The 57,671-nt window shown below is 41.0% G+C and carries 53 protein-coding genes and 4 pseudogenes (1 of these 57 running past the window's edge); 37 read left to right on the forward strand and 20 right to left on the reverse strand.

Annotated features, from left to right (window positions below; genetic code table 11):
• Nucleotides 1-169 precede the first annotated feature (169 nt).
• Nucleotides 170-1,042 (forward strand): LysR family transcriptional regulator, encoded by an 873-nt coding sequence (locus Q0Y52_RS18135; RefSeq protein WP_297823939.1) that lies wholly within the window; start codon nt 170-172, stop codon nt 1,040-1,042.
• Nucleotides 1,043-1,063: 21 nt separating this feature from the next.
• Here Q0Y52_RS18135 and Q0Y52_RS18140 read toward each other — a convergent pair whose 3' ends face one another.
• On the reverse strand, nt 1,064-1,513 hold the full coding sequence (locus tag Q0Y52_RS18140; protein WP_297823941.1) for a hypothetical protein: 450 nt from the start codon (nt 1,511-1,513) through the stop codon (nt 1,064-1,066).
• Between the two features lie 142 nt (nt 1,514-1,655).
• Here Q0Y52_RS18140 and Q0Y52_RS18145 point away from each other — a divergent pair, with 142 nt between their 5' ends.
• From Q0Y52_RS18145 to lysC, 5 genes are all read left to right on the forward strand, one after another.
• The gene (locus Q0Y52_RS18145; RefSeq protein ID WP_297823942.1) at nt 1,656-2,807 is read left to right on the forward strand and encodes a PQQ-dependent sugar dehydrogenase; all 1,152 of its coding nucleotides are present in this window, start codon (nt 1,656-1,658) and stop codon (nt 2,805-2,807) included.
• Nucleotides 2,808-3,181: 374 nt separating this feature from the next.
• The gene (locus Q0Y52_RS18150; protein ID WP_297823943.1) at nt 3,182-5,986 is read left to right on the forward strand and encodes a bifunctional aconitate hydratase 2/2-methylisocitrate dehydratase; all 2,805 of its coding nucleotides are present in this window, start codon (nt 3,182-3,184) and stop codon (nt 5,984-5,986) included.
• Nucleotides 5,987-6,152: 166 nt separating this feature from the next.
• Nucleotides 6,153-6,386 carry a hypothetical protein gene (locus tag Q0Y52_RS18155; RefSeq protein WP_297823944.1) on the forward strand — a complete coding sequence of 78 codons (234 nt, stop codon included), beginning with the start codon at nt 6,153-6,155 and terminating at the stop codon, nt 6,384-6,386.
• A 34-nt stretch (nt 6,387-6,420) separates the two neighbouring features.
• Nucleotides 6,421-6,864, forward strand: coding sequence for a DUF192 domain-containing protein (locus Q0Y52_RS18160; protein ID WP_297823945.1), 444 nt, complete (start codon nt 6,421-6,423; stop codon nt 6,862-6,864).
• Nucleotides 6,865-7,041: 177 nt separating this feature from the next.
• Entirely contained in the window at nt 7,042-8,403 is a 1,362-nt protein-coding gene (lysC, locus tag Q0Y52_RS18165; RefSeq protein ID WP_297823946.1) for a lysine-sensitive aspartokinase 3, read from the forward strand.
• Between the two features lie 1,289 nt (nt 8,404-9,692).
• Here the strand turns inward: lysC and Q0Y52_RS18170 are convergent.
• Together Q0Y52_RS18170 and Q0Y52_RS18175 are read right to left on the reverse strand one after the other, a co-directional pair.
• Nucleotides 9,693-11,696 carry a tetratricopeptide repeat-containing sulfotransferase family protein gene (locus tag Q0Y52_RS18170; protein WP_297823947.1) on the reverse strand — a complete coding sequence of 668 codons (2,004 nt, stop codon included), beginning with the start codon at nt 11,694-11,696 and terminating at the stop codon, nt 9,693-9,695.
• Nucleotides 11,697-11,820: 124 nt separating this feature from the next.
• The gene (locus Q0Y52_RS18175) at nt 11,821-14,463 is read right to left on the reverse strand and encodes a TonB-dependent receptor (protein WP_297823948.1); all 2,643 of its coding nucleotides are present in this window, start codon (nt 14,461-14,463) and stop codon (nt 11,821-11,823) included.
• 274 nt (nt 14,464-14,737) lie between these two features.
• Here Q0Y52_RS18175 and betT point away from each other — a divergent pair, with 274 nt between their 5' ends.
• Both betT and Q0Y52_RS18185 read left to right on the forward strand, forming a co-directional pair.
• Nucleotides 14,738-16,705 (forward strand): choline BCCT transporter BetT, encoded by a 1,968-nt coding sequence (gene betT / locus Q0Y52_RS18180; protein ID WP_297823949.1) that lies wholly within the window; start codon nt 14,738-14,740, stop codon nt 16,703-16,705.
• 376 nt (nt 16,706-17,081) lie between these two features.
• A complete protein-coding gene (locus tag Q0Y52_RS18185; RefSeq protein ID WP_297823950.1) occupies nt 17,082-17,459 on the forward strand; it encodes a VOC family protein in 378 nt (125 codons plus the stop codon).
• Nucleotides 17,460-17,482: 23 nt separating this feature from the next.
• Here the strand turns inward: Q0Y52_RS18185 and Q0Y52_RS18190 are convergent, their stop codons facing one another.
• The 3 genes from Q0Y52_RS18190 to Q0Y52_RS18200 all read right to left on the reverse strand — a co-directional run bounded on the left by Q0Y52_RS18190 (nt 17,483) and on the right by Q0Y52_RS18200 (nt 20,558).
• Nucleotides 17,483-18,340: a bile acid:sodium symporter family protein gene (locus tag Q0Y52_RS18190; protein ID WP_297823951.1), complete on the reverse strand. Its 858-nt coding sequence runs from the start codon at nt 18,338-18,340 to the stop codon at nt 17,483-17,485.
• An 83-nt stretch (nt 18,341-18,423) separates the two neighbouring features.
• Nucleotides 18,424-19,173 carry an SDR family oxidoreductase gene (locus Q0Y52_RS18195; protein WP_297823952.1) on the reverse strand — a complete coding sequence of 250 codons (750 nt, stop codon included), beginning with the start codon at nt 19,171-19,173 and terminating at the stop codon, nt 18,424-18,426.
• A 578-nt stretch (nt 19,174-19,751) separates the two neighbouring features.
• Nucleotides 19,752-20,558: an SDR family oxidoreductase gene (locus tag Q0Y52_RS18200; RefSeq protein ID WP_297823953.1), complete on the reverse strand. Its 807-nt coding sequence runs from the start codon at nt 20,556-20,558 to the stop codon at nt 19,752-19,754.
• Nucleotides 20,559-20,960: 402 nt separating this feature from the next.
• Between Q0Y52_RS18200 and Q0Y52_RS18205 the strand changes: the two genes are divergently transcribed.
• Nucleotides 20,961-21,680: a glycosyltransferase gene (locus Q0Y52_RS18205; RefSeq protein ID WP_297823954.1), complete on the forward strand. Its 720-nt coding sequence runs from the start codon at nt 20,961-20,963 to the stop codon at nt 21,678-21,680.
• Nucleotides 21,681-21,759: 79 nt separating this feature from the next.
• Here the strand turns inward: Q0Y52_RS18205 and Q0Y52_RS18210 are convergent, their stop codons facing one another.
• The 5 genes and pseudogenes from Q0Y52_RS18210 to Q0Y52_RS18230 form a co-directional block, all read right to left on the reverse strand.
• Complete coding sequence (locus tag Q0Y52_RS18210; protein ID WP_297823955.1) at nt 21,760-21,885, reverse strand: hypothetical protein; 126 nt, start codon at nt 21,883-21,885, stop codon at nt 21,760-21,762.
• 175 nt (nt 21,886-22,060) lie between these two features.
• Nucleotides 22,061-22,300, reverse strand: a complete 240-nt coding sequence (locus Q0Y52_RS18215) for a hypothetical protein (RefSeq protein WP_297823956.1) — start codon at nt 22,298-22,300, stop codon at nt 22,061-22,063.
• A 155-nt stretch (nt 22,301-22,455) separates the two neighbouring features.
• Complete coding sequence (locus tag Q0Y52_RS18220) at nt 22,456-22,635, reverse strand: hypothetical protein (protein ID WP_297823957.1); 180 nt, start codon at nt 22,633-22,635, stop codon at nt 22,456-22,458.
• Nucleotides 22,636-23,044: 409 nt separating this feature from the next.
• Nucleotides 23,045-24,255: pseudogene (locus Q0Y52_RS18225) on the reverse strand (ammonium transporter).
• Nucleotides 24,256-24,328: 73 nt separating this feature from the next.
• The gene (locus Q0Y52_RS18230) at nt 24,329-24,667 is read right to left on the reverse strand and encodes a P-II family nitrogen regulator (RefSeq protein WP_297823958.1); all 339 of its coding nucleotides are present in this window, start codon (nt 24,665-24,667) and stop codon (nt 24,329-24,331) included.
• A 243-nt stretch (nt 24,668-24,910) separates the two neighbouring features.
• Between Q0Y52_RS18230 and Q0Y52_RS18235 the strand changes: the two genes are divergently transcribed.
• From Q0Y52_RS18235 to Q0Y52_RS19670, 5 genes and pseudogenes are all read left to right on the forward strand, one after another.
• Complete coding sequence (locus tag Q0Y52_RS18235) at nt 24,911-25,243, forward strand: signal peptidase II (RefSeq protein ID WP_297823960.1); 333 nt, start codon at nt 24,911-24,913, stop codon at nt 25,241-25,243.
• Nucleotides 25,215-25,409 (forward strand): signal peptidase II, encoded by a 195-nt coding sequence (locus Q0Y52_RS18240; RefSeq protein ID WP_297823961.1) that lies wholly within the window; start codon nt 25,215-25,217, stop codon nt 25,407-25,409. Before Q0Y52_RS18235 ends, Q0Y52_RS18240 begins: the two co-directional genes overlap by 29 nt.
• Nucleotide 25,410: 1 nt before the next feature.
• Nucleotides 25,411-25,629, forward strand: a complete 219-nt coding sequence (locus tag Q0Y52_RS18245; protein WP_297823962.1) for a hypothetical protein — start codon at nt 25,411-25,413, stop codon at nt 25,627-25,629.
• A gap of 313 nt (nt 25,630-25,942) precedes the next feature.
• Nucleotides 25,943-28,462, forward strand: coding sequence for a TonB-dependent siderophore receptor (locus Q0Y52_RS18250; protein ID WP_297823963.1), 2,520 nt, complete (start codon nt 25,943-25,945; stop codon nt 28,460-28,462).
• 134 nt (nt 28,463-28,596) lie between these two features.
• Nucleotides 28,597-28,692 (forward strand): annotated as a pseudogene (locus Q0Y52_RS19670) (FAD-dependent oxidoreductase); the annotation flags it as partial.
• Here the strand turns inward: Q0Y52_RS19670 and Q0Y52_RS18255 are convergent.
• Complete coding sequence (locus Q0Y52_RS18255) at nt 28,671-28,808, reverse strand: hypothetical protein (protein ID WP_297823964.1); 138 nt, start codon at nt 28,806-28,808, stop codon at nt 28,671-28,673. The pseudogene Q0Y52_RS19670 and the gene Q0Y52_RS18255 sit on opposite strands and share 22 nt — an antisense overlap.
• On the opposite strand from Q0Y52_RS18255, the gene Q0Y52_RS18260 reads away from it, so the two are divergent.
• Together Q0Y52_RS18260 and Q0Y52_RS18265 are read left to right on the forward strand one after the other, a co-directional pair.
• Entirely contained in the window at nt 28,797-29,843 is a 1,047-nt protein-coding gene (locus Q0Y52_RS18260) for an FAD-dependent oxidoreductase (RefSeq protein WP_297823965.1), read from the forward strand. The two genes, Q0Y52_RS18255 and Q0Y52_RS18260, sit on opposite strands and share 12 nt — an antisense overlap.
• Before the next feature lie 129 nt (nt 29,844-29,972).
• Complete coding sequence (locus tag Q0Y52_RS18265) at nt 29,973-31,640, forward strand: alkaline phosphatase D family protein (RefSeq protein WP_297823966.1); 1,668 nt, start codon at nt 29,973-29,975, stop codon at nt 31,638-31,640.
• A 254-nt stretch (nt 31,641-31,894) separates the two neighbouring features.
• Here the strand turns inward: Q0Y52_RS18265 and Q0Y52_RS18270 are convergent, their stop codons facing one another.
• Together Q0Y52_RS18270 and Q0Y52_RS18275 are read right to left on the reverse strand one after the other, a co-directional pair.
• A complete protein-coding gene (locus tag Q0Y52_RS18270; protein ID WP_297823967.1) occupies nt 31,895-34,417 on the reverse strand; it encodes a radical SAM protein in 2,523 nt (840 codons plus the stop codon).
• Between the two features lie 585 nt (nt 34,418-35,002).
• Nucleotides 35,003-35,203, reverse strand: coding sequence for a hypothetical protein (locus Q0Y52_RS18275; RefSeq protein ID WP_297823968.1), 201 nt, complete (start codon nt 35,201-35,203; stop codon nt 35,003-35,005).
• Nucleotides 35,204-35,270: 67 nt separating this feature from the next.
• Here Q0Y52_RS18275 and Q0Y52_RS18280 point away from each other — a divergent pair, with 67 nt between their 5' ends.
• The 5 genes from Q0Y52_RS18280 (at nt 35,271) to Q0Y52_RS18300 (ending at nt 37,589) form a co-directional block, all read left to right on the forward strand.
• The gene (locus tag Q0Y52_RS18280) at nt 35,271-36,518 is read left to right on the forward strand and encodes a nitrate/nitrite transporter (protein ID WP_297823969.1); all 1,248 of its coding nucleotides are present in this window, start codon (nt 35,271-35,273) and stop codon (nt 36,516-36,518) included.
• 170 nt (nt 36,519-36,688) lie between these two features.
• Entirely contained in the window at nt 36,689-36,862 is a 174-nt protein-coding gene (locus tag Q0Y52_RS18285; RefSeq protein WP_297822729.1) for a helix-turn-helix domain-containing protein, read from the forward strand.
• A gap of 72 nt (nt 36,863-36,934) precedes the next feature.
• Nucleotides 36,935-37,225, forward strand: coding sequence for a hypothetical protein (locus tag Q0Y52_RS18290; RefSeq protein ID WP_297824025.1), 291 nt, complete (start codon nt 36,935-36,937; stop codon nt 37,223-37,225).
• The gene (locus Q0Y52_RS18295) at nt 37,210-37,413 is read left to right on the forward strand and encodes a hypothetical protein (RefSeq protein ID WP_297823970.1); all 204 of its coding nucleotides are present in this window, start codon (nt 37,210-37,212) and stop codon (nt 37,411-37,413) included. Before Q0Y52_RS18290 ends, Q0Y52_RS18295 begins: the two co-directional genes overlap by 16 nt.
• On the forward strand, nt 37,410-37,589 hold the full coding sequence (locus Q0Y52_RS18300; RefSeq protein ID WP_297823971.1) for a hypothetical protein: 180 nt from the start codon (nt 37,410-37,412) through the stop codon (nt 37,587-37,589). Before Q0Y52_RS18295 ends, Q0Y52_RS18300 begins: the two co-directional genes overlap by 4 nt.
• A 247-nt stretch (nt 37,590-37,836) precedes the next feature.
• Here the strand turns inward: Q0Y52_RS18300 and Q0Y52_RS18305 are convergent, their stop codons facing one another.
• Both Q0Y52_RS18305 and Q0Y52_RS18310 read right to left on the reverse strand, forming a co-directional pair.
• Entirely contained in the window at nt 37,837-38,202 is a 366-nt protein-coding gene (locus Q0Y52_RS18305) for a HopJ type III effector protein (protein WP_297823972.1), read from the reverse strand.
• Nucleotides 38,199-38,549 (reverse strand): hypothetical protein, encoded by a 351-nt coding sequence (locus tag Q0Y52_RS18310; protein ID WP_297823973.1) that lies wholly within the window; start codon nt 38,547-38,549, stop codon nt 38,199-38,201. Before Q0Y52_RS18310 ends, Q0Y52_RS18305 begins: the two co-directional genes overlap by 4 nt.
• A gap of 223 nt (nt 38,550-38,772) precedes the next feature.
• Between Q0Y52_RS18310 and Q0Y52_RS18315 the strand changes: the two genes are divergently transcribed.
• Entirely contained in the window at nt 38,773-39,129 is a 357-nt protein-coding gene (locus Q0Y52_RS18315; RefSeq protein ID WP_297823974.1) for a hypothetical protein, read from the forward strand.
• Nucleotides 39,130-39,235: 106 nt separating this feature from the next.
• Here Q0Y52_RS18315 and typA (Q0Y52_RS18320) read toward each other — a convergent pair whose 3' ends face one another.
• Nucleotides 39,236-41,074, reverse strand: a complete 1,839-nt coding sequence (gene typA / locus Q0Y52_RS18320; RefSeq protein ID WP_297824026.1) for a translational GTPase TypA — start codon at nt 41,072-41,074, stop codon at nt 39,236-39,238.
• Between the two features lie 290 nt (nt 41,075-41,364).
• A complete protein-coding gene (gene typA, locus Q0Y52_RS18325; RefSeq protein WP_297823975.1) occupies nt 41,365-43,209 on the reverse strand; it encodes a translational GTPase TypA in 1,845 nt (614 codons plus the stop codon).
• 402 nt (nt 43,210-43,611) lie between these two features.
• Between typA (Q0Y52_RS18325) and glnA the strand changes: the two are divergent.
• The 4 genes and pseudogenes from glnA to glnG all read left to right on the forward strand — a co-directional run bounded on the left by glnA (nt 43,612) and on the right by glnG (nt 48,275).
• Nucleotides 43,612-45,024 (forward strand): annotated as a pseudogene (gene glnA / locus Q0Y52_RS18330) (glutamate--ammonia ligase).
• 148 nt (nt 45,025-45,172) lie between these two features.
• The gene (locus tag Q0Y52_RS18335; RefSeq protein WP_297823976.1) at nt 45,173-45,700 is read left to right on the forward strand and encodes a DUF4124 domain-containing protein; all 528 of its coding nucleotides are present in this window, start codon (nt 45,173-45,175) and stop codon (nt 45,698-45,700) included.
• Between the two features lie 92 nt (nt 45,701-45,792).
• A complete protein-coding gene (gene glnL, locus Q0Y52_RS18340) occupies nt 45,793-46,872 on the forward strand; it encodes a nitrogen regulation protein NR(II) (RefSeq protein WP_297823977.1) in 1,080 nt (359 codons plus the stop codon).
• Nucleotides 46,869-48,275, forward strand: a complete 1,407-nt coding sequence (gene glnG / locus Q0Y52_RS18345) for a nitrogen regulation protein NR(I) (protein WP_297823978.1) — start codon at nt 46,869-46,871, stop codon at nt 48,273-48,275. The genes glnL and glnG overlap by 4 nt, the downstream gene beginning before the upstream one ends.
• A gap of 347 nt (nt 48,276-48,622) precedes the next feature.
• On the opposite strand, the pseudogene Q0Y52_RS18350 reads toward glnG, so the two are convergent.
• A pseudogene (locus tag Q0Y52_RS18350) lies at nt 48,623-49,048 on the reverse strand (metal-dependent phosphohydrolase); the annotation flags it as partial.
• Between the two features lie 202 nt (nt 49,049-49,250).
• On the opposite strand from Q0Y52_RS18350, the gene Q0Y52_RS18355 reads away from it, so the two are divergent.
• From Q0Y52_RS18355 to Q0Y52_RS18405, 11 genes are all read left to right on the forward strand, one after another.
• Nucleotides 49,251-49,970 carry a 1-acylglycerol-3-phosphate O-acyltransferase gene (locus Q0Y52_RS18355; protein ID WP_297823980.1) on the forward strand — a complete coding sequence of 240 codons (720 nt, stop codon included), beginning with the start codon at nt 49,251-49,253 and terminating at the stop codon, nt 49,968-49,970.
• Nucleotides 49,971-49,995: 25 nt separating this feature from the next.
• The gene (rraB, locus tag Q0Y52_RS18360; RefSeq protein ID WP_297823981.1) at nt 49,996-50,358 is read left to right on the forward strand and encodes a ribonuclease E inhibitor RraB; all 363 of its coding nucleotides are present in this window, start codon (nt 49,996-49,998) and stop codon (nt 50,356-50,358) included.
• Between the two features lie 232 nt (nt 50,359-50,590).
• Nucleotides 50,591-52,861: a TonB-dependent receptor gene (locus tag Q0Y52_RS18365; protein WP_297824027.1), complete on the forward strand. Its 2,271-nt coding sequence runs from the start codon at nt 50,591-50,593 to the stop codon at nt 52,859-52,861.
• Between the two features lie 78 nt (nt 52,862-52,939).
• Nucleotides 52,940-53,113, forward strand: a complete 174-nt coding sequence (locus Q0Y52_RS18370) for a hypothetical protein (RefSeq protein ID WP_297823982.1) — start codon at nt 52,940-52,942, stop codon at nt 53,111-53,113.
• A 161-nt stretch (nt 53,114-53,274) separates the two neighbouring features.
• Nucleotides 53,275-53,508 carry a hypothetical protein gene (locus Q0Y52_RS18375; protein ID WP_297823983.1) on the forward strand — a complete coding sequence of 78 codons (234 nt, stop codon included), beginning with the start codon at nt 53,275-53,277 and terminating at the stop codon, nt 53,506-53,508.
• Nucleotides 53,509-53,513: 5 nt separating this feature from the next.
• The gene (locus Q0Y52_RS18380; protein ID WP_297823984.1) at nt 53,514-54,062 is read left to right on the forward strand and encodes an alkaline phosphatase family protein; all 549 of its coding nucleotides are present in this window, start codon (nt 53,514-53,516) and stop codon (nt 54,060-54,062) included.
• Nucleotides 54,063-54,068: 6 nt separating this feature from the next.
• Nucleotides 54,069-55,190, forward strand: a complete 1,122-nt coding sequence (locus Q0Y52_RS18385; RefSeq protein ID WP_297823986.1) for an alkaline phosphatase D family protein — start codon at nt 54,069-54,071, stop codon at nt 55,188-55,190.
• A gap of 290 nt (nt 55,191-55,480) precedes the next feature.
• Nucleotides 55,481-55,702 carry a hypothetical protein gene (locus Q0Y52_RS18390; RefSeq protein WP_101199797.1) on the forward strand — a complete coding sequence of 74 codons (222 nt, stop codon included), beginning with the start codon at nt 55,481-55,483 and terminating at the stop codon, nt 55,700-55,702.
• A complete protein-coding gene (locus tag Q0Y52_RS18395; RefSeq protein ID WP_297823987.1) occupies nt 55,695-55,985 on the forward strand; it encodes a type II toxin-antitoxin system RelE/ParE family toxin in 291 nt (96 codons plus the stop codon). Before Q0Y52_RS18390 ends, Q0Y52_RS18395 begins: the two co-directional genes overlap by 8 nt.
• A 353-nt stretch (nt 55,986-56,338) precedes the next feature.
• Nucleotides 56,339-57,088: a phage integrase N-terminal SAM-like domain-containing protein gene (locus Q0Y52_RS18400; RefSeq protein ID WP_297823988.1), complete on the forward strand. Its 750-nt coding sequence runs from the start codon at nt 56,339-56,341 to the stop codon at nt 57,086-57,088.
• Nucleotides 57,019-57,282 carry a tyrosine-type recombinase/integrase gene (locus Q0Y52_RS18405; protein ID WP_297823989.1) on the forward strand — a complete coding sequence of 88 codons (264 nt, stop codon included), beginning with the start codon at nt 57,019-57,021 and terminating at the stop codon, nt 57,280-57,282. Before Q0Y52_RS18400 ends, Q0Y52_RS18405 begins: the two co-directional genes overlap by 70 nt.
• Here the strand turns inward: Q0Y52_RS18405 and Q0Y52_RS18410 are convergent.
• Nucleotides 57,272-57,671: the final stretch of an IS66 family transposase gene (locus Q0Y52_RS18410; RefSeq protein ID WP_297816919.1), read on the reverse strand. 1,097 nt of this gene lie beyond the right edge of the window; the window shows 400 of its 1,497 coding nt (coding positions 1,098-1,497); its start codon lies beyond the right edge, outside the window; it ends in the stop codon at nt 57,272-57,274. The two genes, Q0Y52_RS18405 and Q0Y52_RS18410, sit on opposite strands and share 11 nt — an antisense overlap.

Consider the following 57,671-nt stretch of genomic DNA (forward strand, 5'->3'; position numbering starts at 1 on the left):
CCCTTGAGCTAGATTGTAGTTTATGAATGAGGAGTTTTTTTCATTTTAATTACCTTAATGATCTTATGATGCGCTTTTTTAAGCTGGTACCATGTTAATTCTTAAACGTATTGACAACAATATGGCGAAATGACAAATTACTGTTGTTATATAGCAATAATAGTAAATTATGGCAAATTTCGAGGGTATTATTGAGTTTGTTTGTGTGGCCGAGAGCCAAGGGTTTTCGGCAGCGGCAAAACAACTGAGTTGCAGTACAAGCCATGTTAGTAGACACATATCAAAACTAGAAAAACGTTTAGGTTGTGCGTTGTTTGCACGTACAACTAGATTAGTCAGCCTTACATCAGCTGGACTAAGTTATTACCATCAATGCAAAGACTTAGTCACCGGCTTACAACAGGCCAACGAACAGATTAATTCTCAGCAACTTAAACTAGTTGGCACCTTAAAAATCAGTGCAGCGGGCACTTTTGCTGAACAACAAGTGGCACCAGTATTAATGGAATTTGCACTGCAACACCCAGAGCTGTCCATTGATATTGACTTTAATACTAAACCGGTCAATTTTGTCGAAGACGGTATCGATTTTGCGATCCGGTATGGCAAATTACAGGATTCTGGATTGGTTGCTCGAAAGTTATTAGCTCATCCCATGATGGCGGTGGCCAGTCCGTCTTATTTGGCTCAATATGGGATACCCAACCATCCAAGCGACTTAAAAGCACATAGCTGTATTATTTCGAATAATGACCATTGGACGTTTATTCATGAAGAACAAGAACAGAATATAAAAGTGCAGGGACGTTGGAAGAGTAATAATGCCCAAGCGGTGGTTAACGCATGTGAACAAGGTTTAGGTATTGCCTACATGCCGCAACATAATTTTTTGCAGGCCACTGAGCAAGGACGATTAATTCCAATATTAAACACATTTTGGCGCAGCGAGTCCTATAGTTGGGTGGTGTTTCAAGATCGTCGCTTTTTACCTATGAGAGCCCGATTGGCGATTGACCATTTACTTGCGCATTTTTCTGCATAAAAACTCAGTCGGTAAACTGCGTTACTTTGTCGCGTCACCTCGTAATAGACTGAACAACCATCCTCCCATCGCGCCTGCTAAGGATTGACATATAAACCCTAAAGTACTTCTAGCGCCAGCAATCACAGTGATGTCTAAAATCGGATGCATAGCAAAAAGTGCGGTCGCCACGCCACATCCGCCGCCTGCAAAATATACCGCTTTGGAAGGTAACTGAAAGCGTTTAATTAACAGAGCTGATATACAAAAAGCGACTAAAAAGCTTAAGCCTATGACCACCCCATAAATCGGATATAAGCCAATTAAATCATCCAAACTCATACTCAGTCTGTCTACAACGCTGATTGTGACTCCTACTGAGGTTAATTCGAACATAACAAATTGGCTATGAAACAGGCTGGCTAATACAAATGCAAAAATAGTCGCCATTAAAAAGTGGCGGCAAAGTCTTAGGTAAAACTTAAATTTCATATGAGTCACTTAATTTGGGTAATTGCATTGATCTAGGAACTAAGCAATCATGCGTTAACTGTGCACTAAGATCAACTCAGTGATTCATTGACGTTTATATCTATACCACCTCGAAATAGCGTGCACAGCGGGTTGGGGATATATGTTTTTACTGTCCAAGAGCGAGCAAATTATGCCTTTTTGTGTGTTTATTTATAGTCTGATTGTTGTATTTACCCTGTCATTCGGGTCAGCGAAAGCACAGACGCTGTCTTTTCCAAGTTATACAATCGAAACCATCGCAAAAGGTTTGGACTATCCGTGGGCATTGGCATTTTTACCTGATGGTGATTTACTGGTTACTGAGCGCACAGGTCAAATTAGAATAGTCAGTCAAAATACTGTTTCTGAGCCTCTCGTTGGACTGCCAAAGGATATTTATGTTCAAGGGCAAGGCGGGCTACTGGATGTGGTATTACATCCAAATTATCACATTAATGGTTGGTTGTATTTATCCTATACAGTCGGCTCAGATGACAAAAACGCTTTGCAAGTTATGCGCGCTAAGTTAAGTGGAAATCAACTGATACAGCAACAGATCATGTTTACTGTCAGTCCTTTTAAAGATACGCCAGTGCATTTTGCGGGACGAATGACTTTTTTACCGGACAACTCATTACTTATCACCAGTGGTGATGGTTTTGATTATCGAGAGGATGCCCAGCGACTTAATAACCTTCTGGGTAAAGTGATACGCATTAATGACGATGGCAGCATTCCCGCAAACAATCCTTTTTTAAGTGAAGATGTGGATTCACTCAGTAACTATGTATTTACCTATGGGCACAGAAACGCACAAGCCATTTTGTATGACCCGTCGCGAGGTGTTATTTTTTCAAATGAACATGGACCTGACGGTGGTGACGAATTAAATATTATCCAAGCCGGAGTCAATTACGGTTGGCCGGTTATCACCTTCGGCAATGATTATATTGGTGGACGCATTAGCCCATTTACCGATTATCCCAATATGCAACAACCGCTAATAGACTGGACACCATCTATCGCACCTTCAGGTATGGCAGTCCATTCTGGTGAACTATTTAAGGCATTAAACGGTGATCTTTTAATCAGTGTGCTTAAATTTAAGGAAGTACGTTGGGTGCAAATGGACGGTATTAACGTGGTAGGACAGGTCTCTTTATTTAAGGAGCTCGGGCAAAGAATTCGTGATGTTCGTGTTCATCCTGATGGTTCTATCTATGTATTAACAGATAGCGCACAGGGAAAAGTACTGCGAGTGGTCCCTGATTAGCTTAATTTGTCATTTTTTGTTAAAAAACTGTAAATTTCAGTAACTTATCACTTAAATAAATACTGATTATAGATAAACAGTCACTCTTCACAATTCCACTTTTTGTTAATAACGCTTATAATTGCTTACTAAGTCCCCATGTTGCAGTGTTTTGTATCGGTTGGGAGTGTGTTACTCAGCACAAGATTTACTTGTTGCATATCGTAAACACATTAGGACAAGCCGCAGAGGCTGCCCCGCCTAAGCCGCTTATGTAAATTGTACTTATTTTACCAAATGATGCTTAACGTATTGAAAATCAGTTAAGCTGTCGACAAAATTTTATCCTGTTAATTATCATATAATTAGCACGTTATAGCCCTTGAGAGGTGTATATGAGTTTGTATTTAGAATACGTTGAAGAAATTAAAAGCCGGAACACAGATCTCGGATTGGCGCCTAAGCCAATTGATAGTGCTGAATTGTTAGCAGAAATTATCGAGCAAATTAAAGACTCGGCCCATGAGCACAGAGAGGATTCGCTTCATTTTTTCATCTATAACACTCTGCCGGGAACGACTAGTGCAGCCGGAGAAAAAGCTCAATTCTTAAAAGAAATCATATTAGGTGACTTTGCATTAGCAGAAATTACACCCACCTTTGCTTTTGAGTTGTTATCGCATATGAAAGGTGGACCTTCAATTGATGTGCTTCTAGATTTAGCTCTATCTGATGACACATCGGTATCAAAACCAGCTGCTAAAGTGTTGAAGACGCAAGTGTTTCTATATGAAGCAGATACGAGTCGCCTTGAAGATGCGTTTAAAGCGGGTAACGCCATTGCCAAGGATATTCTTGAAAGTTATGCCAGAGCGGATTTTTTCACTCAACTTCCTGAAATAGATGAAAAAATTGAAGTGGTGACCTATATAGCGGGTGAAGGTGATATTTCTACTGACTTACTGTCGCCAGGTCATCAAGCTCATTCTCGTGCAGACCGTGAACTACACGGCCAATGTATGATCACGCCACAAGCGCAAAAAGAAATCCAAGCGTTACAAGCTAAACATCCTAACGCGAAAGTGATGTTAATCGCCGAAAAAGGCACTATGGGTGTAGGTTCATCTAGAATGTCTGGTGTGAATAACGTAGCACTGTGGGCCGGTAAGCAAGCCAGTCCCTATGTACCATTTATAAACATTGCACCAGTGGTAGCAGGTACAAATGGTATTTCTCCCATATTCTTAACGACGGTTGATGTCACCGGCGGTATTGGTCTGGATCTTAAAAATTGGGTTAAGAAAGTCGATGCAAATGGCAAGACAGTGGTTGACGAAAATGGCGATGCAGTTTTAGAAGAAGCCTACTCAGTGGCAACTGGAACGGTATTAACTATTGATACAAAAGCCAAGACGTTATTCAACGGCAGCCAAGAACTGGTTGACATATCGTCAGCCTTTACCCCACAAAAAGTAGAATTTATGAAAGCGGGTGGTTCTTATGCAGTGGTATTTGGTAAGAAACTGCAAACATTTGCTGCCGAAACACTAGGTGTAGATGCACCCGCTGTATTTGCATTTTCAAAAGAAACGTCGATCGAAGGCCAAGGTTTAACCGCAGTCGAAAAAATCTTTAATAGAAATGCCGTTGGTGTAACCTCTAAAAATGCATTACACGCAGGTTCGGATGTGCGCGTTAAAGTCAATATTGTTGGTTCTCAGGACACCACCGGACCCATGACATGCCAAGAGCTTGAGGCTATGGCTGCATCAACTATTTCTCCAATTGTTGATGGTGCTTACCAATCTGGTTGTCACACCGCTTCGGTTTGGGATAGCAAAGCAAAAGCTAACATTCCTAAATTGATGAGTTTCATGCACGCTTTTGGCCTTATCACAGCACGTGATCCTAAAGGTATTTATCCCGCAATGACTGATGTCATTCATAAAGTATTGAATGACCTTACCGTGGACGACCGCGCTATCATTATCGGCGGTGATTCTCACACGCGTATGTCTAAAGGTGTCGCATTTGGTGCGGATTCAGGAACCGTCGCCCTTGCATTGGCCACCGGCGAAGCGAACATGCCTATTCCTGAGTCTGTAAAAGTGACCTTTAAAGGTCACATGAAAAGCTACATGGATTTCCGTGATGTAGTGCATGCCACTCAAGCTCAAATGTTGAAGCAATTTGGTGACAATGTTTTCCAAGGAAGAGTCATCGAAGTTCACATCGGTACTTTACTTGCTGATCAAGCCTTCACCTTTACCGATTGGACGGCTGAAATGAAGGCGAAAGCCTCTATTTGTATTTCTGAAGATGACACCTTAATTGCATCCTTAGAAATTGCTAAGAGCCGTATTCAGATAATGATCGGCAAAGGTATGGAAAACCCAGCTAAAACGCTGCAGGGACTTATCGATATTGCCAACAAGCGTATTGAAGGTATCAAGTCAGGTGTGACGCCAGCGTTAACACCGGATAATAACGCCAAATATTACGCAGAAGTGATCGTTGATTTAGACCAAATTAACGAGCCAATGATTGCCGATCCAGATGTAAATAACGAAGATGTATCTAAACGATATACTCACGACGTTATTCGCCCTGTTTCTTTCTACAAAGATAAGCATGTTGACTTAGGTTTTGTTGGGTCTTGTATGGTACACAAAGGTGATATGCAAATTATCGCGCAAATGTTCCGTAACATTGAAAAGCAAAATGGAAAAATTGAATTTAAAGCACCATTAGTGGTAGCACCACCAACTTATAATATTGTTGATGAGTTGAAAGCTGAAGGTGACTGGGAAATCTTACAAAAGTACTCAGGTTTTGAATTTGATGACGCTCACCCTAAAAACGCTGCACGTACTAAGTACGAAAACATCCTGTACTTAGAACGCCCAGGTTGTAACTTATGTATGGGTAATCAAGAAAAGGCTGAGCCCGGTGATACCGTTATTGCTACTTCAACGCGTTTGTTCCAAGGTCGTGTTGTCGCAGACTCTAGTGAGAAAAAAGGCGAGTCACTACTAGGCTCTACCCCCCTAGTTGTGCTTTCATCTATGTTGGGGCGTTTTCCTTCAATGGATGAATATACAGCAGCGGTTGAAGGTATTAATCTCACTGATTTTGCTCCACCCACTCATGCATTAACGTCAGCACCAGCGGTTGCAGTAAGAATTGCCGACCCTAGCTAGGCTGTAAATTACAATAATATAAGCACCTAGGGTGATTTGTTTTAGTTGAACAAAGTAAAATTTGAACTCAACTGAAACCGTCACCCTTTTATATTCCTGTTATTTCCCTGAATTTTTTAGCCGTATACCATTCAGATGATTAACCATTTTTTAATTTGGATGAAGAATGAGACTTTCTATAAAAATAATAACTTTGGCAGCCATTGTCACTTTATCTGCTGGATGTACAACAAATGGTGTTAGGCACTTTGTTGGCAGTGCTATAGCCGATGGTGCCGATACTCAGGTGTCATATGATGTTCACGGATGTCGAGTTTTGCAGCAGAGATGCGTGCAGGGAGATTTTCAAGAGTGGGAAACCAGCGACAAAGAGATGGGCTGTTCGTGCAAAAAGCTGTAATCTAAATGTCTGATTGATTTGAAGTAATAAAAATATGCTTAACCTTCGTTTTCCGCTAGTTGTTGTTTTACTCACTTTTATTTCTAGCTTGAGCTTAGCTCAACAAACAGAGATTGTATTTCCTCAAATTCAAGTTCAAGTTAAACAAAAAGTCTACGCTCTTGAATATGCCAATACCTTTGAACGGCGTGCACAAGGTTTAATGCACAGAGAGGATATGTGTGACAGCTGTGGCATGTTATTTAACTTCCAGCAAACAAGACGTGTCGGGATGTGGATGAAAAATACCTTGCTACCCCTCGATGTGGCTTTTATTCGCTCAGATGGCAAAATTACTGATATTAAAGCCATGCAGCCCCACGACTTAACTTCCACTACTTCCTCGGAGCAAGTGCTTTACGCTTGGGAAATGCATCAAGGATGGTTTGCTCAAAACGTTATTCACGTGGGAGATACGGTACTCATTCCTACTAAATAATGGCTTATTTCAGGTTTAAGGAGTAATTCTGCTTGAGTAAGGCTATTAAGACATTTGTTCAAGTCGAATATACTATTCCAAAAAAGCTGTTTCTTACCCTAATTTTTACTTTTTAATTATAATCAAAAACTGCTACTTTTGTGCACATCTGCTTTAGTGTAATGAGTAACCAGTCCCGTGTCTGAAAACGTAAAGAATAACTTAAATGTAGCCAAATTTGGTGGCACTAGCCTGGCAAACTTTGCCGCTATGCAAAATTGTGCCAGCATTATTAAAAACAACCCTCATACAAAAGTGGTGGTTGTCAGCGCATCAGCCGGTGTCACTAATCTGTTAGTCGACATAGCGCATACAGCTATGTCGAAACAACAAATCAAACTTAAGTTAACTGAAATTAACAGTATCCAACACGCTATTGTGCAGGCTTTAGAAAACCCCGATGAAGTCGAGCCCAAATTGCAACAGTTACAATCTTCACTAGCAGATTTAGCTTTACACGAAGAAATGATCCATCGTGCTGATTTAAAAGACGCCTTGTTATCCCATGGCGAAAGAATGTCTTCATTGTTATTCAGTGCCGTATTAAACCAATTCAATGTGAAGGCCGAAAATTTTGATGTGCGCAATGTACTGAAAACGGATAGTCAGTTTGGTCAAGCCATACCTGATCTCGAACAAATAGGTGCAGCGGCTAAACAACTGATGTTGCCTTCATTGGTTGACACCGTCATCGTTACCCAAGGGTTTGTTGGTTCAGACTCACAAGGCAATACCACTACTCTTGGACGAGGTGGATCAGACTTTACGGCTGCCCTGTTAGCTGAGGGATTAGGCGCTGATACCTGCGAAATTTGGACAGACGTAATTGGTGTATACACGACCGATCCTAGGATCACCGATGCCGCTCGGCCACTGCCTGAACTTAGCTTTGAAGAAGCCGCAGAAATGGCAACCTTTGGTGCCAAGGTGCTGCACCCGGCTACAATGGAGCCTGCGCTTAGGCAAAATATAAAAGTCTTCGTTGGCTCAAGTAGGGAGCCTGAGAAGGGGGGCACGTGGATAGTTCGTGATTGCACAACCGAACCTTCTTATCGGGCTATCACCCGGCGTAAAGAACAGGTTATGGTAACGCTCAAAACGCCAAAAATGATGTACGCGCAGGGATTCTTGCAAAAAGTCTTTACCATTATTGCTGAACATAAACTCAGTGTTGACTTGATCACCACATCAGAAATTTCTGTGTCCTTTACCCTAGACAACCCCGCCAATTCAGTATTGAAACGCATTAACCAAGAAACGATTGAAGAACTCAGTCAGTTTTGTGATGTGTTGATTGAAGAAAACTACGACTTGATCACCGTTGTAGGTAACAACATGCACAGTGCCGCTGGAGTATCTAGCAAGATTTTTGCTGCTGTTGCTGACTATAATCTACGGATGATTTGTTATGGTGCGAATCCGCATAACTTGTCTTTGTTGGTAAGTGATGCTGATAGTAGGGATGTGGTTTGTGGGTTGCATAAGGCATTGTTTGAATAATTAACTTCTAACTAGAGTTAAAAGCATTCCCTGTGCGAACTTTTACCCTGGATTTTTCACACAGGGCGCATTAGATAATGCAGCATAGGTATCCAAATCAAAGGGAAACATGCTTGAGCATTGAATCTATATTAATACAAAATTCTTTGGAAGGTGCGAGTGTGAAATAAAAACTGTATTGATTGTAAAGACTTAAATATTATTGTCACTATACATCTATGTGGTGCTTCTTCTTAAAGTTTGACACTGCCTCCATATCCTCAAATGCACTAAGCAACATCTTATGTCCGTGTTCCTTTAGTTTTGCATCATTTCTTGTGATTAAGTGTAGCCAAGTTTCAACCAATGTTTTAGGTGGCTCTCGCTTTTCCATGTTTAGCGCCTATTGTTAAATTTAACGTTTCACTTCCCAGAATGTAATAAGCACTCAACCCATGAGTACTGCAATAAAGTGTTTTGACACTGATGTCGACAACACAAAATAGGGTAGATAGATTTTAAGTTTATAAGCTCTTTCTTTTTTAATTCATCATCACAATAAAATATTCTCAGCGAGAAATATCAACATGACATTTCTTAATAAATATTTAGGCTAATAATGTAATGCAATGATTTAGTAAAAGTCTTGATTGACATCAAGATTGGGTAATATAAATATCTAGGCGGGTTTACTTTGATGATTACTTGCTCAGTTTAGCTACCCTTTAAATATGAAATCTCCGAGTGACGGTAAATTGACTATATTTGCTTCTAATGATTCACATTTGTCATGAGGTGATGACCAACTAAAGACTAAGACCACAAAGACTTTAATATTGTTTTTTGTGCCCCGCTAAAACTATTCTGGTTAATCTAAGGTAACACTAAGTGAAATTCACTCATCTTTAGCTGATTCTAATATCATTTGACCACCACAGATTTCTATAATTACTTCGGCAATAGGCAAACCCAATCTAAGGCTTTCATTATGTTTACTGGAAGGTGTTTCCTGTGCTTTATACTAAAACCATAATATAGATTTTGTTTTGCTTGACACTTAATTCTATGGTTATAGTTAAAATCTGCTGATTTTAAGGGGCATCAATGGTGAGTAATGTTGAGGCATAGGCAGAGAATAGTTCTGTCACTAAAAAGAATATTGCCCTCCTAGTAATGTTTTGTCACTTAACACTTTTCTAAAATCAATTAATTGATTTTGGCCCCGTCAACAGCAATCAGTCATATTTAGATTTATGCTAAGTTATAGGCCAAAATTTAATGGCTCTAATAAAGCCAAACTTAGTGTTTGGTTATTTAGCTGCAAAAGCATTCATTAATGGCGTGAGGTGTGTCTCAAAATTCTTCCATTGCTCTCTCGCCTTAGTATTAATAGGCTGACGAACTTGTTCTGAGCTAGGCGTTTTGATGGTGCGTTTAGTATTATAAAAATGCAAACAAGATGATTCGAAGGGCAATTGACAAAAATCTAATATACGCCTGACCTGAGTTTCCAGATCGTCTATCACGTCCTCGTGCTGGACCTTTAATACAAAGCCGGGGAGCACTTCATCCCAATGTGCCATCAAGGATTGGTATGCTTGATAGTAGTGAATAAGATTGTCTAAGTCGTAAGAGAATTCCTGCCCTTCTGCAAACAACTGTTTATAACCACTGAAACAACAAGCAATAGGATCACGCCTTGCGTCAATTATTTTGGCACGGGGTAACATGGACTTGATCAGGCCAATATGCATAAAGTTATTGGGCATTTTATCTATAAAAAAGGCAGCCCCTTGACGGTAGCATTGGGTATCTTCGATAAATTGTTTACCAAAACGAGAGAAATATTCATGGTCTATTTCAGTTACAACGTTAGGATAACCGCTCTTGCTGCCACTTAATCTTGAAGCCAGCCCCAGTATATTATGGAGCTCCATTGTGCCATCTACTTGTGAGTGAGATGCCAGTATTTGTTCGAGCAATGTCGAGCCAGCTCTAGGCAGGCCTACAATAAATATTGGGGCAGGGCATTGGTCGCCTACATTTTGATGGGCTTTGAAAAAGTCGTTAGTGAAAACTGACTTTTGCGCTTCAATTTGTTCGCTTACTTTGGCTTGTGAATAAAGGTTGCGCTGATTTTTTAAAGCATTGCCATTTTGGTAATAACTAAAGGCAGTATCGAATTGTTTGCGATCTTCATAGGCTTTAGCCATCGCAAACTCAAGATGTGCTTTGTCGTCTTGTTCAATATCGACTTTATCCAGTTGAGCCTGCATTAACGCTAATTCTTTATCGGTAAATCGATAGGTTTTAGTATTGGCTAAACTCCAGTAAGCATCACCGAAGTCAGGGCGAATTTTGTAAGCTTGTTGATAAGCGGCAACTGCCTGTTGAATGTTACCGTTTGCTTTGTGAGCATGTCCCAGCAGCAGTTGTATGCCGGGCAGGTCGCTGCGCTCGCCTATAATCTGCTGATACAGGTCGATGGCTTGCTCCACTTCACCCACCCCCACCATTGCGCTGGCTTTTGCTGCAAGATATTGATGATTATTAGGGTATTGGCTGAGTAAAATATCGGCCTGTAGTTTGGCGTGGCCAAATTTGCCTAATTTAGATAATAATTGAACAAACTCTGCTCTTGCCGCTTCATGCTTGGGGTGTATTTCAATGCAGCTTTCCAATAAAAATTCGGCTTTGTGATAGAGTTTTAATTTGATGCCAACTTCAGCTAGCAGCAGCATGGCTTCAGCATGATGTTTGTTATTTTGTAAGAAGCGTCGACACACAGTGTCTGCTAGGCCTAATTTTCCTTCATACATAAGATCTCGGGCGCCACGAATTTCCACTGGCAACTGAGTCAGGTATTTAATTCGTTGTGCAGCGAATTTCTGTCCTTCGTCATGGTTCAGTTCACTGTATAAAGGGGCTAACTTTTGCCAACTAGATAACAATGCAGGGTTAAGCCGAGTGGCTCTTGCAAATGCTGTAGCTGCAATGGGTTTGTTGCCTGTACTATGTGTAAGTGATAAATAGCCATTTTCTTGATGGGCACGGGCGTAGTTAGGATCTGTAGCGATGAGTATTTTGACTGTTTCAGTGGCCTCACCAATTAGCCCTTTGGTACGCTGTGCAACAGCCAGGATATATAATATTTCTAGCTTTTCTTGGGTGTTTTCTAAAGAATTCTCTAGGTTGATTAGTGCTTGTTGCGAAACTAATATGGCTTTGTCAGTATCACCTGATTGTAGTGCACGTTTAATGTCGTCAATCTTGATGTTTTTTTTGCTGCTTTGCTTACTGACGTTTTCTGCCACGTGTTACCTCTAGATGATTATGTTTATACTACGAGTTAATTGTGATTGTTGCGCGATTTTTCAATAGCCAAAAATAAAGGCAAGCTGAAAGCTTGCCTTTATGAGTTATTTCAAATATGTCTTATTAGAAATCGTAAGACAGTCTCATGCCTAATGTACGAGGACGGTTAGTCACAACCTTAGGCGTAAATTGCTGTGTATCTATATAAAGTACAGCGCTTTCGTCAGTCAGGTTATCTATGTACAGTTCAGCTTTCCAATCGTCTTTGGTAATGCCAACAGATACATTGGCTATCGCATAACTCTCTTGAATATAACGACCACCTTGGAAAGTAGCACCATTAGAGTCAGCATAGGTTACGCCATCAAAAACGGCTGCTTCTGTTTGGATAGGTAAGCCAGAACTAACTCCATAGACTAAACGTGTTGCGTCTTCGGTGACGAATGCATCCATTGTCATGCCGGCTAAACGGTCGCCCGTGTAACTAACAGATGCATTGACATAACCTTCGTAACCGTCGTTAAGCTCGAAATAGTAACGGGCGCGAATATTACCCGAAAACTCAGCTGAGTAAGGTAGTTGTGCACCTACACCAGGTGCAATACCTGCTAGTTCAGCATTTACTCGGGTTAATTCTGTATCAAGTAAACTAAAGGCTGCGTTGATCACCAAGTTGTCTGATGCCAACCATGTAATATCCGCATCTAATCCTTTAATTTCAGCATCACCCACATTATCGGTAAACACTAAAAAGCTGATGTTAGTGGGGTCAAAACGTGAGGTTTGTAAGTCGGTAATTTCAGAGTAATAGGCTGTGGCATTAACACGTAACACCCCGTCTAAAAAGTCACCCTTTATTCCCAATTCGAAGTTATCAAGGCTATCGGTAGTCGAGTAAACCGGTATTCTGAAGCCATCAAATGCACCATTTTGATTCGTTGCAAGACCGCCACCAACACGGTTAGTCACCGGTGGTCTGAATCCTTCTGAATAAGTGGTAAATATCAATATGTCGTCATTCATTTTATAGTCTAACGAGGCTTTAAAAATAGTATCGTCAACGGTTAACGTGCCGTCAGTATCTAATAAGCTCACATCCAACTGGCCACTTGATATGGCTTCTTGAATTGACGCTGGATCTTCACCTACCGCTGTCAATTCTGCCGCGTCTAACGTACCAAACGCGCGAATTCTGCGGCTCACGTCAACTGTAGTTGTTGACCCTTTAAAAGTATCGTCAATTTGATACCAACGGGCGCCTAACGTGGCTGTTAGCTTATCGGTGATATCGTATTCAGCCTGACCAAATACAGCAATCTGTTCGATAGTGTGAGTGACATCGTTAACAAAACTCACTTCTGACTCGAACGGGCCGCCATTAGTATTAATACCTTCAGTGCCTTTTAATGTTCTACCTAAATCGGTAAAAAACCCTAATTCCGTGTTGGCTATTTGGAATTTACCTACTGTTGCAAGTTCTTGATCGTCATAGAAAATACCCGCTGTGACACGCCATGCGTTATCTGCATCAGTATTAAATCGAAGTTCGTGTGTGACACGTGAAGTATCTGTTTGTTCTTTATAGTATTTAGTTGGGTCAACACAACGTTCATCTGCTGGCGTTGCCGCTTCGTAGTGGTTACATACATAATAAGCAGCAAACAATCCGCCGTTGGTATAACCGGTGTAATCGATAGTAGAGCTGATTTCACGGTCTAAGTAACCGCCTGTATAGACCACTTCAAGCTTGTCTAAACGGCCTTCTAATGTCCAAGTGGTGAGTCCAAACTCATCATCATTGTCTTCAGGAATAAAGCGGTTAACAGAGCTTTCGCCTTCAAGGTTAGGATCGTAAGCAAACACACCTTCGGTTTCTAAGGACTGGGCTGTATGTTGTACCAACAAAGACCAATCTTCATTGATCAAATATGACATACCAAACCTAACACCTGCATAAATCGCATCGTTAGTGTCATCTTCTACTAAGCTGTCATTTTTAGGAGGCACGACAGGCGTATTCTGTGGATCGCTAAGCACACCACCTGATATCCTATCAATCACTACAGCACTGCCTGTGTAACCACCTTCGCCAGGTTTATTCAGGATGTTATCAATCCATCCACCTTGCTTGTCATTGTAGGCGACTACGCGTAGTGCCAATTCATCGGTTGGCGTAAAGTTCATAAAAGCTTCGACAGAATTGCTCATCTCGCCGCCTTTAGTACTACCAATATTCACATCTAAGCCGGCAGCAAATCCACTGTGATCAGGTTTTTTACTGATCATGCGCACTGTACCTGACTGTGAACTGGCTCCAAACAAAGTACCTTGTGGACCAGGTAATACTTCGACTCGTTCCATATCTGCAGCATAAACGTCTAGGTTTCTGCCTTGCATAGAAACGGGTTGCTCATCCAGATAAAACGCAACAGACGGCTGTAATGCCTGTACTGAAGATACCGCAATGTTGGTTTGTGAGGTGGCTGCACCTCGGATATAAATCTCGTTTTGACCAGGGCCAGTGCCTTGGAAAATAACGTTTGGAAGAAATTCAACGTAGTCACTAAAGCTTTCAATGCCAAGAACTTCCAACGCTTCACCGTTTAAAGCTGAAACAGAAACAGGCACATCCTGTATTGATTCTGTTCTTTTAGTAGCGGTAATTTGAATAGTTTCTATTTGTGCTTTTGCTGTTTTTTCTTGAGCTATCGCTGGATTTAAAGCGAGTGCTGTGACGATGGCACAGCTGATTTTAGTCTTGTTCATGTGTTAAGAACCTTTGTGTCTTTTGCACGCACTGCCAAGGGGTGATATTTTTATTAGACCCAATGCTTACAATATTTAATTTCAATACGATTTTTTTTCGCTGCGGCATATAACAGTATATCACACTCAGATGCTTATTTCTAAAGTGATTCCAAGGTCTCCAAAAAGGTGAACACATATTTAATGCGTAGCACCCTAATTATATTGTGAGTTTAAAAGGACCGTGAGTTAGGTTATATTGAGACTCAATAAACAGTTACACAGGCTTATATAAGTGGCTCTAACCCGAATAGACCAACACCTAAATCGCCCCGTTTTTTATCTTTCTTCTTTATCGATTTTAGTATTGGTTTTGTTTGCATTGATAGCGCCACAAACGGCGGATGTTTTTTTTGCTGACTTACAAAGCACCATTATTGAAAACGGCAGTTGGTTTTATGTGGTATCGGTGGCAATCATACTTATCACCGTATTGTATCTTGGCTTCTCTAGCTTTGGCGATATACGTCTGGGGCCCGATCACTGTAAGCCTGACTACTCGTTAGCTAGTTGGCTTTCAATGTTGTTTGCTGCAGGTATGGGTATCGGACTGATGTTTTTTGGTGTGGCCGAACCTGTGATGCATTTTTTATCCCCCCCTACTGCGACTCAAGGCACCACCGAAGCCGTTCGAGAAGCGATGAAAATGACCTTTTTTCATTGGGGTTTACATGCTTGGGCAATTTACGCAGTTGTTGGATTAATATTAGCTTATTTTAGTTTTAGGCTTAGTTTACCTCTTACATTACGCTCCGCTTTGTATCCGATGATTGGTGACCGCATTTATGGCTGGGCCGGTCATACAGTCGATATTCTTGCTGTGGTGAGTACTGTTTTTGGTATTGCTACATCGCTAGGCCTGGGTGCTGCGCAAATTAACTCAGGCCTGAACTATCTGTTTGACTTAGAAGAGTCGATACCTGTCCAAATTTATTTAATGATAGGCATTATCGCAGTGGCAATTGTCTCAGTGGCAACAGGTTTAGATAAGGGTATACGCCGCTTGTCAGAATTGAATATGATTTTGGCAATTGGATTATTGTTATTTATTCTGATTTTAGGACCCACTGTGTTTTTGCTAACCGCTTATGTGCAAAATACTGGGGCGTATCTGTCCGATATAGTGCGCAATACCTTTAATCTATTTGCCTATGACAAGACGGATTGGATTGGTGGATGGACTATTTTTTATTGGGGCTGGTGGCTTGCTTGGGCACCTTTTGTTGGTCTGTTTATTGCGCGAATTTCACGTGGCAGGACGATCCGTGAGTTTGTTATTGGCGTTTTGGTTATCCCCACTGCTTTTACGTTATTTTGGATGACAGTATTTGGTAACTCTGCAATAGATCTTATATATACACAGGGTGTCGATAAATTAGGCGATATGGTCAGCACCAATGCGCCTGTTGCCCTGTTTGTGTTTTTAGAAAACTTTCCGTTTCAAGGGTTTCTGAGTTTTATTGCCACCTTAATGGTTATTGTGTTCTTTGTGACATCATGCGACTCAGGTGCAATGGTGGTGGATATGCTTTGCTCTCATGGTAGAAACGATACACCAGTATGGCAACGGATTTATTGGGCTATCGGTGTAGGAGTTGTTTCGGCAATATTATTGACCGCCGGTGGCCTCAGTGCTTTGCAAACTATGACTATTGCCACGGCCTTACCCTTTGCCATTATCTTGTTGATTTCCTTAGTGGGGCTTATAAAAGCGTTACGAATTGAAACCCACAAAAAGGCCAGTCTGGCGATGAACTTACACCCTCATCCATCCACGACTGATAGTGGTTGGGAGCAGCGACTATCGTCTATTATTCAATTTCCTAACAAAACAGCGGTTACAAAATTTATTGATAATAATGTAAGACCCGCTATGGAAAAAGTGCGTTTAGAATTGGCGAGTAATCAAGTTGAATCTGAGATAGTGAATGAATCAGGTATGTTGAGTTTGAATGTTCAGCACGGCAGTGAATATTCTTTTGTGTATGGGGTAAAGTGTGAAAAATATCTGCAGCCTAGTTTTTCTCCAGATAACGAGGAATCACTAGCGAGTTCAGATGAGCATACTTACTGCCGTGCAGAGGTACATTTAGCTGAAGGTGGGCAAGATTACGATATTATGGGTTGGTCGAAACAAGCGGTTATCAATGACATGATTGACCAATATCATAAACATCAGCATTTTCTGCATCTATTACGCTGATATGTTAGCTGTGATGAAGGTTGCTAGGGCTGACTTGCTTATTGATAATTCACAGAATTGCCAGGTTGTTATAAAAATTAACCCATATGATTGGTTTTTAATACAAACAGGCCATTAATATAGCAATAAAATATGCATGTATGGAGATAGAATAAGAACAGAGTTAACGTTTAAATTTTCACTATGTATTCACAGCAATTAATGTGCGTGCATAACTCATAATAAGCGTTCATACAACACAGTGTTGGCTACATAAATGTCAACATAACCTTCATACAACTAACAGTTGATTATCACTGCAAAAAAGTGAGAGCAGGTCAGGCTATGGGTAGAATGCATATTGTTGTTTTATCTTTTTTCAATTCAGGAGAGTTAAATGTTCAGTCACGTTATGTTAGGTGCTAACGATATACAAAAATCAAAGAAATTTTACGATGCTATACTAGGTGCATTGGGTTATGAGGAAGGCAAGATTGATCCTAAAGGTCGTTGCTTTTACTTCACTAAAACCGGTGTGTTTGGTTTGAGTGTGCCTATCGATGGTGAGCCTGCCAGTCACGGTAATGGCAGTACTTTGGGGTTTGCCATTGAAAGCGAAGAGCAAGGATTGGCATGGCATGCAGCTGGTTTAGCTAATGGTGGCGTAGCCTGTGAAGACGCACCGGGTGTGCGTGATGGCGGAGTGATGAAGTTATATTTAGCATACTTGCGAGATCCTGCCGGCAATAAAATCTGTGCTATGAAGCGTGTTTAATCAATAGCAGTCATGAGTTGGCCTTATTTAGGCCAACGTTTTGCGCCGAAGATTAATATTGCTGCACCTAAATACATGGCTAGTCCGTATACCCCGGCTGCAATGGCATAATCGGGTCTGTCTAAAAAAGTAATAGCAATTAACATTGCCATCGAGCTATTTTGTACTCCCACTTCAATGCCCAATGTCACAGTATCTTGTTTAACCAGTTTAAACATTAACCCTAGCAACAATCCAGTACCTATCGCCAATAGATTTAATGAGATAACAGCCTCTGAAAGTAACACAAAAGATTTTAAAAGCGTTGTTCGTTCTTGGTAAGTGATAGCAATAATCATAAAGACTAAAAATGCCGTAGAAAGGCGCCTAAAAAATACCTCACTGCGTATCGCTAAAGATGCAAATTTGTGCCTGATCAATATGCCCAAAAGCACAGGTATTAAAGTCATAAAAATAAGACCAATAGTCGTACTCAGCAAAGAAAATGTCTCACCTGGGGTATCGTTAAATTGCTCAATGGCAAAACGAATGATTAACGGTGTGATGACAACACATATTAATGTGGTCACTGCGGTTAAACTAACCGATAGGGCTAAATTAGCTCTGGCTAATTGACTCAGAATATTCGAGCTAATACCACCAGGACAGGCAGCCAGTATCATGATACCTACCGCTAAATGCTCAGACAACTCAAAGAAAATAGCGATACCAAACGCCAGTAGCGGCAACACCAATAGCTGGCCAAATAAGCCTACAGCAACGGGTTTGGGTTCTTTTCCGAGTTCTAAAAAGTCTTGTTTAGTTAAACTTAACCCCATACCAAACATAATAAGTGCCAATATTAAAGGCAGTATGATTTGGGTTAAAATCGAATCGGTCATGTGAACATCATTCCTAATCTTATTAGATTTAGCTTGTAATTTGTTGCCTAACTCATTTTAGCTTCTAGCTTGTAATTTGTTGCCTAACTCATTTTAGCTAACAGACTTAATGGCGCTATGCGCGCAATGAACCTAAATAAAGCCCAAGGCCATTTTGGCACAAAGCTACTCGCCACTTCTTTTTCGATGTCTTTGACTATGGCTTTGCAGCCTGTTTGTAAGTCAACAATAAAAGGTACTGTTTTCACTTTTTCGTTGATTTCAGTACGAATAAAGCCCGGATGGATAGTGGTAACTTTTATGGGGGTGTTAAGCACATCGATACGAATACCCTCACTAAGTGACGTTAATGCGGCTTTGGTGGCCGCATATACTGTCATGGCTCTGCGTGCCCCGCGAACTGCGCTGACTGAGGATATAGTGACTAGATGGCCTGCGTTTTGGCTTCGGAATATTTCCATGGCTGCTTCACATTGAGCTAAAGCTGACACAAAGTTGGTCACTGCGGTTTGTTTATTGGCTTTAAAATACCCAGTGCCTAACGAGGCCCCTTTGCCCATTCCTGCATTCACTATCACGCGGTCAAGTGTACCTAAATCTGCAGCAAAGGCGTTAACGACTTCAAATACTTGGTCGTGCTCGTTAACATCTAAGGAGCGAATAAACACCTTAATATCGGGATTAATGATCAACAATTCTTGTTTTAGTGATTCTAGGTTTTCCATTCTGCGCGCACACAAGGCTAAGTTACGGCCCATCTTGGCAAACTCGATAGCCATGCCCTTACCTAAGCCAGAGCTAGCGCCGGTGATTAAAATATTTTGTCTGATCATCTTGTGCATTCTCTTATTATTGTTATTTGCATCGCTCTTCATCCTCTGTGGTGAGGTATTCAAGTTGCGTATAATTGCGTCTAATTGTATCTAAATGTGTCTAATATCGCACAAATTAGCCTATTTCGCCTTGTTTAATCGGTGGGTGTGCATTTTACACTTAAAATGTACGGTGAACGCCACATCTAGATAAAGCATCGTATTCCACTTTGCTAAAGAATAATGTTTAGCCATGTCTGCTTATACTCATCTCCTTCAGTTATTACCCTCTCAGCGAGATCTAAAGCGACTTGTCAATGATACTCATGACCACATATTGTGAGACACCTTTAGCTTTGATGCCAGCAGGCCTTCGGCGTAAAATGGTTTCACGCATTACAGCGTTTTCGTTGAGGTAACTTAAGCATTATGTCCAGTGAGATGCGCCACCTGAATATAGTATGACGGTTGGCTTATCTTTGAGACTTGGGGCATTGCTTTTAAGCCAATGAACGTGAGCCATTACAATCGGCTCTTCGTGTGTTCTGATTCGGCTTGCTGTGTCCATGACGTTGTGTTTATCAGTATTGCTCAAGAAACTAGGCTCTAGGCTGAAAGTTTTTCAGTTGTTTTTTCATCATAGCCAAATAACGCATGGGTGGTAACCAACGTTTAAAACGAAAGGCTGAACGCCCATCTTTATGAGTGATGGTCATAAACTTCAGAGCCTCACTATCTTGGTAAATAGCTTGAGCTACCTGAGCTGCGGTGATATCGGAATAGGTATGCAGCATCTTACTCACAAGTTTTGCCACGCCGGGCTGTTTACTGCGCATTGATTCGTCTAGGTTTGTGGAAAAGAAGCCTGGGCAAGCAACACTCACGTGGATTTTACTGCCTTGTAACTCAAGATGCATCGTTTCAGAAAAACTGACGACTGCGGCTTTACTCGCATTGTAGCTACCCATCAATGGTGCCGGTGTAATACCAGCTTGGGACGCTATATTCACTATTTTTCCTGCCCCTTGTTGCTTCATCATAGGGACAAAAGCACGGCACATTCTAACCATGCCCAATACATTGATATTGATGACCCATTCCCACTGTTGTATATCTTCAAATTCTAAAGCGCCGCCAGTGGCAACACCTGCATTGTTGACTAACACATCCACTTTATCCCAACGGGATTGAAGTTGTCCTTTTAGTGTGTCAATGTCAGCTTCGTCGGTGATATCGCATGGTAAAAAGAAGGCCGCAGCACCTGACTGAGTGATGCTATCGACCACTTTATGGCCGCGCTGTGTGTTGAGATCGACAATACACACTTCAAAATTTTGTTTGGCATAATGCCATGCCAGCGCTTCACCTAAACCTGAAGCACCACCTGTTATTAATACTGTTTTCATTATTTGTACTTCTTACGTTTTAAACGGACAAGTGGGAAGTCATTACAGATACCCGCAGCACCATCAATTGGAGGGGCATATTCATCTCTTTCTTAAAAAATGGGTCACGGTTGAAGATTAAAATATGCAGTGTTTGCTAAAGTCTTTGGCTTGTGTAGCCGTTAGAACTGTTGTGGGTTTTGTTTTATATCTGCGCACTATTTCTCTTTGCCTCTTCTCGCTGCCTATTTTTGGCGAGCAAATACTTAAACATAAAGTGCCAAAAAAACACCGACTAATTTTTTCGTAAACCTTCCTTTAAAATATAACAAATATATTACACTGGATAAACTCTAACGTTTATTATGTTCGCTGACGACTAATTTAGGTCTGTCTAGTTACAATCCAAAGGAGCCCATTGTCTTGCTGAGTATTGTTATCCCTACGTTAAATGAATCCAAAACCGGTTATCTGTCTAAGATACTGGATACCTATATTGGGGTGCTTAATATAGAAGTCATTTGTGTGGATGGAGGAAGTCAAGACGATACTATTTCGATAATTAAGCAGTCTACTGCCAAGTTAATTGCCACTGATATTGGCTCGCGGGCAGGTCGATTAAATGCAGGTATCAAACATGCTAAATTTGATATGGTGTTGCTTCACCACCCACGCAGTTTAGTGGATGTTGAGGGTATTCAAGCTTTAACTAACCTTACCTCCGAGATACGTTGGGGTGCCTTTACCCATCAGTTTTCAATATCTCATCCTCTGCTTAATTTCACGTCTTGGTATTCTAATCATATAAGAGGAGGACGGCGCGGCATATATTATTTAGATCACTGTGTGTTTGCACAAAAACAACTTTTATTGGATGTGGGACTCCTACCGGAAATCGACATTTTTGAAGATACTGAAATATGTTTAAGGCTAAAAGAACAGGCAAACCCTATCAGGTTACCTTTTATCAGCCAGACTTCTGCAGTGCGTTTTCAGGCTTATGGAGTCTATCGCCAAGCGTTAAAAAATCAGTATGTAAAGTGGCTATATTACTTTAAACGCTCTGACAAACAGATGAATAGATTGTATGAGAAAGGCATTGAACTCAACACTGAATATAGCAAAGATCAACAACATAAATGATAAGCGTTTGTTTCAGCTAGCCCCAGGTTTTTATCTGGAAATTGAGGTTAACCGCCTAGCATTTCTCGTACACTTTTTCTCAGCCAGTTCCCCGGGGGAGAGGATCTTCATCTGAGGGTGTTTGTTCAACAACGGTATCACCAAACAACTCAGCAAGCAGAGCTTTTGCCTTATCTGATTTTTGTTTATCAACTGTTTTATACACTGCATTACTGGGTTTGAAATAATCACAAAAGTTAGCCCGTTCGTATTGCTTATATGCTCAGCACGTTCTTCTTCACAGCGGCCTTTGACATAGTACAGGCACATATTACACACATGCTGATCTGCTTTGCATTTGTCACACTCTTCACGTCTTGACATCGGCAGGATGACATTGATTAGCGCTTGGTTACAATTCCAACAGATAAATTCATCAGACATAATAAATAGTGGCCTCTAAAACTGGTTAAATAGGATGGGGTTGCCATCAGGATCTTGCAACACACAATGTGCAGGGCCTGATTCAGCATGAGTTGGGGCAGTGCGTCTTGATATAATGTGTTTTCAATAGGGATCACATCAGCTGGATTAAAGGTAAAATATTCGACTCTGAACATACCCTCAAATAAACCCATCATGTGCACTTTTATTTAGGCAAGATACTTTATCTGCGATGAGACCACATTCTGGGCGAGCTTTAAAACCAAAGTTTTCATAAAAGGTTTGTAACTTAATTATATTTTAATATGAAGGCTGAGGGGAAATTGACCTAATTCCATTGTTTCTCTTCTAGTTATGTGTTTGGGTTATTTTTGCGGGTGCGAAGTGCCCAAGCACTGACCACAGAAAACAGCAGTCCAATCACAAACACCGAGGCAAACATCACCATAGACTGTGTGAAGTTGTTACTCACTAATTCTGCGTAATCCGCTAATTTTGAAGCTGTTGCTCTATTACCCTTGCTTCTAGACACTTGAGTTAATTTTTTGCTTCGGAATATTGTATGTAAGTGGCTGTAAATGTTGGGTTGATAAATACTAAATAAAACCAATTATACAATGCAAAAATATGTGCGGCAATCAGGCTGATCCCTAGCCAACACCTAACGCGCCCATAAAACCTAGAGGTGCAGGCAACGTTTTTGTTTAAAGTCTTTTATCCCCATGATGACGGCTAACGACTTATGAGCATCACACTGTATCAACTTACCTTAGTAAATTGTCTATCCAATATGACCATAAAAACTAGTCATGTGGTCCATTATATATACAAAGAATATAAGTATTTCGTCGGTTTAAAATATGGGTAAGATTAAATTTGTTAGTCACGGTTAATATCTATGAGACTTCATCCATGAAGTCCCTTGAATGATGAATTCGGCTTTAATCGTGATTAACCGAACCGATACTATGAATACTCAAATCGGCGCCTTTAAACTCCTCTTCCTCAGTGAGTCGAATGGCGGTCACTTTACTGACAAGACCATACACCACCACAGCCACCGACTAGCGCAACCACTATGCCTGCAACGGTGCCTATTACTTGTGCGGTGAAAGACACGCCGCCCAACCCACCTAGCGACTCAAGGCCAAATATACCCGCGGCAATTCCGCCCCATGCGCCGCATACGCCGTGTAATGGCCAGACGCCCAACACGTCATCAATTTTCTTGGTTTGCTGCATAACGGTAAACAGTTTGACAAAAATCCAGCCGGCTATGAGTCCTACAAACAATGAACCTATAGGGATGCATCACATCCGAACCCGCACACACCGCGACTAAACCTGCCAGTGGTCCATTATGAATAAAACCAGGGTCATTTTTGCCGAACCACAACGCCGCTAAAATACCGCCAACCATCGCCATCAGCGAATTCATTGCGACCAATCCGCTGATGCCGTCCATGCTTTGTGCGGACATAACATTAAAGCCGAACCAACCAATACATAGGATCCATGTACCTAGGGCCAAAAACGGGATGTTGGAAGGAGCGAAGGCGATCAGTCTGTTGTCTTTTTCACGGCCTTTACGTAGCCCTAAAAAGTAAACGCCTACTAAGGCTAACCACCCACCCATACCATGTACCACCACCGAGCCTGCAAAGTCATGGAAACTGGCACCTGTGGTTTGTTGTAACCATGCTTGAAAACCGTAGTTACCATTCCAAATTAATCCCTTCAAAAAATGGATATACCACGGCAACGATCATGGCTGAGGCAATCAAAAAGGGATAAAATTTTGCTCTTTCAGCAATGCCTCCAGATATGATGGCTGGGATAGCTGCGGCGAAGGTCATTAGGAAAAAGAATTTCACTAAGTCATAACCGTTGTTGTTGGCAAGCTCCTGGGCACTACTGAAGAATGTGACGTCGTAGGCTATCCAATATCCAACAAAAAAGTAGGCAATACAGGAAACAGCAAAGTCAGTAATGATTTTCACTAAGCGTTGACTTGGTTTTTGTGGCGCACCGTACCGACTTCTAAAAACGCAAAACCTGCGTGCATGGCAAACACCATGATCGCACCGATCAGTAAAAAGTAGGTATTGGAGCTTTGCACCAGTGTTTCAACGGCGCTGTTAATATCTTGCATGTGGGCTCTCAGTTTATAATTAAAATAATATGTTTAGGGTGTCTGTGGGTAATCTGTCGTTAGACTGTATCGGCTATACAGCCTCATCACCTTCTTCAGAGGTACGGATACGTATAGCGCGCACCACGTCAAAGACAAAAATTTTGCCATCACCAATTTTACCCGTATTGGCTGTGGCGATGATAACTTCGATGCAGCGTTCAACTTGCTCATCTGTTAGTACAATTTCAAGCTTGATTTTGGGTAAAAAATCTACTTTGTATTCTGCACCACGATAAGTTTCGGTGTGACCTTTTTGACGTCCGTAACCTTTTACCTCTGTTACGGTTAGCCCTGAAATCCCGGCCTCAGTTAATGCTTCTCGCACATCTTCAAGCTTAAAAGGTTTAATTATGGCTTCAATTTTTTTCATTTAACAATCCAACATTTTTTGATTTATTAATAATACAGAAGCTTGCCAATCATTTGAGTGATGCTTTTAGAATCAAAATAGATATTTAATAACCATGTGTTAATTGACTGTTAACGCTTGTTAACTTCTATTTTGTAAAATAGTTTAATCTGAAGGACATCTCGTTATGGACTGGGACTGGAGGAGCGTGGATAATCTGGCTCAAATCGCATAATTTATACAATCACGGTCAGAATACAAAAAATGAACTTATTAAAACGCATACAAATGATATCGGTTATTTGTTTAATGATTATCGGAATTGATCAAGGTACCAAATGGTATGCTTCTGAGTACCTACCCAAGTTTGAAATGACCAGTTATTGGAGTGATATACTCCGTATTGGGTATGCCGAAAATACGGGCGCTTTCTTAGGTTTAGGCAGCGGTATGTCAGACTCAGCCAAATTCTGGATATTCGTTTGTGCGGTGGGATTGATTTTATCAAGCTCTGCTGATTTACATCTTAAGAACAAAGACACAAACCGCATATGGATTATCGTCGTTAATGCTTATCTTTTCAGGGGGTATCAGTAATTTTTTCGATAGGGCTGTCAACAATGGCGCAGTGATCGACTTTTTAAATATCGGCATTGGCTCTTTAAGAACGGGTATTTTCAACGTTGCTGATATGGCAATCATGCTGGGCGTATTTTTATTATTGTTTGCTAAAGATATAAAGGCTGGCAGCAAGGAGGAATAAAATGATGGCAAATAGCCCTAAATCAGATGTATATCAGTCACCACTGGGGAAATTGTTTGCTCGACAACAGCCTAAGGTAAAGGCTAAGCCTAGCATGGCTAAATTATTTTTAATTTACGCAGAAAACGACAATAAACGTATAGCTCACCTCATTAATAAATGGCTCAACGAGACCCAACCGGCCCCTAATGGCTTAATAATAAAGGTTAAAAAGTCTTAAATACAGGTTTGATTGACAAGAAATTCAACCTATTTTGATATCAATTCAGAACAGCTGGCTTAAAATCGACAAAACATGTTTACAGCTTGAATTAAGCTTATTAACGACTTACATCATGAACTTAAGGTGGGCTCGTTATATTATATGAACAATACAACTATCGTATTATAGCTTATGAACCAAAGATAGCGCATAGTAGCGTTGAATTAATGTGTTTGGACAGGTGAATGCCAGTTTAACGAGGCGTTAATTTACAAACTAAGTACACACATAACTTAGAATATAATTATAACTCTTTCCAGAGGATAAGAAATTGTCTAAAAAATTTATAATAAAAAATTTAGTAGTTGCTATGGGAATGACCTGCGTCGCACTACCAGTGATGGCCGCAGAAGAAGAGAACAAGAAAGATGACGCTGAAGTGATAGTGGTGGTAGGTTCACGCGCAGCCCCTCGCTCTGTTGCTGACTCACCCGTGCCCATAGATGTAATTAGTGGTAATGAATTGATGGCTAATGGGCCTTCAGACATGGCGACACTTTTGCGAACGGTAACGCCTTCATATAACGTTAATGCTCAAGCCATTTCTGATGGTGCAACGATTGTAAGGCCTGCAAATTTACGTGGTCTTTCTCCTGATTCGACTTTGGTGTTAATCAATGGCAAACGTCGTCATAAAGGTTCCATTATTGCCTTTTCAGGTGGTGGTATCGCTGACGGTGCTCAAAGCCCAGACGTATCGACTATACCCGCGATTGCTTTAAAACAAGTTGAAGTATTACGCGATGGTGCATCGGCACAATATGGTTCAGATGCAGTTGCTGGTGTAATTAACTTTGTGCTTAATGATAACGACTCTGGCGGCATGATTGAAGCCAAAATGGGTGCGTTCTCTGAAGGTGATGGAGAATTAATAACAATATCAGGTAATGTGGGTTTACCTTTAAGTGACAATGGTTTTATCAACTTAAGCTTTGAGTCTAACCAGCAAGATGCAACGAGTAGAAGTACTCAACGTAGCGATGCACAAGGTTTGATTGATGCCGGTAATAGTGACGTTAGAACACCAGCCGCTCAGGTTTGGGGCTCACCTGAAATTTCAGATGATTTGAAGTTATTTGTTAACGCCGGTATTGATTTAGATGGTGACAGTGAAGCTTACCTGTTTGGTAATTGGTCAGAAAAAACGGTTGAGGGTGGTTTCTATTTTCGTAACCCTAATACCCGTGGTGGAGTATTTGGAGGACCAACGCTTGCAGATGGTTCCGCTTCTATTCTTACCGCTGACTTAACTCCTGGTGCCACTGATAATTCGGCTTGTCCAGTGGTTGCTATCGTCGATAACGCCCCCGATGCGGCTGCACTTGCCTCATTATCTGGTGCTAATTGTTATGCTCATAATCTAAGATTTCCAGGTGGCTTTACACCGTTTTTTGGTGGAGACGTAGTTGACCTATCTTTATTTGTAGGAACACGTGGCGAATTCAGCAACGGCGTACTATACGATTTCAGTGCTGGCGTAGGTGAACATTCGACAGAGTTTCGTATAGGTAACACTGTCAACTCTTCTCTAGGTCCAGATACGCCAACTCAATTTACTCCTGGCGCCTATGCGCAATTAGAAAAATCATTGAATGCCGATTTTTCTAAAGAAGTAGATAGAACATTGGGATTAGAATCGTTAATTGTTTCATACGGTGTTGAACTTAGACAAGAGACCTTTACCATTACCGCAGGTGATGAAGCGTCGTTTAAATTAGGGCCTCTTGTAGATCAAGGTTTTAGTATCGGCTCAAATGGTTTTCCAGGCTTTAAACCAGCTGATGCAGGCTCGTCATCACGTACCAGTAAAGCGGCATATTTTGACACAGAAGCACAATTTAGTGATGCGTTTATGACACAAGTCGCATTCAGATTTGAAGATTTTAGCGATTTTGGCTCTAACTTTAGCTGGAAACTAGCGAGCATTTATGAATTGTCTGATTCATTCAAAATCCGAGGCTCTGTTGGTACTGGTTTCCGTGCACCCACTATTGGACAAAGCAATGTTCGATCTGTGCAAACACAGTTTGATGGCGGTGAATTGGTTGATATAGCCACATTACCTCCAACTAATCCTGTTTCTGTCAGATTTGGTGGCGTTGAGTTAACACCTGAAGAAGCGACCAGTTATGCGTTTGGTGGTGTTTATCAAGACGGTGACTTCTTCCTTACTTTCGATTATTTCAACATCGAAGTGACTGACAGGATCACGCAGACTTCAGCCGTTGCACTCGATGATAATGATAGAGCTGAATTAGCTGCTTTGGGAGTAACAGATGCAATAGGTTTGGCTAAAGTTAAGTTCTTTACTAATGACTTTGATACAACCACTCAAGGTATTGATGTAGTTGCTAACTATTCGATTGACGCTTTTGGCGGCAGTATGAAGTATGCACTTGCCTACAACTGGACTGAGACCACTGTTGATAAATTTGGTGAAAATGTCAGTCAAACTAAATTAAACCGTTTAGAGCGCGGATTACCTGAGCAAAAAGGTTCATTTACAGTTGATTACTCTGCTGATGATTGGACATTAATGGCAAGAGCAAATTATTATGGAGAATGGTTCCAATTCTCTCCAGATATTACTGGCGATGCTGTTGTTCTGTTAGATGCTGAATTTGCTTATAACTTTGATGGCGGAACAGCTATTTCTGTCGGTATTAATAATTTGACTGATGATAATGGTCCTGTTGCTTTAGGTGCACCTGCTGGTCGCTCGTATGCTTCAACTTCACCATACGGATTCAATGGTCGCTTTATGTATGCAAAAGTTTCACATCGTTTCTAAGCTAAGCTAATTTAAGTTAGTGTACATTTAGTTATGGAAGTAAAAACCAGTACCTAGGTATTGGTTTTTACTTATTGTGACGTCCAACTTTCAGGTGAAAGGATTTTTTTAAAACAACCCAAAAGTGCTAGTCGATGACAAGTAACATAACCATTATCGGGGCAGGGGTGATTGGCGCTGCGACTGCGTTAACATTGCAACAAAGAGGTCACGAGGTATTGTTACTCGATAGAGAGCGGCCAAGTGCAGGCGCCTCATTTGGTAATGCTGGTGCAATAGTCAATGGTTCTTGTGTACCACAGCCACTCAAGGCATATTCTTCGATGCCATCAAAATGCTCAGTCAATCCAATTCTCCCTTATGTATTCGCCCCTCTTATTTCCCTAAAGTTTTACCTTGGCTTATGCGTTTTATGTGGCAAAGCCGCACTTCTTCAGTCAACAAAAATGCCCAAAACTTGCACGCCCTATCACAACATGCGGTGCAAAGCTGGCGCAAATTAACCCAGGATACAACCCTTAGTCAATTCTTCAATGCGAAGGGATGGCTCAAAGTATATCAATCAGATCAGATGTTTGATGGGACCCTGCGTTCAAGACAAATCTTGGATCAGATGGGCACAAAATACCAATGCTTAAATGCGTCTGAAATTCATGATCTTGAACCCCATTTAGCCCGAACGTTTAAGCACGGTTTCTTTCAAGACGATAGCTTAAATGTGAATGATCCGCAGCTACTGGTGCAAGGCATGGTTGATTTATTAGTCAGGCGTGGCGGTCGTTATCAACAATTTAATGTTGATGCAATACAAGATATTAATGGCGTTATTCAACTTAAAGGTAAAAGAGGTGAATTACTCAGTCAAAAAGTGGTGATTGCAACTGGTGCTTGGTCCCGTGGTCTGGCGAAACAATTAGGGGATGATATTCCCCTAGAGTCTGAACGCGGCTATCATTTGATGTTACCTGAGTCCACCCATTCGCTGATTAGTAGGCCGATTGTTAATGGCGAAAATGATTTCGTATTATCACCTATGAATAAGGGTATACGCCTCATAAGTCAGGTCGAATTTGCCGGTTTGCATGCACCACCGGACTACAGCAGAATTCGTAAACTTTTACCAGTGGCTAAAAATATGCTACCTAAGCTTGAAATTCATGAAGAATCAGTCTGGTTAGGTCATCGTCCTTCGCTGCCTGACTCTTTACCTGTTCTGGGGTACTCAAGTAAGAGCCAGAATGTAGTCTATGCATTTGGTCATCAACACTTAGGTATGACATTAGCGGCAATTAGTGGTGATATTATTGCCGACTTACTCGGTAACAAAACACCCAAAGTATCCCTTTTTCCTTATCGTGCCAATAGGTTTGGCTGGCACTGATGAAGTTATATGTTTTGAAGCCATAATAGCAAACCACTTTTGTTCTTTATCAGTGCATGCCGCTGCCTAGAATTTCACTCAATAATACGATAATTCGAGGTTGACTCATTATCGTTTGGAGAATATGTAATGCCTAAAAAAGTAACCCGCAGACAAGCAATGAAAATAGTTTCTAGCGTTGCCTTATTGCCCTTTACAAGTTGCGATACTCAGGGCGAATTAGGCAATCAGGTTATTTTTGCTCATGGCGTGGCAAGCGGTGATCCAGACCAAAGTAGTGTGGTGATCTGGACGCGAGTAAGTGGCTTAACAACTCCAGTTAAGGTGGATTGGTTTGTTGCTACTGAAGCAAGTTTCAAACATGTTGTCAGCAGCGGTGTCTTCAACACAGACATTCATCGAGATCATACTGTTAAAATAGTCGCTGATGATTTAAAGCCTGGAGAATCATACTTCTATAAATTTGCGGTCGCAGATTCTATTTCACCCACTGGTCAAACTCAAACGCTACCTGTTGGACATGTTGAACAATTAGTTGTGGCAGTCACCACCTGCTCTAATTATCCGTTTGGATATTTTAATGCTTATGATGCGATTGCAAAAGACGCGTCCATAGATTTAGTGGTGCACCTGGGTGATTATATCTATGAGTACGGTGTTGAGGGATTTGGTGGTGAAATGGGAAAACGTATCGGACGAGAGCATCACCCTGCTCATGAAACACTGTCTCTTGATGATTATAGAAAACGTCATGCCCAGTACAAAACAGATCAAGGCTCACTCGCCATGCATGCTAGGCATCCATTGATTGTCATCTGGGATGATCACGAAACAGCTAATAATCCTTGGATGGCCGGCGCCAAGAATCATCAACTGAATGAGGGAAGCTGGGAGGCAAGGCGACTTGCGTCACTGCAAGCTTACTACGAATGGATGCCAGTGCGTGATCCTGTCCAAGTGAGCGACCGGGCAAAATATTGGCGACATTATAAATTTGGCGATCTTGCCAGCCTCATCACACTTGAAAGTCGGCATACCGGCCGAAGCCAGCAAATCAGTTATAATCAACATTTGCCGAATATTCAAAGTAAAAAGCAAGCTAAAGCGTTTTCACAAAATGTCATTAATGCAGCCGATCGCGAAATGTTATCTAAGGAGATGCAAGTCTTCTTAAAAGATGAACTCAATGAATCGGTCAGTGCTGGGCGTCGCTGGCGCATCATTGGTAATCAATCGGTTATAGCTAAATCAATCGCACCGAATTTAGACGACCCCATACTCAATAACTTACGTGACAAACTCAGTCTAGAAAAACAACAAAAGCTGGTTGAACGTACCCATCTTGGAAAATATTCCTTGCCCTCAGACCTTGATACTTGGTCAGGTTACCCTGCGGCCCGTGAACGATTTTATCAGATTGCCAAAGACGCTAATGTTCAAGACTTACTCGTAATCTCGGGTGACAGCCATAGTTTCTGGCAGAATAAGTTGTTCGACGACCGCGGTCAATCGATGGGCGTAGAGCTTGGTGCGACTGGCGTGACGTCACCTCGTTCAATTATGGAAAGTCTAGGAGGTGAGGTCATGCAGCGCTTCGACGCACTCAATACTGCCAACAACGAAGAGATCATTTGGAGTGATGGCCGCCACCTTGGCTTTATTCGATTACAAGTCAATCACCAAGGTGCACGTGGGGAGTATGTAACTATGTCAAATGTGCGATCACGCAACTATGAAACCCAAGTATTGCGCACTGTCGACATCACTCATCAAGATGGTTTACTAGGATATGAATAATATAAAAATATCTAAAAACGACAGTACCTGTGGCTGGAACGAAATGCCTATTTCAAGAGCTGATTTTTGACAAAAAATCAATCTATCAAGGAACAGGCATCAGTAAATTAGTTAAGATGTTTTGTGATGTCGATGATTTTTGCAAAGTATTTGTCCCTCAATGGTGAAAACAAGTGCACAAAGACGTGATGCAAAAACACCTTAACAAACTAGTTAAGGTGTAACGTTAAAAATGAAGTTGTTACCATTAAGTGTCAAGCTGCAAATTCCGCTAGGGATTTTGGTCGAGCGACCGAGCTGTACAATTCCCAAAAATATTGGTGGCTATCGTATTGAGCTGAGTTCAAGTCAACGTTAGACAATCGGTTAGGATCTGAAAAAACCATCGCGCTTTGAGCGAAGGTATGTAATGCCTTAAAGGACTCTTTATTTTGCCGAAAGTAAGCATGAAAATCATGTGCTAAATTAAGTGAAATTGGGTAGTTCTGAGCATCATCTGGCATGGTTGCCTGACTTACTTTGATTATCGTGTCTAGGGTACTATTATCGGCCACTTGATAGCGCGCCACAATGTAATCCTTTAACTGTTGGTAAAAGGCAGTCCACCCGCTTGGCATTGATTTATCTTGATTGAAGAAATGCACTGCCCAAGTTAATAGAGGGTATGCGTTTGGTTCAGCCACACAATCATCAAGCAGATTTTCTATAAAAGTACTCGCATCAATCGCATATTCCCATTGCATAAAACGGATGACATAACGGAGTAAACTATAGCCATCGGCCATAACATACACTTCATACAGTTTTTTCATCCGCTGAATATCCGCTTGAGTATAGCTGTAAGTAGATATTAAGAAATTATGTTCATCAGCCTTAATTTCATATTTTTGCATATAGCCGGGCTCAGCCATTGGGCTATTGGGCAGAAGCTGTGTTGGATACGCTTTTACTGAGACATCCATATCAATATAGCGTTGTAAGTCAGCCATAAATGACTGAATAGTCATGCCGGGTAAACCTATCATTAAATCGGTTGATAATGGCAAATTCAAATCAGTAAAAGCTTGTGCGAGTTCGTCATAACGTTGTGTCTTAATGTTCTTGCGATTTATGACTTCTAAGGTTTTTTCATCAGTGGTTTGAATAGAAATAATACCTTGCCCGATAATACCGCCTTCAGTAAATATCTTAATAATTTCAACTAAGCGCCATGTTGAATTCTTTGTATAATTAACCACAATTTCCTGCGGGTACCCGTACTTACGTTTGATATCTACAATAAATTGAGATATTTCAATATCCCGATCATATAGGCCATAGTTTGCATCTGCAATCCACATTACACGGACTTTGTTTTTGCCAATCCAAGTGATTTCATCCATCACGCGTTGTAGGTCAAACTTGCGAATTTTTTGGTTAGTCGCCGATCCCCAATCACAGAAAGTACAACCGTAAGGACAGCCTCGATTCGTTTCAATAATGGCCGCTTCAATACGGCCATTGTAGCCATCAAACAAACCATTCAAATACGGTGAAGGCACATCATCAGGTGATTTCATTCGTTCACGTGGGCCGGTGCGCATTAATCTTCCGGTCATGGGTTCGCGATAAGTTAACCCTGCCACTTTTGCTAGTTGCGAAATATTCGTCGTTAGTTGCCTATTGACTGAAGCATCAATGCAGTCAAAAATTTCAGTGATAGTCACTTCACCTTCACCGTGAACGGCTGCATCAACTGAACGATGCTCGGTCATAAAGTCTTCACAAGCTTGTTGATAATCAGGCGTACTTGGCCCTCCGTGTATCATTAAATTAACTTTATTATGCTGTTTGACAAAGTGACTAATTTGCATATTCACATCTATCGACCACATGTAATTTGAAAACAACCACACTCCAGGCCCAAACTTGCGATATGGGCCGTCAAAAAGTGCTTGAGGTGCTAGGTAATTAAGTGGAATAAATTGAAAACGTTGTAACAACTCAGCATTTTTATAGGCGACTAATGCACTATATAAAACGCCTAAGGCTAATGGAAAATGGTTTTCCATATGAGGGACAAAGTATACTGGGATTTTATTTGATTTTGGTAAGGCTTGCCAATCAGTTGCATGCCCTAATGAATGTTCGGTAATTGTGTTAAAGGGAATAAGGACAGGCTCAGTGCCCTCTACTTTATCTTTCATTGAAGTCAACCAAGCAGCGTCAGTGAATTTCTTTAACATCGTGGTTATTGTATCAACGCTTAATTGTAAATTGGCTTTTTCAGCCATCACATTAGCTACTGATTTACCATCACCAAAAGCGAGCAATAAGATTACCTCAACCACGCTCAGAGCAAGGAAGCCGTTTTGTGGTACAGACCATGCTGCATACCCTTGTGGTGTGGGGACTATACCCAAATGAGTGCTTAACCGAAGTGCTCGTAGCTGAGGTTCAGGTTGGTCATTTTCTACTGGATGAGTGTTTTCAACAAAAGCCTCAAACGACACTTCGGGTGGATTAAGCGATGGCTTATCAACAATGGCTTCAACCTCTTTGTATTGTACAAATCGACTATTTATTTGTTGCTCACTCACATTGGGAAAGTGAGTGTTCAACACAGGATCGGCTAAGATAATTTGCATTATGTCATCTGCATTTTCATTTCTGGCAATATGGCCTAAAACAAATAAATCGACATCATTTAATATAATAGATTTAGTCGTGCCTGAGACGTTAGCAAGCAGTGAATAGCCATTGCGATAGAAAATGATTTTATGTTGATTAATGTACAATGCTAAAACCAAACAGTTATTTTAAATATAATAAATTCACTATAACGAATATTACCAGTACTTGTAAGCGTTTTACTTTGAGTAAATCCAATTCCGTTTAGCAACCTGTTAACACATTTAGGGTAGCGGTAGTAACTGTTGATAGACCTTCCTAATCCGTTGCTTAATCATTTTACCACTCTCATCCCTGCAATAACTGGGGCCGCGTCACATTTAATTTAATGGTGTTGTTTTCTCTCTATTCTCTGGTCTTCCGTTTTTTAGGCGTCATTCTTCGTTCGGTTATACGCTCTATTTTCTGCTGGAACTTATCATTACCTATGGTTATACCTTTGTTAATTTTATTTTGAATAATAATGGTTATTCAGCATTCCTTTTTTTTTGTATGTCCGAGCATCAATACTTTGCTAGAGAGCTGTTTATTTGCTCAACTGCCTAAATATCACCTCTGCCTTCTATAGCAACTCATCAATCGATAAAGGGATTGCAGCGGTACTTCATGTGGGGTGTCATTTGCTTGGCGCAACAAGGACTTAATCTCTGTAGGTACTTCCAAAAAAAAACGCGCTATCAAAGCCAAATTTTTCAAGAGCCCCACTCAAGGCTCTGGGTTTCAGACGCTGGGTGGAGCAGATGAGGCGCAACCATGTCAAGCTTACCCTCTTTATAACACGCCATCCCCGCTTCAACGTGTTCCGTCATAAGTACAAGTTGCTGCTCAAAGGGTAAGTGAGCAGAAGGATGAGCGTCCTCTGCGGCAACCGCTGCAGGTAATACAAAATGCAAGCAGTCTATTTGGTGTTCAGGAGTAAGGAAGATACACTGATATCCCAAAGTCTGTTTTGAGGTTGCTTTGACAAGGATTAATTCTACTGCTTTTCGCAGCTATAGCCAGCTTGCACTTATTGTTGTTGCTGCTGGGGCCATTTACCCGCTGCTCTATCTGCGCCAAAATTTCGAGCTCTCAATCTTAGAGTCCTTCAATATTACCCAGACACAGTTGCGTTATTGCAGTTCGATGCTTGGCGTTATATTCATGTTGACTTATATTCCAAGTGGTGGACTAGCAGACAGGTTTTCATCGCGAAAATTACTTTGTTTTTCGTTGTTGGCGACGGCTCTACTTGGGTTGTGGTTTTCAACTATGCCGTCTTATTCTGCATTAATAGTTATTTACGGTGCTTGGGGTATAGCAACAGGACTGACCTTTTGGTCAGCGCACATTAAAATCGTCGCCATGTTGGCAGACAAAGATCAACAAGGTAGATTCTTTGGTATTTTGGATGGAGGCCGTGGTTTAATTGAAGCCCTCTTGGCCACCGCTGCTGTTGCATTATTTGCCTATATTCTCAGTCAAGATCCAGACTCCACGAAGATGGCTCTGCAGCAAGTGATTTATCTATATGTCGGCGTTCTACTGATCGTATCGATTCTAGTTTACTGGTTACTTGATGATCTAGAAGCATCAAAGGGTGTGATTGATGACAACACAAAGAGTGTGCTCTTTGATGATTTAAAAGATGTTCTCAGTCGTCGTGAAATATGGCTATGTGCTATCTGTATTGTTTGTGGTTACCAGATATTTTATGCAACCTATTCCTTTTCAGCCTTCTTGCAGCAAAATTTTAACCTTACTGCCGTGATGGTTGGCTATATAACGGTTGCAAAACTATGGATGCGGCCTATTGGTGGAATGGCCGCAGGTTTTATTGGTGACTGGGCTGACCCCCAAAAAGTGCTCTCGATACTCTTAGTTCTCGCTTCATTATCGCTTGCGCTGATGGCGCTTGTACCAGCAAATTCTGCCGCCCTGCTAATGATTTTGATTGTTCTGCTTATTGGATTGCTGAGCTATGGTGTAAGAGGATTGTATTGGGCAACGTTAGGTCGGTGTGATGTGCCTAACAAAATTAAAGGGTTAGCTATTGGTATTATTTCCATGATTGGCTATTTTCCTGAAGTGTATTTACCGCTGCTGAGTGCTTCACTAATAGAGCAGTATCCGAGTGGAGACGGGTATAAGATTTATTATCTAATTGTGTCAAGTGCTGGTTTATTAGGAGCATATGCGGCCTATTTATTGTCTAAAGCAAAGCGTTAATAACATTCTTGGATTCAAATAATAAGTGCATAACTTGAATAGGTAGAAAAAGTGGTCAGCTGAATATATGCTAATCGCTTTTTCTCCGGCAAGAGATGCAACAATGAAAACATATAAACAACTGACCTATGAACAACGATGCCAGATTTATGCCTTAAAGTAAAACAGGTATGAGCCAAAATAAAATAGCCAAACAATTAAATGTTAGCCAATCAACCATTAGCAGAGAGTTTTCCCGTAATACAGGTAAACGAGGTTATCGTTCAAGCAAGCTCAAACATCATCAGATAACGCCGATTAGCAGCTGTAAAACCATTAAAATGACAACAAACTCATTGCATTAATTGATTCAAAATTAAAGAAGATGGAGTCCAGAGCAGATATCTGGGTGGCTTAGAGAAGACCAGAACATCTATATTAGCTATGAAACCATTTATCAGCACATTTGGTCTGACAAGCAATGTGGTGGTCAATTATTCCAATATTTACGTAGAAAAGGCAAAGCTTATCAATCACGTAGCAAAGATAAACAAGCTGGCAGAGGATTTATTAAGAACCGTATAAGTATTGATGAACGCCCACCCGTTGTTGATGATAAAAGTAGAATTGGTGATTGGGAAATTGATCTAGTTATTGGCAAGGGCACAGTGGGGCACTGGTCACTATTGTTGAGCGGAAAACCAGTTTTACTGTGTCGACACGTATAGATGATAAATCAGCCAAAACAGTAACAGCAGCAACCATTGCTTTATTAAAGCCGTTTAAAGATGCCGTACAAACGATCACAGCGGATAATGGTAAAGAATTTGCTTACCATGAAAAGATGACTGAGAGTTTGAAATGTGGTGTTTATTTTGCAGATCCCTTATTGTTCGTGGCAACGAGGGTTAAATGAAAACACCAATGGTCTGTTACGACAATATTGGCCGAAATCAACAGACTTTCAAAAAAGTATCGCAATCAGCAGTTGAAGATGTAATAGTGAAGCTCAATGATAGGCCAAGAAAGAAACTAAATTACAAAACGCCAGCCAAATTAATGGCTGAACACATGGTGGCTATAGCTGCTTAGTGGTTATGCACTTCAGACTTGAATCTGCCATCTAATATGCCAGCACACACAAGACTTTAAAAAAAATGGGGGCAGCGTGTGAGGTGCCCTCAAACATAATATATACAAATCAAAAAATAGTGTTGAGACTAAGGGAACATGCATGGCATTGGTTGATCCGCTTTCTCGCCAAAATTCACACTGCACGACTACCATGAGCCTAAACGTTATCTTGAAAAACACCCTTTTATTCAAGTTTAGCTAGGTTTTAATCCACAGGAGTTAATGCTAAACCATCAAATTTTATCCCAGACCAGCCGGTGAGCATAAAGTTACGAATGTTTGCGTGATCACCACCAGTCGGATGGGCCAATACATCATCACGATAATAACGTCCGAATAAATAGAGTGTTTCGGACTCACTTAATGTATGTAACTGAGCAAAGTGGAAAATCTTACAAGAACCTTCATTGCTGCCAGCTGCATTTTGCAACGTTCCATTGCTAAAACTTACGGGTGTGTAATTATAAGATTGACTGATTACCTGCATCACGCTTGTAAACTCAATAGTGTCTGGGGTTTGATGTAATTGTGTGATGAGATCATTTACAGTCGTCAATGTATGTAAAGTCATAGTGTGTCCGGTGTTTTAGATGGATGAAAAGAAAAGGTTAATTGGCAATCAATATGTTTGAGTATTTTATTGACGAACATCGGTGTGGCAACTGTTCTTTGGTTATTTTCAGATATGACAGTTATTAGAATATCGCAGTTTTGTAGAGGTATTTGCTGGCGAACATAAAAAATATTTAAGTCGTTTGAATTACCTAAATCTTGATCCAAACACACTGTGCCTACTAAACCGTTTTTCTCAGGATAAGGCGCGTAAGTGACCCCTGCCAGTTCTCTGTGCAGTGTGATAGCTTGGTATTTATCTAAGTTAAATAGGCGAAAAGTCACGTCGATTTTGATATTAACCACTCCTAAAACCTGATGATACACAGACGAATTGTGCAGAATAAATCGATGTTAATTATATTCTAACTGTTGAATTAATATCGAGTTTTATGATGTCTTTCCTGATACAAATTAATCAGAATTCAGACTTTTGGGTGAAGATTAATGTATTTCAATGAGTAATTGAAGTGAAGTCACCGGGAGGCTTTTCGTTTAAGCTAGCCATGAGTCTATACAAGGAGCCAAAATGAAAATAGTGATGGGAAAATTCAGCAATGAACCTTTTCATGCTTTATCAAAAAAAGAAGTCAGTTTGTTATTAAAAATAGTGCCTCAGGCGTGGTCTACACAGATAGCCAGTGTGGTATTAAGTTCAAAGATATTTAAGAAAACTAAGCTTGTTAAGCCAGTGGAATATACCAGCACAACTCAACAGCTATCAATTTATTCAAGAGGCTTAGTTCGAGAAGATATCGCGAGACTAGTGTTACTTGAATTAGCCTCATTGTGTGGCGAGCTAACGGAAATTCAGTCTGAGAAAGCCTGTGATGTAAAAACAGTGATTAAACCTTATATGGATAAATTTTTGAAGGTGAGGTTTTAGATATTACGGCGCTGCCCCCAACAGATAGGATATAGCCAATAAAACACCGGCTTTTGCCGGCGTTTTATTGGTACTTGTAAAAATGCGTATCTCGAAGCGCTAAAGCTTAAGCTTTAGCGGGTCGTCCAGCTTGCTTGCGTAAGTTCTCAGTTAATAACTTTTTACGAATACGCGTACTGACAGGTGTCACTTCAACTAATTCATCATTGTCGATGAATTCAAGTGCTTGTTCTAACGACATTATAATGGGGGGAACTAGGCTTTGCGCTTCGTCGGTACCTGATGCACGTACGTTCGTTAGCTGCTTACCTTTGAGGGCGTTAACCGTCAGGTCATTTTCACGAGCATGAATACCTATCACCATGCCTTCGTACACTTCAACCCCGTGGCCGATAAATAAACGGCCGCGTCCTTGTAAGTTGAACAAGGCGTTCGTTAGTGCTTTACCTGTTGCGTTAGCAATCAATACACCGCTTTTACGCTGGCCGATTACGCCGCCTTTATGAGGGCCGTAATGATCAAATGTGTGGTACATCAAACCAGATCCTGATGTCATGGTCATAAAGTCAGTTTGAAAACCTATCAAGCCACGGCTAGGGATCATAAAGTCCATACGGATACGGCCTTTTCCATCGGGTGACATATTGGTTAACTCACCTTTACGTGTACCAATCTGTTCCATGATAGTACCTTGATGCTGCTCCTGAACATCTATGGTCACTGTTTCAAAAGGTTCGTGGGTCACACCATCTACTTGTTTCAAAATCACTTCTGGGCGAGAAACGGCGAGCTCATAACCTTCTCGGCGCATATTTTCAATTAATATGCCTAAGTGAAGTTCACCACGACCAGATACGCGGAACTTGTCTGGATCTTGCGTTTCTTCTACTTTCAGCGCCACGTTGTGGATTAATTCTGTTTGCAAACGTTCATAGATATTACGTGATGTGACGTATTTACCTTCTCTACCACAAAATGGTGAATTATTGACTTGAAAGGTCATGGTCACTGTTGGTTCATCAACAGATAGAGGCGGTAACGCCACAACTGTATTGGGTTCGCATATTGTGTCGGATATCTTAAGTTCACCCACACCTGTTACAGCCACAATGTCACCGGCGTCACCAGAGTCCACTTCGAGGCGCTGAAGCCCTAAATAACCTTGCACTTGACCAACTTTAGCGTTGCGGGTTTTGCCATCAGCACCAATGATCGTCACTTGCTGATTAGGCCTAACCGAACCACTCGTAATACGACCAATGCCAATTACACCCACATAAGAGTTGTAATCAAGTTGAGAAATTTGCATTTGTAATGGGCCGTGCATATCTGCAACCGGCGGCTCAACATGTTTGATGATCGTTTCAAACAAAGGCGTCATGTTATCGCAAGGGACATCTAAATCGTTGGTTGCCCAACCATTTATGGCTGATGCGTAGACTACTTCAAAATCGAGTTGGTCGTCAGTTGCACCTAAATTATCAAATAAATCAAATACCTGATCCATTACCCAACTAGGACGAGCGCCTGGCTTATCAATTTTATTGATTACAACGATAGGCTTTAGACCTTGAGCAAAGGCTTTTTGTGTCACAAAACGAGTTTGTGGCATGGGGCCTTCTTGTGCATCCACCAATAACAAGACTGAATCGGCCATAGACATAACGCGCTCTACTTCACCACCGAAATCGGCGTGCCCAGGCGTGTCTACTATATTGATGCGGAATTCGTTCCATTTAATTGCCGTGTTTTTTGCAAGAATGGTAATACCACGTTCTTTCTCAATATCGTTTGAGTCCATCACACGTTCTTCGGCTACGCCGCGGCTTTCTAAGGTGCCAGACTGTTGTAATAACTTATCAACTAGGGTGGTTTTGCCGTGGTCAACGTGGGCTATGATAGCTATATTCCTCAAATTTTCGATTGAGGTATTGGGTGAACGCATTGTTTTTACTCTCTTAGGGCCACTCATGTGTCATTTAAGACCATTACTCACTAAAGTAATACGTAGCTAAATTGCTGAAAATTTGTGCGCGCGGATTATACATTTTAAAAACGTAAAGGCGATAAATCATTTGAACATAACAATGATATAAAATATTTTACTGGGATATGTGGCTTTGGGTAAATTGTAAGGTTGTCCATGTTAGTTGCTGATAATGATTAGCTTCAGTGCAGATTATATTAAAACCGGCTTTCGCCGGTTTTAATATAATCTTTTAAAAGCTCGAAAATTTATCCTTTAGACGGACGACCTGCTTGCTTACGTAAGTTTTCAGTCAATAACTTTTTACGAATACGCGTACTGATAGGGGTCACTTCAACCAATTCGTCGTTGTCGATGAATTCAAGCGCTTGCTCTAACGTCATGACAATCGGTGGCACTAAGCTTTGCGCTTCGTCGGTACCAGATGAACGTACGTTCGTTAACTGCTTGCCTTTAAGAGCGTTAACCGTTAGGTCATTTTCACGGGCGTGAATACCAATAATCATGCCTTCGTATACTTCAAGGCCATGGCCGATAAATAAACGTCCGCGACTTTGTAAATTAAACAAGGCATTCGTTAGTGCTTTACCCGTAGCATTAGCAATCAATACGCCATTCTTGCGTTGGCCTATTTCACCGCCTTTGTGTGGACCATAGTGGTCAAACGTGTGGTACATCAAACCAGAACCTGAAGTCATGGTCATAAAGTCTGTTTGAAAACCAATCAAGCCACGGCTAGGGATCATGAAATCCATACGTATACGGCCTTTGCCGTCTGGCGCCATATTGGTTAACTCACCTTTACGGGTACCCAACTGTTCCATGACAGAACCTTGATGTTGTTCTTCAACATCGATAGTGACCGATTCGTAAGGTTCGTGAGTGACACCATCAACTTGCTTTAAAATCACTTCTGGGCGAGAAACGGCTAATTCGTATCCTTCACGACGCATGTTTTCAATTAATATGCCTAAGTGAAGTTCACCACGACCTGACACGCGGAATTTATCCGGATCAGTTGGTATTTCTTCCACTTTAAGTGCCACGTTGTGGATCAACTCGTGCTGTAAACGTTCAAGGATATTACGTGAAGTAACGAACTTACCTTCTTTACCAGCAAAAGGAGAGTTATTAACTTGAAATGTCATGGTCACTGTTGGTTCATCAACAGAAAGAGGCGGTAACGCTAACACTTCAGCTGGATCACACACTGTATCGGAGATTTTAAGCTGGCCAACACCAGTAATTGCAACAATATCACCCGCATCAGCAGAATCTACTTCGTGACGTTCTAAACCTAAGTAACCTTGTACTTGTCCAATTTTACCATTACGTGTGTTACCGTCAGCACCAATAATAGTCACTGCTTGGTTAGGCTTAACCGAACCACTGATAATACGACCTATACCTATTACACCCACATAAGAGTTGTAATCAAGTTGAGATATTTGCATTTGTAATGGGCCGTTAATATCGGCAGCAGGTGGCTTAACGTGTTTGATGATCGTTTCAAACAAAGGCGTCATGTTATCGCAAGGGACATCTAAGTCGTTGGTCGCCCAACCATTTATAGCGGATGCGTATACCACTTGAAAATCGAGTTGATCGTCCGTTGCACCTAAGTTATCGAACAAATCAAAAACTTGATCCATGACCCAATCTGGACGAGCGCCTGGCTTATCAATTTTGTTGATAACAACGATTGGCTTTAAACCTTGAGCAAAGGCTTTTTGTGTCACAAAACGGGTTTGTGGCATGGGGCCTTCTTGTGCATCCACCAATAACAAGACTGAATCGGCCATAGACATAACGCGCTCTACTTCACCACCGAAATCGGCGTGCCCAGGCGTGTCTACTATATTGATGCGGAATTCGTTCCATTTAATTGCCGTGTTTTTTGCAAGAATGGTAATACCACGTTCTTTCTCAATATCGTTTGAGTCCATCACGCGTTCTTCGGCTTCGCCGCGACTTTCTTCTAATGTACCCGACTGTTGTAATAACTTATCAACTAAGGTGGTTTTACCGTGGTCGACGTGGGCAATTATCGCTATGTTCCTCAAATTTTCGATTGAGGTGGTTGATGAACTCATTATCTATACTCTGTGATGGCGGTTACTCGTACGTTAGTAACGAGCCGCAAAATTAACTGAAATTTTATCGGGGCATATTATACAGTTTTATCCAACATTTAGCGAACTTCAAATTCATATAGCTGTAAATAAAGGAAGGCCTCTCAATTGTTTAACATTGCATTAACCTGGCGACCTCAGGTGATGCATTTAAGTGCTTCTGCTTTATTATGGTGCAGCGTTGCATTATATTGGTTCGTTTGGTGATGTTTTTTTCGTTTACGCTATTCTAAAAAGACATAAACAAAAGGCATTCCAATCACTTAAGTATGTGGCATGATAATCGCTTTACACTAATAAGTTATGGGTTTGGAGTGAATCGACTCCGACTGATATATTTATACTTTTAATCTGGAGGACACCATGTCAGCACAAAAGGCCTTAGACCTTATTAAAGAAACCGAAGCTAAATTTGTTGATTTACGCTTTACCGATACCAAAGGCAAGGAACAACACGTTTCTATTCCTACTCATCAAGTGACTGAAGATTTCTTCGAAGAAGGCAAAATGTTTGATGGTTCTTCTATCCTTGGTTGGAAAGGCATTAATGAATCAGACATGATTTTAATGCCTGATGGCGATACCGCTGTATCTTGACCCATTCGCTGAAGAAACACAAATCAATATCCGTTGCGATATCTTAGAGCCTATGACTATGCAGGGTTATGACCGTGACCCTCGCTCTGTCGCACGTCGTGCAGAAGAATATTTGATAGTCTACGGGCATCGGTGACACAGCTTTGTTTGGTCCTGAGCCAGAATTTTTCTTGTTTGACGATGTACGTTTCCACACAGATATGGCCGGTTCAATGTTTAAAATTGATTCAAGCGAAGCCAAGTGGAATTCAGGCTCAGAATTCGAAGAAGGCAACATGGCGCACCGTCCTGGTGTTAAAGGCGGTTATTTCCCTGTTCCTCCAGTCGATTCAGCTCATGATACCCGCGCGGCTATGTGTATGGTTATGGAAGAAATGGGCTTAACAGTTGAAGCACATCACCATGAAGTCGCGACTGCTGGTCAAAACGAAATTGCCTGCCTTTTCAATACTTTGGTTAAGAAAGCTGATGAAGTGCAAATTTATAAGTATGTAGTGCATAACGTTGCACATGCTTACGGACAGACTGCTACCTTTATGCCTAAGCCTCTAGTTGGCGATAATGGTTCAGGTATGCACGTTCACCAATCAATTTCTAAAGATGGTAAAAACATCTTTGCTGGTGACAAGTATGCCGGTATGTCTGAAGAAGCTTTGTTCTACATTGGCGGTATCATCAAACATGCTCGCGCAATCAATGCTTTCACTAATGCTTCTACTAACTCGTACAAACGTTTAGTTCCTGGCTTTGAAGCGCCTGTTATGTTGGCATATTCTGCTCGTAACCGTTCTGCTTCTATCCGTATTCCTTTTGTAACCAGTGATCAGTGCTCGTCGTATTGAAGTGCGTTTCCCTGACCCAACAGGCTAACCCTTACTTAGCATTCACTGCATGTTGATGGCTGGCCTTGATGGGATTAAAAACAAAATTCACCCTGGCGATTCAATGGATAAAGACTTGTATGACTTACCTGCAGAAGAAGCAGCAGCCATACCTCAAGTCTGTAGTTCATTTGAGCAAGCACTAGAAGCCCTTAACAACGACCGTGAATTCTTAACCGCTGGTGGGGTTATGTCTGATGCATCCATCGATGCTTACATCGAGCTAAAAAGTGCAGAAGTTGAAAAGCTAAACATGACAACTCACCCAGTTGAGTTTGATATGTATTACAGCGTATAAAACTCCAAGCTTTTAGCTGATTATCTTGAATAGTCATTAAAATAAATCACAAGCCCGCATTTGCGGGCTTTTTTTTACCTGTAATAAGGCTACACTTAATGACTCACTCTGCGGCAAAGAGTCGCTGATATTTGGAGTATGACATACTATGAGATTCGCCTTTGTTATCTGTTTATTATTATTGTGCATAAGTGTTTCGGCGCAGGTGGTGTATAAAACGATAAAGGCCGATGGCAGCGTGGTTTACAGTGATGTTCGCAGCGATGGTGCGGTACCTGTTAACCTATCCTCTATGAATACTGTTGTTGTTCCTACTCTCAATAATGCTGCCAGCCAAACAACTAGCCAACTTAATCCTATAAAAAAACTCAGTCCTGAAGTGCAGTATCAAGTATTTATTCTTTCTCCCGCTGCGGGACAAACATTACGTGATAATTCCGGTGCAGTCACCATTCATGCAGAAGTGGCACCCCAAAAATCTGGAAAATTTCAATTAGTTATTGATAATAAGATAGTTAAAACTCAATTAAAAAGTAAATTTCAATTAGAAAATGTTCATCGAGGCGCTCACACCATTCAAATTGATTTTCTTGACAACTCAGGCAAGATCCTTGCATCGTCGAATCAGCAGACCTTTTATCTGCACAAAGCTTCTGCTTTGATCAATGCTAACTAGTGTAAATCGGTTTATTTTTATAAAAAGTAGTATCTATATCAAAGCAGCTAAATAATACTTTGCACTATATAAGTGCATTAAAAGTTGAATTTATGTCTGAATCTACCACTACTGAAAATTTACTCGATAATCTATCGACGGCCGTGCTTGTGTTAGACAATAAATTAATTGTCCAATATGCTAATCATGCTGCGCAAAATGTATTTGAACGTAGTTTGAATTTGTTAATGGGTTGTTCATTCAATCAGTTTATAGCCTCCTCTAGTCTAGATTTTGAACGCTTTCAAAACTTTACGGAATTTGGTGACGTTTATTCTGATAGTGAAGTCGCCTTCAAATTTACTGATGGCCGACACACCCGAGCTGACGTTTCTGTTACTTATATATTGGAAAAACCAAATCAACGAATATTAGTCGAAATTAGACTGGTGGAACAACAGAAAAAAATCAGTCAAGAAAATCGCCAATGGGCGCAACAGCAGGCTGCCCGAGAGTTGGTGCGTGGATTAGCCCACGAAATTAAAAATCCATTAGGCGGCATCAGAGGCGCGGCACAACTACTCGCTAAGCAGCTACCTAGTGATGAGTTGAAAGAATTTACCCAAGTTATTATTGAACAATCCGATAGGCTTACCAATTTAGTTGATCGTTTATTGGGACCTAATTTGAGGCCAAATTTTGATTGGCAGAACGTGCATCAAGTGCTCGAGAAAGTCTGTACCTTGGTACAACTTGATCCCAGCCATAATATTGCTATAACAAGGGATTATGATCCAAGTATTCCAGATGTGTATTTAGATCAAGATATGATGCAGCAAGCCACATTAAATATAGTGCGAAACAGTGTGCAAGTGTTGTCAGAACACCAGGATATAGTAGCTAAAATTACAATAATGACTAGAGTAGAACGTCAAGTGAGCATTCATGGTGCTTGTTACCCGCTATGCGTAAAAATTCAAATTATCGACAACGGCCCGGGCATCCCCACTAAACTTAAAAACACATTGTTTTACCCTATGGTTACCAGTAAAAAAGAAGGTAGTGGTTTAGGTTTATCTATATCTCAAACTCTGATCGGTCATCACCGCGGAAAAATTGAAGTCGATAGTTGGCCTGGCAGAACAGCATTTACTATATATATACCCATTGATAAAAAGGAGCCACAGGCATGAGTGCAGAACCAGTATGGATAGTCGATGACGACAGCTCAATTCGCTGGGTATTACAAAAAGCGTTGCAGGCAGCGAATATTTCATGTTTCAGTTTTGAAAACCCCCAAGACTTATTATTGCAGTTAGAAACAGGGCAACCGCCTGAAGTGATAGTGTCAGATATTCGTATGCCACAAATGGATGGGATGGTGTTATTACGTGAGGTGCATAAGCGTTTTGAAAATATTCCTGTGATTATTATGACCGCCCATTCTGATTTAGACAGTGCGGTGAATGCCTATCAAAGTGGTGCATTTGAGTACTTACCCAAACCCTTCGACATCGACGAAGCAGTCAATTTAGTTCAGCGGGCGCTAACCCATGCGCGAGAACAATCTAGTAAGAATAAGCCTCCTGAATTAGTCAAAGCGACTGAGATTATTGGCGAAGCCCCAGCTATGCAAGAGGTGTTTAGAGCCGTTGGACGTTTATCTCGTTCGAGCATTAGTGTGTTGATTAACGGTCAATCAGGCACAGGTAAAGAGTTAGTGGCACATGCATTACATCGTCATAGTCCACGCTCAGAGAATACTTTTATTGCGCTAAACATGGCGGCAATACCGGCCGACCTCATTGAATCTGAGTTGTTTGGTCACGAAAAAGGTGCGTTCACTGGGGCACAAGCTGCAAGGCAAGGGCGTTTCGAACAAGCTAATGGTGGTACATTATTTTTAGATGAAATCGGCGATATGCCCATTGACGTGCAAACCAGACTTTTGCGCGTGTTAGCAGATGGCCAATTTTACCGAGTCGGCGGTCATAATCCAGTCACTGTAGATGTGCGAATTATTGCTGCGACTCATCAAAACTTGGAACAGCGCGTATCCGAGGGAAAATTTCGTGAAGATTTGTATCACAGATTAAATGTCATACGTATTCATATACCCACACTCAGTGAAAGGCGTGAAGATATTCCAATTTTAGCGGCGCATTTTTTGCAAAAAGCGGCGGTAGAGCTTGCAGTTGAAGTTAAATCACTTAGTAAAGAGACTAAAAAAGTTTTGGCTAATTTACCCTGGCCAGGAAATGTTCGGCAGCTTGAAAATATGTGTCGTTGGCTAACGGTGATGGCTAGCGGTCAAGAAGTGCTTCCCCACGACTTACCGCCAGAAATTAACCAACAACCAGTCTTAGCCGCAGAGACTCCCCCCACTGGTGATTGGCAAACACTTCTTGCTAGTTGGGCAGATACGCAATTACAAACCGGTCATAATAATATACTAGATGATGCGATTATGAGTTTTGAGCGTATTTTGTTAGAGCGTGCTTTGCACTTCACACATGGACACAAACAAGATGCAGCTAAGCGTTTAGGTTGGGGGAGAAATACACTGACCCGTAAACTCAAAGAGTTAGATATGTAATGCAATATATGTAGAGTGGAAACAGCCAGTTAAATAATTGCTGGTTTGTTCTCTGCCGCTTTATCCAATCGAGTTATATTGGTGGTAGCTTATTTAATTCGGTCCCCTAAAGTATAATCACCGTCATCATGTATTTATCAATGTCATCTAAAAACTCTGAAATGTTAGTGGTGTTTTGGGTGTGTTTTGTTAAGGGTGATGAAGTATTCTTTAAATCCTATGAGTACTGCTTTTTTATACTCTCAAGTTATTTATTAGTTTAGCACGTTCATTCGTTAATAACGCCGCCGGTGCATTATTAAAAGCCTGCATCCACTTTGTTGAAACTGCCCTTTGGCTAATAATTATTCATGTTCAGCACTATTTTCAGGGGTAATATGTTTGATAGGGTCAACAAGTCGCTCAAAAACTTTCTCATCATACCGAGTTTGCCCAGTTTGGATTCGATTCTGCGCGAATACTTTGACTTTATCTATGATCAGTAACACCAAGTCACTCATATTGCTGGTGTATTGATTTTGACCTTTACGTAAATAATCAAGAAGGTCTTCGGCGAGTTAAATAAGCGGGATAAGCGGCGAAAAATCAACTAGTCCCAGGTCGCCTTTAATAGTATGGATTGAATGAAAAAATGAACGTTGTTATTCGTTATCTTCTCGTTTTTACTCTAATTCTAATTCTAATTCTAATTCGATTAAGGTCTGTTCACTGGCTTCATAAAACTCGCTGATTTCATCCAATAGGTCGGTGAGAATATCTTCATATGTAAACACTTACATAGAATGAATAGCCTTAATGAACGAAATAATTTATGGATTTATTAAGTATCGGCTAATTAAGAGTTTAATTCATATATTTATGTGGCAATAAAAAATGTTGAAAAATACTTAGATAAAAATACAAATAGTATAAGTGTTTTAGCTACTGGCTAAAAGTGAGTATAATCTGCGACTAATTTATTGATCAGGATAGGCCTTGTTAGCGCTTTTACGCATAGTTGCGATATTTTTTTATTTTTTGCTGATAAACATAGTTCTCATATTGATTTGTTTGCTGCGGCCCTTTCATCGAGATAACGTTCACGCTGCTGGTGCTTTGTATAGTTCGGTGTCGGCTTTACTGGGATTGAAAATTGAAATCAGGGTACCCGACAGCGTCAAACAAGGTGGGCCATTCGTCTATATTGCGAATCACCAAAATAGTTATGATTTATTGACGATCTGCGGTGCGACGCAAAAAGGTACAGTAACAGTCGGTAAAAAAAGCCTTAAGTGGATACCTGTGGTTGGCCAGATATATTGGTTAACCGGTAACATTATGATCGACCGAAAAAACTCTGGTCGCGCTCATGATACCTTACTAGGTACAGTGCAAAAAATTCAAAAAAGGCGCTTATCCGTGTGGTTTTTCCCTGAGGGTACTCGCAGCTATAATCGTGGATTATTGCCCTTTAAAACAGGTGCTTTTCGCATTGCCAAAGCGACCAATGAACCCATAGTGATGATTACTGCTAGCCGCTTACATGATAAAATAAAATTAAACAGATGGAATAATGGCACGTTATTAATTGAGCTGTCAGAGCCTGAGTTTATGGATGAACATAAATCTATTAAACAAAATGCTGAATATTTTCATCAAAAAATGCAGCAACAGATTAAAAAAATAGACACTGAATTGGACAATAAATTCCGGTGATCCGCTTAGCTCAGAGGTATATTTTATGAATTCACAAGAAACATCCGAACTAGCCGAATGGCATGAGTTTAATCAAGAAACGATTGAAGCATTGATCGAAGATGGCAGTGACGCCAGTCAAGCACATACTATTGAGTATCACTTTGCTAGTGCTGACTTTGACGTATTAGAAAAAGCGGCTGTTGATGCCTTTAAAGCCGGTTTTGAAGTAGGTGATGCCGAGGAGTTAGAGTTGGAAGATGGTGAGGAAGTCTTTTGTTTTGATGCCGTGGTCGAACGTATGTTGGATGCAAATTTAATCAACCAAGATACCGATAAACTTTTTGCTATTGCTATTAAACATAACGTTGATTACGACGGTTGGGGCACGTTTTTTATTGAAAAATAGTGTTTACCCATTTGGTCAAAAAATAAACTAATGACACAAAGATGTCATTAGTTTGCCTAAAAAATACAGTAAAACTATCATCAAAGCGTCAATAAAAGTACATCTCAGGTTCACATTGCCCATTCATATTACGCCCAAGAAAAAACATTAAATGGGGCAATACAGAATGAGTACTAAAACACTATCCAACTTAACTTTATCTATATCCGTTGCACTGGGTACCTGCGCATTGATGGCGCCTGCCCTAGGAGCAGAAGAGTCAGAAGAAAGCATGGAGTCGATCACAGTAGTCGGCAGAAGTGTATCTTATGCTAACAACCAAACATCAGATGAAATGATGAAGCAGCAAACATCCATGACCAGTGTATTGGCTGCCATTGATAACTTGCCAGGGGTATTAATTAACGAAGGTGATACTTTTGGTGCTGACGATTGGTCCACCAGTATTTCTATTCGTGGTTTCCAAGTTGATTTATCTCAACAGCAGATTGGTATGACCATAGATGGCATTGCCAACGGTAACTCCAATTATGGCGGCGGCGCAAAAGCTAATCGTTATATTGATACCGAAAACTTAGCCAGAGTCGATGTGTCACAAGGTACGGCAGATATTGCTTCTCGTTCCCATGAAGCATTGGGTGGCACCCTCGATTTTGTTACATTGATGCCTGGTGTAAACGAGCGTTTGGTTGTCAGCACTACGTTTGCTGAGTTTGATGGTAGAAAATTCTTTGCACGTTATGAAACAGGCGAAATAGCGAAAGATACTTTTGCATGGTTCAGTATGTCTAACCAAGAAAGTAGTGACTGGATGGATCAAACTGCTGAAAATGTGCGTGACCATTTTGCTGCAAAAGTGATCAGCACTATCGGTGACGTTAATTTGACTGCTTATGCATCTTATGACGATACCCATGAAGACAATTACCAACGTATCTATGGTTTGTCGCAATTTGAGCAAAATTCTAGTTGGGATCAACTGACCAACGAATGGACAGGTATTCCTTACCAAGATCAAGCTTATCGACGTGGTTGGTCTACATTAAGAGAAAACTTTTTTACGTATTTGAAGGCTGACTTTACAGTCGGTGACGTGGCATTTAGTACCAATGTTTATTATCACAATAACGAAGGTCGTGGTGATTGGGTGCCGCCTTACCTAGTGAATGTGACTGATGACGGAGAAGGTGTTGGTCATTCTGAAGTGGTGTCTGGCAACACGGTTTATGGTGGTGACTTTTTAGGACAAATTTTCTTTGTTGACAGAGCGGGTGTTCAGCTTAGTCCTATCGATGGTTGTGAAAGCTCTATTAGTTTCCCTTACGGAGGCGCAGGCGCTGAGTATGACCCAGGTTGTTATGAACAAGGGGCTATTCCAGTAGGTTCATATCGCACAACTAATTATGAAAAATCACGTATTGGTATCAATGCTGACTTTATCTGGGATGCGCGTATAGCCGGTATGGATAATACGCTTCGTGGTGGTTTCTGGTACGAAGATTACACGCGTGATGAAAATCGTAGTTGGCAGAAAATCATTGATTCGGCGACTAGTTACCGTTTTGATGAAACCCCTTATTGGGTTCAGTACGATCGCGAATTCCCAGTAAAAACTACGATGTTTTACCTTGAAGACCAACTTGATTTAGGTTTTGCTAAAGCACACTTTGGTTTCAAGCAGTTTTTTGTTGATGTGTCGAAAAACGACAGATTTAATGCAACTAACGATCAGGGCGTATCTTCAGATTCAGACTTACTCTTCTCAGCCGGTTTTGTGGCACCTTTACCTGTCACTGGACTTGAGATGTTCGCTGGTTTTGCACAAAACTATGCTTCAATTAAAGATGCGGTGTTAGAGCGTGATGATGCAGACTTAAGTGTGGTTAAACCAGAAACTGCAGACAACTTTGACTTTGGCCTGCGTTATTCCTCTAAAGATTTAAGCGCTAGCCTAACATATTACGCCACTAAATTTGACGACAGGATCAACTTTGTGAGTAATGAAACTGTAACGGGTATCGACTTTTTAGAGTCGGCTGCGGGTGGTTATATTAATGACGGTGGCATAGAGTCGACAGGCTTTGAAGCATCGTTAAATTACCAACTTTCTGAAAACTTCAGTGTGTATGGGTCTTATACCAGTAATGATTCAGAATACACCGACGCCGAGTATTTAGGTAATGGTGTCATTGGGGCCGCTGAACAAATGGGTGTAGTCAGCATCGATTGGGTACGTGGTCACCATTCTGCTGGCCTGAGCACGAAATATGTTGGCGAACGTTGGATGAATCAAGGGAATACTGCTGCTGTAGAAGCTTATACAGTCAGTGATTTTTACTTTGGTACTTCCATTGATGACCTTGGCAGCAGTGTAGAGTCGATTGACATTAACTTCACTATCAACAACCTGTTTGATGAAAGCTACCTTGGTACTATTGCCACTAATGCAGCATGGATAGGTGCACCTCGTACGGTTGCCCTAAATCTAAAAGCCGCATTTTAAATAAAGTTTCCCTGTGTGTCACTTTTGGGACGAGCTTATGCTCGTCCCTTTTTTTTGCCTAATGAGAGTGAGTTTGAAATGAAATTAATCTTATTGTTGGGTTTATGCTGCTTTATCTTCACGAGCAAAGCTGCTGATAATTTAATTTTGGTCAGTATTGACGGATTGCGTTGGCAAGAAGTATTTCAAGGGTATCAGGATGATGTGCTTGATTTAGACGCATTTAAGGAACAAAAAGCAGGCTTAGTTTAAACAGTTTTCAGGCACAAGTCCCGAAAATAAACGTCAGAAGTTGATGCCTTTTTTATGGAATGTGCTGGCAACAGATGGGGTGTTAATAGGTAACCGTGATTTAGGCTCACAGATGCAGGTCACCAACGGTTATTGGTTTTTCGTATCCAGGTTACAACGAGTTGTTAACGGGTAAAGTTGACTCGAAAATTAATTCAAATAAACCCAACGACAATCCGAATATCACAATATTGGAATGGCTGAATAAACAATCAGATTACCAAGGAAAAGTGGCTGCTTTTGGCAGTTGGGATGTGTTTCCCGCTATTATTAATCGGACACGCAGTGGGGTGCCTATTAATGCGGGGTTGAGCCTGCCGATTGGGCCGGTTTATCAGATAAAGCTCAGTGGTTAAATACGTTGCAAGCACAAGTTCCCAGTCCTTGGCATAATGTGCGTTTAGATGCCTTTACCTTGGGTTTTACTAAAGAGTATATATTGGCACATCAGCCAAAAGTGATGTATGTGGCACTAGGTGAAACAGATGATTTTGCTCATCAAGGAAATTACCCTGAATATTTGCGGGGCGCTAATCGAGCTGATAAATTTATTGCTCAGCTGTGGACCTTGTTGCAATCTATAGAGCAGTATCAAGACAATACCAATCTGATTATTACGGTGGATCACGGTCGAGGGAACTCAGCACAGTCATGGCAACACCATGCTAGCCCAAAGGCGGTGAAAGGTTATTTAAACGGATTAAAACAATATCAGGATGGCATACCCGGTGCAGATCAGATTTGGCTAGCCGCCATGGGGCCAGATGTAAATAAATCAGTTTCAATACAGCAGCCCCAACACTTTACCCTGGATCAAGTTGCGGCGACTGCGGTGCAATTGCTTGGGTTCGATTATCAGCAATTTGCGACGGACATCGGCCAACCCTTACCGATAGTCAAACATAGGTAAATCATCATGAAACGTATCACGAACAGTATTTTCTTTTTGTTGATAACAATTAGCACAACAGTGATGGCTAAGCAGCTATCTGCAGTGCCGATTAAAATTCTATTTGGCTCATGTTTACACCAAGATAAGCCACAACCTATCTGGCAAGCGATGAACCAAGAGCAAGGCGATTTGTTTGTATTGCTTGGGGATAATGTTTACGGCGATACCGAAGATATGGCTGAGTTGAAAGCCATATACGCCAAGCAATGGTCAAAATTGGGTATGCAGACGATGTTGGCGAATACACCTACTATTGGTATATGGGATGACCATGACTTTGGTGAAAATGATGCTGGTGCAGAATACCCGCAAAAAGAGGCGTCTCGGCAAATTATGCTGGATTATTTTAACGTGCCCAAAGAGAGTCCAAGGCGAACCCGAGTAGACGGTATCTATACCGGTCATATTTTAACTCAAGCCAATAAAAAAGTGCAGATCATATTGCCTGACCTTCGTTGGAATCGAAGCCCTCTTGAATCAGTGGGCAGGCTTAACTATATGCTCAGCAAAGCGCCGAATAATTTAGGGCCTTATTTACCCAGTCAAGATGGATCGACTACCATGTTGGGCGAAACCCAATGGCAGTGGTTAGAACAACAATTACAACAACCTGCAGACGTGCGTATTCTCGCAACCAGTTTACAATTTTTACCTGAGTTTTCCGGGTGGGAATCCTGGGCAAATTTCCCCCATGAAAGACAACGCTTTTTAGCCTTGCTCGATAAATATCAAATAGACAATCTGGTGATTGTCAGCGGCGATACTCATTGGAGTGAATTCAGCCAAATAACACGAAAAACTGGTCAAGCTTTATGGGAAATGACTGCGTCGGGTCTCACCGAAGAATGGAAAAATGTTAGCCCCAATCAACACAGGGTAGGGGAGAGTTATGCCAAGGCAAACTATGGTGTGATTGAACTATCAGATAAACAATTAACTATGAGTATTAAAGATGTGTCTGGCAACACCGTTATGTCACACATAATCGAACTAACAAACCCTTGTCCACAAAGTAGGCTTAAATGTCATTATAGTACGGTGGAAAAAAGGACAAGAAGAGCACATTGCATGCATTTGCGAATTTGATTGATCCGCCTCCTTAGAGCGAATTGCAGCAGTTGGTTCTTACTTAGCCGACAGTCTCCTTTGCCCAAGTAAGCGGACTGTGGTGAAATACAATTTTTGAGTAATCTATCGCAGTAAAATGGGCATTAACGCCCGCATAAGAAGCGGAACAATTTTGGACGCTTTTTTGCGTCGTTTTTCCTGCAAAAAATTGTACTAAATTGTGCAGTCTGACTTGATGCGCTTGTTATAACTCATTGCCACATTTGTAGCAAAGTACTACAATAAACTCAAGCAACAGGAGAGTTATTATGGCAACTGCAAGTATTCGATTAGATCAAAACTTAGTTGAGAAAGCAACAATTATGGCTAAAGCCCTAAATAGAACGGCCCCAAAGCAAATTGAACATTGGGCTAAGATAGGCGAGATGATGGAAGATAATCCTGAGTTACCTTACGAATTTGTTAAGCAAGTCATCATTGCAAAAGCGGAAAAAGAGGCCGGGAAGCTAGAGGAATATACTTTTGGTTAGTAAGATCAAATTACTACAAACCCCAAGTTTTAAAAAAGCAGTAAAAAAACTGCATAAAAACCAAAAGTCTGATTTAGATAGTGCAGTCAAAACGTTATTGGAATCGCCAACTATCGGTGAACAAAAGAAAGGTAACCTTTCTTTTATGAGAGTGTACAAATTCAAGATGGCAAAACAACTCACGCTTCTTGGTTACAGCTACGAAGACGGAGCATTAGTTCTCGAATTGATGACTTTAGGAACACATGAAAATTTCTACAGAGATGCTAAAAAATTATTTTGAGTTATAACGCTTATTATCGAGCATGTCGTATATGTAACTTCTCGATTTGATTTTTATTTTCGTCAATTTCAGTACTTACCTATTAATTTTTATGTGATATTTTTCACTTTCATGCCAGCAAGACCGCAAAGAATTGAAAAGCAAAAGGAGACCTGACTTTAACGCGACTTTTCTGCTTCCTATTAAAAACTATGTGAATAATATTTTCCATAATTAAATGAATAACTTAGCGTATTTTTGAAAAACAAAACGAGACCTAAGGAATTTACATAATAGGAAGCAATCTTGGCATTATTTTAAAATATGCATTATATCTGTATATAAAAACAGTATGATTTGCAGAGGGTAATATTATGTCAAAGTCACCTTTTATAGAATATGTTCGAACTATTTTGCGAACCAAAAGGTATAGCATAAAAACTGAAAAGGCCTACCTTCATTGGATTAGGCGATTTATTTATTTCAACGGCAAGCGTCACCCTAAAGATATGGGTGAACTAGAGGTTGAACAGTTTTTATCACATCTTGCCATAGCGCTAAAAGTCTCGCCAACGACTCAAAATCAAGCCTTGTGCGCCATCATTTTTATGTATCGTCATGTGCTTAATATGGACTTGACTAATATGTCCTTTAAATTTGCTAAGACGCCTGTCCGTGTACCTGAAGTATTAAGTCATAATGATGCGATTGCTGTAATCGATAAATTACGAGGGGTTCATCATACTATTGGGACATTAATGTATGGCGCGGGATTTCGTATATCTGAGGTGCTGAAGCTGCGCGTAAAGGATTTTGATTTTGAACGAAATACTATTTTTATTTTTCATTCAAAAGGCCAAAAAGACCGTGTAACCATGTTTCCAGAATTGACTAAGACCGAGATTACTAAACAAATTCAAAAAGTGGAGTGTATTCACCAAAAGGACATTGATGAAGAGTATGGACTGTCATCACTACCACCTGCTCTAATTCGTAAATATGGGAAAGCCGCTACTAACTTATCTTGGCAATATATATTTCCTTCAACTACACGATGTGTCCCCCTTACGATGGCTATGTATGCCGGCATCACCTTCACCAAACTGGGTTTCGAAAGGCCTTAAAGAAAGCAGTGCAAGAAGCAGGCATTTTAAAACGGGTTACATCACATACCTTTCGGCATAGTTTCGCAACAAGATTGCTTGAAACAGGACATGACATCAGAGTCGTGCAAGAATTACTGGGGCATGATGATGTAAAAACCACGCAAATTTACACCCACGTTTGTAAGCGTCCGGCAATCCCACCTAGTCTTTAGCAAATCGCCATGGTAGCAGTGGCTCGATATCGGTGTTTTGAACCGAGACTTGTTCAAGTAAATGCATCATATAGTCGAACGGCGTTAGTCCGTTTGCCTTTGCAGTTTCTATAATGCTGTACAGTATGGCACTGGCCTTAGCGCCTTTGGCCGTTTGACTAAACAACCAGTTCTTTCTGCCTATGACGAAGGGTTTTATCGCGCGCTCAGCGCGGTTATTATCGATGTTCAGGTGACCATATTGGGTGTAAGTGTTGAGTTTACTCCACTGATTTAAGCAGTAGGTGATGGCTTCGCCTAATTTGCTTTTTGCCAATACCTGCGACTCTGATTTTATCAGCCACGCTTCGAACTGTTTGAGCAATATAGTGCTCTTTTCCTGCCTTACT

Source organism: uncultured Paraglaciecola sp. (genome assembly GCF_943787955.1).
Classification (GTDB): Bacteria; Pseudomonadota; Gammaproteobacteria; order Enterobacterales; family Alteromonadaceae; genus Paraglaciecola.

Bases quoted from the DNA above. Each gene is read 5' to 3' on its own strand.
- Q0Y52_RS18135 (WP_297823939.1), top strand. From the start codon at position 170: ATGGCAAATTTCGAGGGTATTATTGAGTTTGTTTGTGTGGCCGAGAGC.
- Q0Y52_RS18140 (WP_297823941.1), bottom strand. From the start codon at position 1,513: ATGAAATTTAAGTTTTACCTAAGACTTTGCCGCCACTTTTTAATGGCG.
- Q0Y52_RS18145 (WP_297823942.1), top strand. From the start codon at position 1,656: ATGTTTTTACTGTCCAAGAGCGAGCAAATTATGCCTTTTTGTGTGTTT.
- Q0Y52_RS18150 (WP_297823943.1), top strand. From the start codon at position 3,182: ATGAGTTTGTATTTAGAATACGTTGAAGAAATTAAAAGCCGGAACACA.
- Q0Y52_RS18155 (WP_297823944.1), top strand. From the start codon at position 6,153: ATGAGACTTTCTATAAAAATAATAACTTTGGCAGCCATTGTCACTTTA.
- Q0Y52_RS18160 (WP_297823945.1), top strand. From the start codon at position 6,421: ATGCTTAACCTTCGTTTTCCGCTAGTTGTTGTTTTACTCACTTTTATT.
- Q0Y52_RS18175 (WP_297823948.1), bottom strand. From the start codon at position 14,463: ATGAACAAGACTAAAATCAGCTGTGCCATCGTCACAGCACTCGCTTTA.
- Q0Y52_RS18185 (WP_297823950.1), top strand. From the start codon at position 17,082: ATGTTCAGTCACGTTATGTTAGGTGCTAACGATATACAAAAATCAAAG.
- Q0Y52_RS18190 (WP_297823951.1), bottom strand. From the start codon at position 18,340: ATGACCGATTCGATTTTAACCCAAATCATACTGCCTTTAATATTGGCA.
- Q0Y52_RS18195 (WP_297823952.1), bottom strand. From the start codon at position 19,173: ATGATCAGACAAAATATTTTAATCACCGGCGCTAGCTCTGGCTTAGGT.
- Q0Y52_RS18200 (WP_297823953.1), bottom strand. From the start codon at position 20,558: ATGAAAACAGTATTAATAACAGGTGGTGCTTCAGGTTTAGGTGAAGCG.
- Q0Y52_RS18215 (WP_297823956.1), bottom strand. From the start codon at position 22,300: ATGATGGGTTTATTTGAGGGTATGTTCAGAGTCGAATATTTTACCTTT.
- Q0Y52_RS18230 (WP_297823958.1), bottom strand. From the start codon at position 24,667: ATGAAAAAAATTGAAGCCATAATTAAACCTTTTAAGCTTGAAGATGTG.
- Q0Y52_RS18235 (WP_297823960.1), top strand. From the start codon at position 24,911: ATGAACTTATTAAAACGCATACAAATGATATCGGTTATTTGTTTAATG.
- Q0Y52_RS18240 (WP_297823961.1), top strand. From the start codon at position 25,215: ATGCTTATCTTTTCAGGGGGTATCAGTAATTTTTTCGATAGGGCTGTC.
- Q0Y52_RS18245 (WP_297823962.1), top strand. From the start codon at position 25,411: ATGATGGCAAATAGCCCTAAATCAGATGTATATCAGTCACCACTGGGG.
- Q0Y52_RS18260 (WP_297823965.1), top strand. From the start codon at position 28,797: ATGCTCAGTCAATCCAATTCTCCCTTATGTATTCGCCCCTCTTATTTC.
- Q0Y52_RS18265 (WP_297823966.1), top strand. From the start codon at position 29,973: ATGCCTAAAAAAGTAACCCGCAGACAAGCAATGAAAATAGTTTCTAGC.
- Q0Y52_RS18285 (WP_297822729.1), top strand. From the start codon at position 36,689: ATGAGCCAAAATAAAATAGCCAAACAATTAAATGTTAGCCAATCAACC.
- Q0Y52_RS18300 (WP_297823971.1), top strand. From the start codon at position 37,410: ATGAAAACACCAATGGTCTGTTACGACAATATTGGCCGAAATCAACAG.
- Q0Y52_RS18305 (WP_297823972.1), bottom strand. From the start codon at position 38,202: ATGACTTTACATACATTGACGACTGTAAATGATCTCATCACACAATTA.
- Q0Y52_RS18315 (WP_297823974.1), top strand. From the start codon at position 38,773: ATGAAAATAGTGATGGGAAAATTCAGCAATGAACCTTTTCATGCTTTA.
- typA (WP_297824026.1), bottom strand. From the start codon at position 41,074: ATGCGTTCACCCAATACCTCAATCGAAAATTTGAGGAATATAGCTATC.
- typA (WP_297823975.1), bottom strand. From the start codon at position 43,209: ATGAGTTCATCAACCACCTCAATCGAAAATTTGAGGAACATAGCGATA.
- Q0Y52_RS18335 (WP_297823976.1), top strand. From the start codon at position 45,173: ATGAGATTCGCCTTTGTTATCTGTTTATTATTATTGTGCATAAGTGTT.
- glnL (WP_297823977.1), top strand. From the start codon at position 45,793: ATGTCTGAATCTACCACTACTGAAAATTTACTCGATAATCTATCGACG.
- glnG (WP_297823978.1), top strand. From the start codon at position 46,869: ATGAGTGCAGAACCAGTATGGATAGTCGATGACGACAGCTCAATTCGC.
- rraB (WP_297823981.1), top strand. From the start codon at position 49,996: ATGAATTCACAAGAAACATCCGAACTAGCCGAATGGCATGAGTTTAAT.
- Q0Y52_RS18365 (WP_297824027.1), top strand. From the start codon at position 50,591: ATGGCGCCTGCCCTAGGAGCAGAAGAGTCAGAAGAAAGCATGGAGTCG.
- Q0Y52_RS18370 (WP_297823982.1), top strand. From the start codon at position 52,940: ATGAAATTAATCTTATTGTTGGGTTTATGCTGCTTTATCTTCACGAGC.
- Q0Y52_RS18385 (WP_297823986.1), top strand. From the start codon at position 54,069: ATGAAACGTATCACGAACAGTATTTTCTTTTTGTTGATAACAATTAGC.
- Q0Y52_RS18390 (WP_101199797.1), top strand. From the start codon at position 55,481: ATGGCAACTGCAAGTATTCGATTAGATCAAAACTTAGTTGAGAAAGCA.
- Q0Y52_RS18400 (WP_297823988.1), top strand. From the start codon at position 56,339: ATGTCAAAGTCACCTTTTATAGAATATGTTCGAACTATTTTGCGAACC.
- Q0Y52_RS18405 (WP_297823989.1), top strand. From the start codon at position 57,019: ATGTGTCCCCCTTACGATGGCTATGTATGCCGGCATCACCTTCACCAA.